The sequence below is a fragment of the Rathayibacter sp. KR2-224 genome, from assembly GCF_049446075.1.
Lineage (GTDB): Bacteria > Actinomycetota > Actinomycetes > Actinomycetales > Microbacteriaceae > Humibacter.
In genome coordinates this window covers 229,062-282,763 of sequence record NZ_JBMSEB010000002.1, presented here as the reverse complement: position 1 = coordinate 282,763, position 53,702 = coordinate 229,062, and the positions used below count along the sequence as shown (strand labels likewise).

Here is a 53,702-nt window from a genome sequence, read left to right as displayed (position 1 = left end):
CCTTGGGTGGGCCTGCGCATCCCGGCCCTGTTTGCTTCGGATGATGCCTGGTCGGCTGGCCACCGTGGTGCAATTCTTCCGGTGATATGCAGCGCTGTGGTAAATGTTGTCCTCGCCGTTTTGGCGACCACCGTGTTGTCTGAAGTTCGAGGGCCCCTGCTTGTAGGGCTCGTCCTACTTGTCCTCCTGGCCGGCACGGTCATGGGTGCTTTCAGGGGAGCCCGAGCAGCGAGGGCTGTGGAGAGCCGATGAGTACTGTGGCTGCGCCGGACGAGAGTGACCATCACTCGCTTGGGCTCATCATCGCGGCAGTGCTGTCGTGGATTCCGCCAATTGCGGTGGTGGTCAGTCGTCTCATCTCGTCTGACCTCCCTGCCAGAGTGCCCACGCATTGGAGCGTCGACGGAAAGGCGGACGGTTGGAGCTCGATCCAGGGCGACTTCTGGACCACTCTCCCGGTCGGTGCCGCTGGCGCGGTGCTGGTCACCGTGATCGTCATCTTCGGCGGGAACAACATCCCGCGGATCAAAGGAAGTCTGGGTTTGGCCGGAATCGTTCTGGTGTCCGCTGGGATCAGCTTCTTATGGTTCGTTTCGATCGCGATCACGCGCCGGCCCGACACGGCTGGTCCAGTCTTCGGCCTGTTTGCGCTGTCTGCGATCATCCTTGCTGGGCTCGTCTTCGTGGCCGGAGCACTTCCACGAAGGAAGGCACCAGATCCGATCCGATCCTCCGCATTCTCGCTCGACCGCTGAGCGCTGGAGACCTGTCAGCGAACAGCGTTGCACCCTTGCCCGCAACGCGATCCGCTTTCGGGCGCCGATGCGTATCGGGTGCTCGTGTGTCGTCAGGCGGCTGTGGAACGCCGTTTGGTGAACTCGAGGCGGATGTATGCAAGTTCGTCACGAGGGACAACCGCCGTGAGGACTGTGTCGCTCGAGAGCTCAGCACCGATGGCATACACCAACGGGTCGGTGTCGATCTCTAGCGCTGACACTTCGGCACCGTCTACCGTGACGACCGCTTCCCGATTGATAGCCCTTTCGGTCAGCGGTGAGACGAAGCGGTCCACGGCCATGTCACCGAGTCCGAGTTCTTTCCGGAACCCGTTCATCAGGATGTGGTTCGCATGGTCGATGAGAAGGCGGGACGGGGTAGAGAACTCGGATGCGTCGCGCGTCCATGTCGTTCGCACGGCTTCCCAGAGCATCGGGTACCGCCTCCGCTCGGCCATCTCGATCAACCATGCCGGTCGCGGCCTCGGGGCCGTTTCGTCCAGGGCGCGACGAGTCGCCTCATCGATTTCGGCGAGGTTCACCGGGTCGGATCGATCATCGGGATTGCGCCACAGGGTGTAGTTGATGCTCACCGCCATCTGGGACAGCCCAGTCGTTCCCTGCTGGGACACGGTGTTCTCCATGTTGGCGTCCTCGAGGGTCGGCTGGAGCACGAATCCCATGACCGGCACCGGCATGAGCTTCACCTTCTCCGCCTGCGCAATACGGGGATCAGGCGCGTCTTCCGGAAGAAAGCCCCGGAAACGCATCGGCGCACTCCCCATCAGCACAACCCGACCAGCACTCGAAACCCGTCAGGCTCAGGACCGGATCCATACCAAGCAGCGACTTCGTGCTGCGACCCATCGCCGGTTCCGCTCATGATGCACCTCCGTGAGCCCACGCTAGAGCCAGTCCATCACCAGGCACTAGGCGATCTCGAACCGAACCGAGAGCCCGCCCTGGGCGGCGCGTCGCTGCCAGTCCCGTCTTCCCGCGGAGTGGGTAGGCTCCGATCGTGATCGACGCCACGAGTGACAACGTAGTGCCGCCCGCCGCAGATACTCGTCGACCACAAGTCTTGCGCCGCCTCCTCACGGCGACCGTCGCCGTCGCCGTGGTGATGTTCGCGTGGTCGATCACCACCGCGATCCTGGCCCAGGTCCAGAGCGACTATCTGGGCAACCGATCGGAAGCATCAGGCGGCTTCGACCCGACGGTCTTCCCACCCTTCGACGTGCTGACCTGGCTCATGGCCATCGCCGCGCCCCTGTCCACCGGATCCCTACTCGTTCTCACGATCACCGCGCGAATCGTGCTCCAGCGGAGCATCGCACGGCCCTTCAACCTCTGACACCGCCACGGCAATAACCACTCCGGCCCGATGAGGGATCCGTCATCGTGCGTGGGCTACTTGTCGAACCGGCATCCGGCAGGGTTCGGTGGTCGCAGGGCCAATACCAGGATCACAACTCCGAAGACGAGACCGAATATGCCGGTCGCAACGGAAACGGCGACAGCGGCTGTAGTGCTTCCAAATGGTGCACTGCTCAGCATCGGCTGGATTCCAAGGGCGTTCAGCGCTGCTTGCACTCCAGCGAGTACGAGGAACGGCAGCGCCCACCAGCCGTGATGATTGGAGTCATGCAGACGTCTCCAGCTCAGGGCCACGAAGGGAACGATTGTCGCTGCTGTCCAAGCCATCTGGAAGCCGACGACCAGCACCGGCGGAGCGCCGCCACCAGCGATTGCACCAATGACGGCAATCACGACGCTCGCGAGAATGTTGATGCCGAAGTAGGTCAGGGCCCACCACCAGAACTCGGCACGGCTCGCTCGGCCGGTGAAGGTGGCGTACTTCTGCCAGAAGCGCGTGAAAGCTGTGCCGAACGGCGCCCCATAGTACGGCTGATCCAGCGGCGGCACCCCGCTGGGCTGGGTCTCAAGCCGCGGCACCGACGGCTGTGGCGCTGGGGAGAGATCGGGCATCTTTGCCTCCGGAAGCGGTGTTGATAGTGGGAGATGTCAGCACACGATATCGGAGGAGGAAACTCACGCAGGCCCTTCGATCAAGCGTCCGATAGCCGATTCGTCAGCGGAACGTCTTCGTCACATCGGAGAAGAAGTCGAAGAGGACCGTGAGAGTCCTGTCGGACCCAAAGCGGGAGGCGAAGGGCACGGATATCAGTTGGTTCCGTCGACGGCGAGTGTCCTCTGTGCACAACCCGAGCCTGCCATGGCTCGCGTCGACCACGATGACCGATCCGCTACTGCAACGTCTCTGCGAGTGATGCGAAGTCGCGCTCGGCGAGGTACTTCCGCAGGTATTCCTTGTGGCCGGCGTGATCGGCGCGGCTCACTTCGTCCACGTAGGACTTGAGCAGCCGTTCTGCGTCATTGCGCTGGTTCCGTGCGATGAGGAGGTCGGCGACGTCGAGTGCCGCTGCTTTCGGCGTGATGGGGCCGAAGCCTCGCGGGCCGTGTTCTTCCCATGCGGCGAGAACCCGCTCCGCGCTGTCGAATTGATCGAGATGAGGGAGGGCGTCCGCTGCGAGCACTCGGGACACCTCCTCAACGGAGAGGCGGTCCCGCAGATCCCACCACTGATCGAAGTTGCCGGGCACGAAGTCGCCCAAGCCCCATCTCAGCTGGCAGTTGTAGTCGTTGATCCAGGTGCTGCGCGGCGACGCCGTCCGGTTCATCTCGGGAACGTAGACGCCGAGATTGACGCGGTAGCGCCCGTAGAGGTCGGGGACCAATCCGGGTACTGCATGCTTTCCGCTCGGGTCGAATGAGCCGAGCTGCACCGAGACGTGGTGCACGAGCCCGTCCTGTACCGACCGGTTGAAGCTGTTTGCGCGCTTGCGGAACCCTGCCGGCTTGAGGACATTGTGCAGGGCAAGCGATATCGACTTCGCTAATTCGCCGTTCTCGGTCACGATCTCTCTGCTCCGCTTCAGACTCGGTCGGGACATGGTCACTGGTGATTCTCTCGACGAGTGCACGGCCAGTCCATATTCCGGATGCACGCAACCGGATCCTTCAGCGCGCACAACTCGGGATGGGCCTAGTCGGCTGCCGTGCCAGCGACTTGGTCGTGTCGAACGTCGCTACTCCTGCGGGTAGGGTGTACCGCTTTCGTTGGTAGGTGTGGGCCGAGCGCGAGGATGAGCGCTCCTCCGGTCATGGCAATCACCGCCACGATGATCCACGGAAGCAATGCGCTAACCGCGAGTACGCCGACCAGCAGCGGAGCGAGCACACCGGCAAGCGAGAAACCGAACTGGAAGAAGCTGAGGTAGCGCCCTTTGGCTCCTATCGGGGCGATGCTCTCTGCCAGAGCGTTCGGTCTGGTTCCGATCAGTAGTTGCCCCACCGCCAACACGACGGTCGCGCCGATGAGCCAGGTGGGAGCCCAGGCTTTCGGGACCGCGAGAGTGAGCATGCACGTGATGGCCCAAACGGTTATGACGGCGGTGCCCAATGCAATGACTGTCGTCCGGGCCAGCGACCGAGTGCGGCGGACCATCCAGGCCATCGCAATGCTGCTGATCACGGTCAGCGTTGCGATGGATATTCCAGGCAACCAGCCGGGAGTGCCGAGCCGGTTGAGCGCGAAGACCGACATCCCGACCAAGAAGAAGTCGCTGGCGAAGGTGACCATCGTGGCGCTCAGAGTCAGCAGCAGAAATGGTCCGTTGAGCCATACCGACGTCGCATGGGCGGGGGTATCGATGGTGTGGGCCGATTCTTCCGGGCGACCGGGCGTCCTTCTGCGGTCACGGCGCCTGCCCTTGGTCATGAAGAGCCCGATGGCCGCACCGATCAGGAAAGACGCCGCATTCATGACCACGATCACCACCAGGGCACCCTGGCCACCGATCGCAAACAGCACGCCCGCGATTAGAGCGCCGATCCCGAAACACGCCGAACGCACCATGTCAACGCCAGCGAAGAAGTGGTCCTTCGGCTCTGCGGGCGCGATCTCCCCGACGAGCGTGAACAAGGCGCTATAGAACAACTGACTCCCGCAGATCGTCAACGCAGCAGCCACGAACACCATTGCCGGGCCCTGCGCGATCAGGTAGGCCAGCATGCCGACAAGCTGGGTCAGCTGGGCGGCGATGATGATGTTCCGCGGTCCCAATGCGTCCACGAACCGGCCAGCGACCAGCGGCACCAGCAGGCCGATCAACGCACCCGCAGACACGAGCGCACCAGCGAGACCGAGCGGCACTCCGACCTCGTGCGTGACGTAGACCAGCACCAGTGGCAGAAACATGCCCGACCCAAGATTGTCGATCCCCAGCGCAGCGACGAGCAGTCGAGCATCCGAGCCAGTCATGCAACGACGCTAACAACCACTCGGCCGACCGAACGAAACAGCCCTGCGCAACCCCGTGCCCGTAAGCGGATCCGTCAGCGGGCATTCTTTGGGGACTGCGAGTCGCCCTTCCAGAGCGGTTGGTTGAGCCAGTCGGCGGCCAGACCCATGGAGCCGATGTCGATCCACTCGGTACTGGGGAATGATTTTAGAAGTGTTTTGACTCGTTGAGCCCAGTCGCCGGGATGGATGGACTCGAGTAGGTATGCCATTACCGCGAGTGCGCTGTAGACCCCGAATTGCTTTGGCGCCTCCTCCTGACTCAGATGCGCGAGTAGTGGCACGGCGGTGGGACGGGGACGCCGCGGAGCAGTGACCAGTTTTCGGTTGAACAGCCGCGCATGGTGGGCGGCGATATTGCGCACGTAGTTCACCGTTGCGATCCAACTGGCCATCAACCGTTTTGTTGGCACGCTGAATGATGTTGCGATCTCTGTGGCGACGTCGTTACGCAGTCCCGCGTAGAGGCGTGCGATGTGTCCGAGCTCGAGAATCTCGGTGAGAGCCCAGATCGGCATCCGACCCTCGTACTTCTCCCGAAAGTGCGCGACGAACGCCTCATCGGAACTGTTTTGTCGCTCTTTGACTCGGGCCAGCCAGAGTTCCTGGGTACTCGCCTGGGTTGTGTCGTCGGGTGCCACACGCGTCGTGAAGGAGCTGACGAACAGGGCAGGATCTTCGTGCGCGAATGGGGAGTATCGGCCGAGTGTGTATCCGAGTTGCATCCGTAGCGCGATTTCGATCCGCTCGACTGCTTCCAGCACGAGCATGCGCAGTTGGCGGTCGAAGTCGAGCAGCCGCGCTGCGTCTTCGATATGCGTTCCCGCCTGGTATTCGTTGAGCACGCGAACTCGGGTTCGGTCCTCGTCGTCGAGGTACGTCTCGGACTGCCGGAACGGGTAGAGATACCCGGTCAACCTGTAGTAGCCCACCTCGCGCAGCAACGCCGCCGCGCGTTCCCGGTCGCCGATCTGGACACCCCGATCGGCGAGCCTGTTGATCTGGTCCTCGACCGACTGCCACGGCTTGGCGTACTCCACCAGCGCCCCCAGTGAAAAGAAAATCGGCCCGAGCCGTTAGGCGAGCGGGCCGATCATGATGAAGTAACCATAGCAAGCCCGACCGACAAGCGCGCACGCTGACGGATCCCTCAACGCAACACACCGACACTCCGAGCAGAGCCGATCGCTACTTGGTTGCGCTCGAAGCCTTAGCCCGTGGAAACGATCACCCTCGATAGGATGCCCGACACAGTCAGGCATCAAGACTGCGGAGGGGAGGCGGCGTGGTCGAGATTACCGGAGGCTCGCCCGAGCGGGTCGAAGTCAACCTCCGAGTGGCTGCTGGCGAACTCACCCAGGTCTTCGAGCAGATATCAGGCGTTGAGCGCTTCAACGACTACATCGGCTGGGTGAATAGGCACGTTCGAATGCTCGCCGGGCAGGTTAGCCAGAGAGATATCGATGATCTCCTCCAGACACGTGGCTACTGGAGTCTTCGAGGCGGTGACCCTGTGACCCTCGGTAACAACTTGGCTGAAACCATCCGTAGAGAGATCGAGTACCAGCGCCACGCGCTTCTGCTCGCCGCCGATGAGATTCGTTCGGAACGTCAACGTTGGGATGGGAAGGGCAAGGAGCCGGTTGCTCTCATCCTTGATACGGGCGTGCTGGAGCACAACGCAGAAGAGCTTGATACTGCCGACTGGCACATGATCGGCGACGTACATCCTCACCGTTTCCTGTACCTCGTCGTCACCCGCGTGGTACTCGACGAAATCGACCGTCACAAACAGAGTCGTGACAATGGCAGCCAGGCGAAGGCGCGTCGAGCACAGGCAAGAGCGGCGATCAGGGCACTATGGGCGATGTTCGGCACGGGAGAACGCGCAGCAGCGTTCAGCCACACAGACGGGATCCTGGCCCGGGAAGGTCGTTTCGAGCTCTTGAACGATTCGATCGAACACCATCAACTTGCTGACCCGGATGCGGAACTTCTCGACCGCAGCAGCTCCCTGCGAGCGTATGTGGAAGCGAAGGTAGTCACGTTCGACATTGGCCTGGCGCTTAGAGGCAAAGCCGCCGGAATCGATGTCCTTCTGCTCCGGAACGACACGAGCGACGAAGAGGCGGCCGATGGATTCGATCGCCGCGGGGTAGCCCGCTAATTGAAGGGGCCACACGGAGGAGTAGCGGGGCCACTTTTGGGGGTAAACCGCGAGCCAGGGCGGTGCAAGACTATGTCCGACTGTTTGGCCCAGCGCTGGAGATGTGATGCCCGAAGACCTCGTCGAAGAGCTCCCGAAGAAGGTCGAGGCCGCGCTGCTCGAGCTTCTGAGTCCGGGCGAGACGGTTCATGTGAAGCTGAAGGGGGCCTTCAAAGAAGGCCTTATCTGCACAGACCGCAGAGTGATCATCCTCAAGGGCGGCTTCATGGCCGGGCAGGTGTTCGGTACCGGTTCTTTCCAACAGCCATACCGGAACATCGCGGGCGTGCAGGTGAAGTTCAACATCATGTCCGGCTATGTCGAAGTTAATGCCGGAGGCATGCAAAACAGTTCAAAGTCGTACTGGTCCACTGATAAGAACTCCGATCCAAGCAAGGCGCCGAATTGTGTCTCTCTGAACTCGAAAGCTCAAGCGGAAAGGTTCAGGCAGGCCGCATCGTTCATCCTCGAGACCGCGCACGAAGCCCTGAAGCCGGCGACTGATACTTCGGCTGCTTCAACTCGGAATGATCAGGACGATTTGCTCGAATCCATCCGGAAACTCGGCGACCTGAGAGATGCGGGGATCCTTAGCGAAGTCGAGTTCACCGCGAAGAAGGCAGAACTCCTTAACAGGATGTGACGGGCGCACCTCGCGGCCGAGGGCACCCGACCCGCTTCGACGGTGAGGAGGCACTCTCGGTTCTCATGGGTACGCATCTGGATAGATGACAGTCGCGATGGCTACTCGGCGCCCGGCCGACAGACCGCGCGATAGCCGGTCGGGCAACGGGCAGAATTCCAGCCGTAGTCGTCGCCGCAGCATTCCGCGGATTCCGAGTGCCCGTTAGACCCGCCCGATGAAATGCCCGGTGATGGGACCCTAACTGCAACACTGTTTCGTGTGCTGATCGGATACGCCCGAGTCTCGACCAATGAGCAAGACCTGACTGCTCAATACGACGCCCTGATCGCGCTCGGAGTCGATGCGAAGAACATCCACGTCGACCACGGACTGACCGGGACCAATCGTGCTCGTCCCGGTCTCCATGCTGCTCTCATGGCGACCCGGGATGGCGACACTCTCGTCGTGACGAAACTCGACCGGCTCGCCCGATCGCTGCCGGATGCCCGCGACATCGCAGCAGAGCTCACGAGCAAGGGCGTCACCCTCAGTCTCGGCGGAAGCATCTATGACCCGACCGATCCGGTGGGTCGCCTGCTGTTCAACGTGTTGGCCATGGTTGCCGAGTTCGAGGCCGACCTGATCCGGATGCGCACTCGAGAAGGCATGGCCGTCGCGAGAGCAAAGGGAAAGCTGAAGGGCAAGAAGCCGAAGCTCACCAAGCTGCAGCGCAAGCACCTGCTCGAGATGAATGGGGCCGGAGAGCATACGCAGAGCGAGCTGGCCGAGATGTTCAGCGTCTCCCGCGCCACGATCTACCGAGAACTCCAACGCGGCCACGCCAATTAGCGCTGCAAAGACACCGCCAAAGAGCGCTAACAATCACACTGAGATGAGCCTTTCAACCTGTGCCAGCTCGTCGTCGTGCTCGTCGTGCTCGAGCTCGATGTCGTAGTCGTTCTGGATGTTCAGCCAGTAACGCTCCGAGAGCCCGAACGCTTGGGAGAGCCGCAAAGCGGTGTCGGTTGTGATGCGGCGCTTGCCGCGGATGATCTCGCTCAGCCGGGTCTGTGGCAGTCCAGTGGCCTTCGCCAGTCGGTATGCGGTGATGCCGAGAGGCTCCAGGAATTCGGTCTGGAGAATCTCGCCCGGTGTGATCGGGTCGTGTGCCTTGGTCATCGGGGTCCCTCCTCAGTGGTAGTCGACGATCTGGACGTCGCTCGGGCCGGCGGCGGTCCAGACGAAGCAGATTCGATATTGATCGTTGATGCGGATCGAGGACTGACCGTCGCGGTCGCCGGACAGCTTCTCCAGCCGGTTGCCCGGTGGGACGCGCATGTCGTTGATCGTCTCGGCCGCGTTGAGCAGGCGTAGCTTCTTCTGGGCCATGCGCTGCAGGTCGGGGCCAAAATGGCGGACGTGCTCGCGATCCCAGACCTTGCGTGTCGGCTCATCAGCGAACGATTGGATCACTCAACCAATAATAACGCAACGCGATAGTATTGCAAAGCAGGAGCACGACGCAGGGCCTTGCGATGCAACCCGGTTTGCCCACATTTTGCCCACACTTGAATGAAAACCAACGTGATCACAGTCATCACACGACACTCAAAATCCGCGTAATTCCGCGGTTTTTGGCCTCGCGCTCGAAGTTGCAAGGGCGTCGAGTAGAGCACACGGCTCATAATCGTGGTGTCGCGGGTGGGCCCCCAGCGCGAAGGGCCGCGAGCGTTGCGAAGCGACGTTTGGGGGAGCGCTAGGGACAAGTCCCGCTCCAGGTGCCCATGTACGGCGCCAGATGCAGCAGTTTTGGGGTCTGAACGCATGGGTCCCGCGACATGGAAAAGTGAAGCTGCTTGGTTGGTCTGGCCGCTGTCTTTCGCCAACCGCGATGTTCCCGACGCCGTCAGCTATACCCGGACCGCTGGCCAATAGCCCGTACGCGCGCGATAGCCGACCCTTGAGCGCGCACTCTTATGTCTTCGCCTCCTTGTACGACCTACTATTCGGAAGCGTTCCAGAGGGTGCGGAGAGCTGCGGTGGTCTGGTCGTAGCTGAGTCCTGCCCGTGTCGCATGCTCGTGGAGAGCGCGTGCCGCGTAGAGCACGTTGGCCGGAATGGGTGTTGCGTGGTCGCTGACGCGCGTGCCGGCGGCGGATCTCGTGACAACCAGTTGGTCCACTTCAAGCTGTTTGTAAGCGCGCGCCACGGTTCCCGGTGCCACTCCGAGGTCACGGGCCAGTTGTCTCACGGTCGCCAGGCGCTCACCGGGTAGGAGTCGGCCGGACAGGATTTGCCCGCGCAGGTGCTGGTAGATCTGGTCGGACGGCGGCGCCGTCCCCGTGAGATCAATGGGCATTGGTGCGTTGACGTTCCTGCAGTGTGACGTCTTCGCTTTCGGCCTTCGAGGTGTGCGACATCCCGGAGGCCGCGATCAATCCGACACCCACGCCGCAGAGAATCAACCCGAGCCCGTTGAGGGGAATTTGCAGGGCAGCAAACGGCGTCACGACGTCGACGCTTCCTCCTGTTGTTGGGACTTGGGCGGCGAGGGAGCTCGAGCGGGCGATGAACAGCCACAGCGTTCCAAGGGTGAATGCGATTGACCCGGTGCTGAGACCTACGACGCGACGCACCGTTACCTCACGTGCAGCGACGACGTGCGCACTGTTGTTGGCTCGCGCCACGGGGCGGGTCACTCGAGACATTGCGAAGAGAGTGGATGCGACCATCAGGGCGAAGGCGATCAGGACCGGGATCCCGTAGAACCAGCCAGGAAAGTCCGTGGCCGACGTGGTTGTGCCCGCCACTATCGTGATTGCCGCCGACCGTCCTGAGCCATCGAGACTCGCGGCAAAGCCAGCGAGCACAACGGTCACGACGAGTAAAAGAGCAAGAACCGTCCATGCGCCCATCCACCAGGCCTTGCCGTACGACCAGGCGCGGCGGGCAGTCAGATCCACCGCGTCGAAATTCAGCTTCGCTCCGGCCCTTACAGGCCTCGCGGATCGGGTGGTAACACCGATCAGCGCAAGCGCTGCGGCTGCAGCGGTGAGCACGGCTGCATAGTGCCAGCGAACGGCTTGCAACGGGGGCCACCAGAGCTGAACTCCATAGAAGACCACCACGCCCGCAATAGCGAGGAGAGACGCCGTCATCGCCGTTGCTGAGAAGCCCATTCTCGGAGCTCCTCGACGACTCCCATGCGCAGCAATCCCGACGGTAACGAGCGCGATGGCGAGCACCGCGATCTCTTCCGTAAACATCAGGATCGTGACCATCATCACCTCCATCTTGTATCACTTCGATGATACAAGGCGGCTCGGCCATGTCTCGATCGCGGAACATCCTTTCGGAAAAGCGCTCGCACTGATGAGTCCAACAATGTCGCTGCCGTGCTTGCCGCCTTCGAGCGGCACGATCGAATCGCTCTGGGCATGACACGCGCGCAGTACACTGCGAGGCGCGGTGATCGCCCCACGATTGACGATCGGCTTGCCACGTGATGGCGGACCTCAAGAATGGTCGGTTTGTGGCGACGGTCGAAGGATGTCGCAGAGTTCCTCGTCGAAGACACGGCGGGCCTGTGGGTCGCCGTCGTAGTACAACTCCCAAAACCCGCGCGCTGTCCAGCGAGCAGGCGCTAGCTCGATAAGACCGCCCTCGACGATGCTCGCGGCCCAGTTAGGCGGAATCGACGTATCGCTTGTTTCGAACATTTCGGCGTCGAACCAGCCCGCGGTCTGCTTCTGCTCCGTAAGAATCTGTATCTGGACACGCCCGCTGGGCTCGGCCAAGTCACATAGAACGGGATATTCCGCGCCTAGTTTCAACCAGGGACTGTCGGTTGCCGGCTGGCCGTTGGCTGGACTGATGGGCCGCACACAGACGACCCTCATCCGAACGAGTCCGCAGCGTCATGGATCTGCACGCGAACAGGCTATGGCGCATTCGCCAACCTCCCGCGCGGAGCGCTGCAAGCCGAACACTACGGAGTGCTCACACGTGGAAATGGAGCACGCTTGCTCCGAGCGGGCCTGCCGCGCAACATTGCGTCTTCGGCTCCGACAGTCAAGCGGAAGACGATTGACCTGGAGCCCGTGTGCGGATCCCTATGCGGACGCGAGCGCACGTCCAACGAATGCGAGTTGGGCGGGAGCGAGGCGGCGCCAGAACCCGGGGTTGTGGCCGCCGGCTTCGAAACCGCCTGCAGGATGTGCGGAAAAGCCGGCGACATAGTCGCGGGTGTTCGGGTAGAAGCCGTCGCCCGTGCCGCAATCAATCCGGACGGCGATGCCGGCCAAGGTGGCCTGGCGACCGAAAACGGTGTTGCGCGCGAAGTCCGCTGCGTCGTCGAAGGCGCCCTTGGCGGCCTGGCCGAATGTGTGCCACAGTGCGGGGCTCTCGACCGCGACAGCGGCAACCCGCGAGTTTCCGAGTACGCCGCCTAGTCGAAGCGCTCCATAGCCTCCCATCGACCACCCCATAAGGCCGATCCGATCCGCCGGCCCTGCCCGCAGGCCCCGCGCCGTGAGCTGCGGAAGCAACTCGTCGACGACCATCGCGCCGGCATCCGTTCCGTCGTCCCGTGGATGCCAGTAGCCGTTTCCTCCGGCGACGGATGCCAGAGCGAACGGCTCACGGGTCTGCACCGCCTGCGCGAGATAGGCATCGAATCGCATCGGCGGCGAGAACGCGGCCCGCTGGTCATCACCATATCCATGCAGAACGACGGCGACAGGCAACTCAGCTCCCGGCTTCGCGCCCGGCGGGTACGCGATTTCGTATCCAATCTTCAGACCGCCCATGTGCCTCGAGGTCAACGATCCGGCGACCAGAGGGCCCGACGCGACCGCCGGGACGACGCCGTCGGGGCCGTCAAGACCGAGCAGGCGGTACATCGTCGAGCGGCCGGGAAGCAGATCCTCATTCACCGCGGCGACGCCGGCACCAGCTAAAGCAGCGGTGGCGGCTAGACCGATGCCAGTACCGAGCACGACGCGGCGGGAAACGGGGCGGATGGCCATGGCGACATTGTGACAGCGGTCACCGCGCCGCCGGCGTCCGACATCATGCAGATACCGCACAGATCCGGATTGGACCACGCACGATGACGGATCCATCCGTGAGGCGTTCGGCTTCCGCTGGGTGAAGGTTCATGACTCGGCTCTCCATCGACGCCAGGACCAGTCCCGCCTCGTGCTTGGTAGAAACCGGCGCTTGTCGGAAAGGACATCCCGTTCAACCACTGGGATGCGCACATGGCCCTCGACGCGACGAGAATGGCCCGCTTGGGTTCACTCAGAACTGGAAGACATAGCTCTGGGTTGGTCGGTGCAGAAGAGTGTGGTCGAACGGTTCACCGTGCCGTTTCCATCCTTCGCTTTCGTAAAGTCGGACCGCGACCGCATTGTCGGCCAACACGTGGAGAACGATCTGGCGATAGCCGAGGCTCGCCAAGTCGGTCTCGATGGCACGTAGCAATTGCCGACCGAGGCCAGCCCCTTGCGCTTCCGGGGCGACGGCCACGAGCCCGAGCACAGCGGCATCGACGGGATCGCTCTTCCCACCTGAACCCGCTTCGGTTGCAAGCGCGAAACCTTGTATCTGACCGTCGTGCTCTGCGACCAACCATGCCGTCTGCTTCAAGAACTTCGCCTCTGCGCGCTCGGCGACGCCTGGTGCAGTTTTTCCGTCGCGGGCAGCGCAAGCGCGGAGCCATACATCGACGCAAGGTCCGACTTCGTCTTGGGTCGCATTTCGGATCTCGAAGGACTCGCTCACCGCTCCAGCATCTCAGGCTCACGATGCCGACACAGTTCCAGCTGCGTGTGCCGGCCGGTGCGGATCCTGACCTGTTCGTAGGTCAGGATTGGCTGGTGAGTGATGGCAATCGCGTTTTCGTCCATGGACTGATCGGGGCGTTCTCCGAGTCCATGGCATTCCAGGAGCTGGGCGAGAAGACGCGGTGTTCGGCACCGGACCTGCTTGGATATGGGCGCGATGTTGGGCGCGGCATCACCACTAGCGGGCAGGTGGATCGCCTTCGTGACCACGTCTTGGCGCTCGGCGGTGACCCAGTGCATCTCGTGGCTCATTCGATCGGAGCGGTGTATGCGTTCGAGTTGGCGGATGCACGCCCTGACCTCGTCGAGTCAGTCACTTCGATCGAGGGGAACTTCTCGTTGAGTGACGCGTTCTGGTCACGGTCCATTGCCGAACTCGAAGAGAACGAGGCGAGGCAGCGCATCCTCTCGGTTCTTGAGGATCCAGAAGCTTTCCTTGCAAGCGACGGGATCGCAGCCAGTACCGAGTTGCTGGGGCGCGCGCGAGAGGCATTGGCGTTTCAGCCATGGTCGACAGTGTGGGAGTCCGCCAGGGCGATCGTCGCGACGACCTCTCGGGTTGAGTATCGGGAAACGGTAGAGCGGGTCTTCAGGGGGATGCCGGTGTTTTTGGTCGCGGGAGAACGATCGGCGTCGGGGTGGGATGTGCCTTCATGGGCGCGGGCCAGTGCAGCGGGTTCGGTTGAGATGCCAGGTGTGGGACACATGATGATGCTCCAGTCGCCGCGGGAATTCGGCCTGCTTCTGAAGCAACTGTGGAAGTGAATGTCGAGGACAGTCAGAAGGAGCGGCGCTGCTCGCCGATGAGATGGCGGCCCGTCCCCTGGTCCTAGGGCTCGCCACGCTACGTCCGCACCGAACTGGCAGCGTGCACTCGTAGGGTGTGGCCCTGGAATGGCGGGTGAGGCAGGTGCAGCGGTGAGCGAAGGATCCGTGGGTCAATCGCCGGACGGCCTGTGCCGCTCGAAACCGAGGCGGATCAGGCGCGCGACTACGGTGAGAGCGATCGAGCAGACTGGTCCTACGAAGCCGAGTACGAGCGCGAAGAGGATCCGCCCAACGATGGGTGTGTTGCTGGTGTTCGCGGCGTAGAGGAACACGGCAACGAGCAGGTACCCGTAGATCCCGGATGCCAGCAGTGCGGTGGTCTGGTTGTCTGCGACAAGACCGATTGCGATCGCGATGATCGCCCACGGGATCAGGTTCCAGGCGGTGCCGTCGAACAGGATCCGGCCGCTGAGGGCTCCAAGCCCGACCCCGACGGCACCGCTGATGACGATCGTGAGGGTGCGCGTCATGTTGCTGCGGCGGCGGAGACAGGGCGGATAGTGAGGAGGAATCGGACGAGGAACACGATGCCGAAGATCATCGCCACCGCGCCATCGGTGTAGAGGGCACCTTGTCCCCAAGCGATGCGGGAGATGCCATCGGCGGCGCCTGCAACGAGGAGGGCAGTACCGGCGCCGAGGAACGCGGTCGCTCCGATGGCGGCGACGACGTGGCGCGGGAGCCGGGACGCAGCGCCGGCGGGGCGCGGGCGAGCGAGGCGCAGTGCTCCCAGAATCACTCCAGCGACGATCAGACCGATGATCGCAGCGGCGAGGACGAAGACGAAGGAGTCGTCGGAACTCTCCATCGCGGCGGCCACGTGACAGTTGGTCGCGCTGGGTTGCACTGCGAGCCAGTGCGCGCACTGGGCGGCCGTGAACCGGTAGCCGGCGGGCGCGCCGTAGACCCACTGCGTCGACGTTATGAACGAAAGGGCGCGCGCGAGGAGTGCGGCGACCCCGATCGCGGCGAAGCCGTAGACGCCCAACTGAGCGGCTGCTCGAACAAAGGCGCCCAGCAGCTCTGCGGGTCTGCGACGGTTCGACGCCTTGGCGATCGTCGGAGCGTCGCCGAAAGCAGCGATCGCTGCCCGCTGCGCGGCATCAGAGTCCATGCCGCCGCGCTGGAACGCGTCGGCGGAGTCGCGAAGGTGCGTCTCTGTCTCGGTGAGCATCCGACGGCGTTCGGTCGCCGTCCCCTCGAGACGGTCGAACATGTCGTCGAGGTAGGCATCGATACGGTCACTGGTCATGAAGGGTCTCCCACCACTCGATTCACACCGCTGGCGAAGCGACGCCAGTCGGCCGCTTGCTGGTCCCGGGCATCCCGCCCGGCTCCGCTCAGCTCATAGACGCGGCGTCGCCTGCCTGCGACGATGTGCCACGAACTCGTGATCAGCCCACGCGACTCGAGCCCGTGCAGCGCCGGATAGACAGTGCCCTCGGCCAGGACGAACTCGCCGTCGCTGCGTTCCCGGATGCTCGCCACGAGCTCGTAGCCATGTGCCGGCCCCGCGGCGAGGGCGGCGAGCAATAGGAGGTCGAGGTTCCCCTTCAGCCGATCGTGCGCCATAAGTAGACATTCTAGGCATCGGAATCCTAGGTATCAAGGACCGATCGGTAACGTGCCTGACCGGAAGGCCCACGCTCTAGACCCGTGATCAGTTCACGGTGTGCCCGGCCTTTTGAAGTGCATCGATGTCTTGATGCGCTGACGCGAGGACGGACAAGAGCTGTAGGCGGTCTTCGTGACCCGGGCGCGGTGTCATCACGATCATGGTGGCTCCACCCGCTAAGCCATAGGCATCCCACTCGACGTCGATGTCGCCGACCCGGGGGTGGCGGATGGTCTTCCCTCCTTCGACCCGGTCGCGCACATCGTGTCGAGCCCACAGGGTGCGGAATTCGGCGCTACGAACGGAAAGGGCTCCGACGATGGCGATGGCGCGAGGATGCTCTGGATCTTGGACGATAGCGGTCCGGAGCATCCCGATGTATTCGATGGCCATGGCGCGGCAGTCGGGGAACCGCAGTTGCGCCTCGTCCCGGAAGAGGGTGAGCAGCACATTGCGTTCCGCGGGGGAAAGCTCTTCAGGGTCGCCCAGCAGTTCGGCGGCGAGAGGATTCCAGGCGAGAACGTCGAGGTGCTCGCTGACAATGAACGCGGGCAGCTGTGTCGCGTCGAGGAGGGCTCTGGCGTTCCGGGGAACGCGGGTGGGCCGCCGGTGCGGCGTTGCTGGTGGGTTCCTGGCGGCGTGGGCGAGGCGCATCAGGTGGGAGCGTTCCACGTCATCGAAGTCGAGTGCGTCAGCGATGGAGTCGAGTATCGCGTCGGATGGGTGGGAGTTCCGGCCCTGTTCGAGCCTTTGGTAGTAGTCGGTGCTGAGGCCGGCCAGGGCCGCGACCTCTTCGCGCCGCAGGCCGGCGACGCGGCGTCGCCCGCCCGGCTCGAGTCCGAGCTGTGCGGGCGTCGTCTGCTCTCGTCGAGACCGCAGGAACAGACCGAGTTCCCGGGCCGGCGACGTTTCGGTAGGCATTGCATCATTGTCGCGCGCGACGGCCCTGGCAGGGTCGTCCTGGCAGACCTAGGCAAACCGGGGCGACGGAGATCCGACTGATTGTTCGTAGCGTCAGGAAGCATGACCACCTGGACCGCATCAGACATCCCCGACCAGACCGGACGTACCGCCATCGTGACCGGCGCCAACTCCGGCCTCGGCCTCGTCACCGCTACTGAACTCGCCAGGCACGGAGCGCAGGTGATCCTCGCTATCCGCAAGCCGGCATCTGGCGGGGCTGCTGCCGACGGCATTAGCGCGGAGGTGCGGGGAGCGAAACTCGAGGTCCGCACCCTCGACGTGGCTTCGCTGGCATCGGTACGAACGTTCGCCTCACGGATCGCCGCCGAGTACGACGGCATCGACCTTCTGATCAACAATGCCGGCGCAGAGAACCTCGCCGGTCGCCAAAGCACGGTCGACGGGTTCGAGTTCCACCTTGGAACCAACATGCTGGGCCACTTTGCCTTGACCGGGCTTCTGCTGGACACGATTGCTCGAGGCGCCGAACCACGCATCGTCTCTCTCAGCTCCATCACCCACAAGCGAGCCCATCTCGACTTCGACGACCTTCAGTGGGAGAAGGGCTTCAACGCCAACCGGGCCTACGGCGCCTCGAAACTCGCCACCACGGCATTCGGCATCGAACTCAACCGCCGACTCCGAAAGGCAGGGTCACCGATCATCAGCACCATCGCCCACCCCGGGCTGTCCCGATCGAACTTCATCGACAGCGCCTGGAAAGACCGCGGCGCTGTGGCGCAGCTGATGGGCCGAATGTTTTCCGCCATCGCCACCCAGCCCACCGAACAAGGCGCCCTGAACCAACTCCACGCCGCAACGGCGCCGGGCGTGCAAGGCGGTGACTTCTTCGGCCCCGGCGGTACCGGCGAACGCAAAGGCGAAGTGACCCGGGTCGCTGCATCGAAGGAGGCGCAAGACCCAGCCATCGGCCGACGCCTCTGGAGCGCCGCCGAAGCCCTCACCGGCATCACCTACCTGTAGCTGCGACCGAAGGCTCTCAAGAGAACACACCGTGCCTGACCGGCACAACACCCGGCATGACAAGAACCTCGCCCCAGCCGGAGTCATCGTCTGATTCCAGAACAGTTGGCCGGTAGATGACCATTCGGGCATATTCCCGGAAAGTGCGAGGGGTGGGCCCGCTCATGTCGTTCCTGCCTCCGTCGGGGACAATCTTCCTACGTCTGCTGCGGCTGAGCGGGGAGGATCACGTCGAGGTGGAAACCCGCTTGGGTGTGCCGTGCTTGCACCTGACCTCCGTGCGCTTCGACGATTCCGCGCACGATAGCGAGTCCGAGTCCAGCCCCGCCGCTGTTGGCGTCTACCGTGCTGGTGCGCGAGGTGTCGGCGCGCCATCCCACGTCGAACATGCGGCCCAGGTTCTCGGCTTCCACTCCAGGCCCCTGGTCGATCACGCTGAGAATCAGGCGCTGGTCTTCGAGGGTGTCGGCGCGGATCAGGATCGGTGTGCCTGCGGGCGCGTGGCGTACTCCGTTGGCCAGGAGGTTCACGATGGCGCGGGTGAGTTCGCGTGGGTCCGCCCAGATGAGGTGGCCGTCGATGCCGTCCTGGGCGATCCGGATTCCGCGCTCGGCGGCGATCGCCTGAACGTCGGAGACGGCATCCGACACCAGGTCGAGGAGTACGACGGGCTCTGGGCGGAGCTCGAGCGTGCCGGTCTGCATCTTGGAGAGCTCGAATAGGTCGCCGACCATCTGGTTGACCGTGTCGACCTTGGCGCGGATGGCCCGCATGTAGCCGGCGGGGTCGGGAGCGGTGCCTTCTTCGATCGCCTCGGCCATGGCCCGCATCCCGGTGAGCGGGGTGCGCAGGTCGTGGGAGATCCAGGCGAAGAACTGCTTCCGGGCGTGATCCAGTTCGGCGACTTGGGCGCGCGCCTCGGCCAATCGTTCCGAGGTCTCGGCCAGTTCCACGGAGATGGCGTCCAGCTCGCGCAGGCCGGTGGGGGAGGCAGGGACGATGTCTCCGCGGCCGACTCGGCGGGTGGAGGCCAGTATCGACTGGATGGAGCTCTTGATGATGACGCGAGCGACCGCCCACGCTGCGGTCATGGTCAAGACCGCGGAGATCCCGATCACCCAGGCGAGTACGACGACGTCGTGGTCGGAGAGATACATCTCGGCGGCAACGGCGAGCGCGGAGGCGACGATCGAGAGTAAGGATCCTGCGAGCACGATTGCGAGGCGAGCCGCGACTGGTGCGCGGCGCGTGACGCAGAGGACGAGGAAGGTGAGAGCGGAGACGGCCGCGGTCGCCGCGATGGTGGTGCCGGCGATGAGGAGCAGCTCCGAGGCGCTCAACATGCGACGGCATCCTCAACGAGGAGACGGTATCCGGCGCCCCATTCGGTGGTGAGGTACGTGGGGATGCGAGGGTCGGGTTCGATCTTCTCGCGCAACCGTCGCACATGGACGGTGACCGTGGAGGCATCCCCGAAGCCCCATTGCCACACTTCGCGAAGGATCTCCTCTCGGCTGATGACTCGACCAGGGTTGCGCACCAGGTAGAGGAAGAGTTCGTATTCGCGGGCGGTCAGCGCGACCTCGGCTCCCGCAGCCCACACGCGACGGTGGGCTGGGTCGACGCGGAACCGGCCGGCGGTGAACTCCAGCGGTGCCCCGATGCCGGTGGCCCTGCGGCGCAATTGAGAATTGACCCGCAGCTGGAGTTCGCGAAGGGAGAACGGCTTGGTCAGGTAGTCGTCAGCGCCTGTTTCGAGGCCTTCGATGCGATTGTCGACGCTGTCCAAGGCGGTGAGCATGATGATCGGCACGTCTGAGATGGCGCGCACCTGCCGACAGACCTCGTCGCCTGTGATGCCGGGGATCATCCGGTCCAGGATCAGCAGGTCAGGCATATCGCGCCGAGCGTCGTCGAGCGCAGCGGATCCGTCGGAGTGCTGGACTACTTCGCAGCCGGCCACGCGGAGATGGTCGGCGACGACGGTGCGCACGGTGGGGTCATCCTCCACCACCATCACTCGGATGCCCGGCTTCATCCTCTGAGCGTAGGCGGCCCCAGTCGGTAGCGCGGAGGCGGAGTTCTTACGAGATTGTCATATCCGGTTACGGGCCTGAAAGAACTCGCTGGGTCCGCCGGTCGTGCGGCTTCACTCGACGTGTGCCGCAGAAACCTGCGGCGACCGTCTGCGACCACATGAAGGAATCAGAAGATGAAAACACTTGCCCGGATCGGAGCGGCGGCCGCTGCCGCCGCCGTCCTGGTCGGCGCTGGCGCGACCGCCGCCAACGCCGCGACACCCACCCCAGCCTTCGGCCAGCACCAGAGCGGCGCAGTGTTCGCACAGACCGACAACCTGGCCGGCAACACGATCGTCGCCTACGACCGCCTCGCCGACGGCACCCTTCGAGAGGCCGGAACGTATGCGACCGGCGGGCTCGGCGGTCAGCTGACCGGATCGGTCGTCGACCACACCGCCAGCCAGGGCGCACTGGACAACGACAACGGCACCCTCATCGCCGTGAACGCCGGCTCGAACACCATCACCACCTTCGGCATCGCGGGCGATCGTCTCTATAAGAAGCAGACTTTGTCGAGCGGTGGCGCGTTCCCGGTTTCGGTCACCAGCCACGGTAACCAGGTCTATGTCCTCAATGCCCGCAATGGCGGCTCGATCCAGGGATACCTGAATCTCGGTGGGTTCCTCGTCCCGCTGCCGAATTCCAACCGCGGTCTCGGGTTGAATCCGGCGCAGACGCCCGAGTTCACCTCCACCCCAGGCGAGGTGTCTTTCACTCCGGACGGGTCGAAGGTGATCGTCTCCACTAAGAACGGGTCCAACGCCTTCGACGTGTTCGACAGCCGCGGCGTCTTCGGCCTCTCACCGCGACCCGTCGTCACTACCGTGGCCGGCACGGTGCCGTTCGGATTCGCCTTCGACGCCCGCGGGAACGTGGTCGCGACGGAGGCCGGGCCGAGCGCCGTCGCCACGTTCGCGGTGAACCGGGATGACACACTCACCCAGATCAGCCAGCAACTCACCGGGCAGGCCGCGACGTGCTGGATCGTGGCCGACGGAACGCACTTCTATGCCTCCAACGCTGGATCCGGCACCCTCTCGGCCTTCACTGACGACGGCACCGGCCAGCTCACCGCGGGCGCTATCACAGCCGCGGAACCCGGCACCGTCGATGCGACTGTCACCGCTGATGGCCGCTACCTGTACGCCCAGACCGGCGCCGCGGGCGACATCGACGAATATGCGGTCGCACCGGACGGAACACTCACCAAGATCGGCGCAGTCACTGTGCCCGGCGCCATTGGCGGAGAGGGCATCGTCGTCGGCTAGAACCGGCCCACCGGGTCGATAGTCGTAAGTACCGAGAGGGTGGCATCCGAGCGCGGGTGCCACCCTCTCCACCGTTCACCCGCAGCGACGCCAAGGCGCCCGTTCTCGCCGATCTGAATGAGATGCGAGGTGGAGGCCTCGCCTGACAGGCCACACCTAGCGAACCCTTATGGTCACCGCAACTTTGCCCGCAACCCTTATGCGTATATGGCGAATGCAACCAGTGTGACCCCCATTCGCCCCGAGATTCAGGCTTTGCGTGCGCTCGCGGTAGTCGGCACGATCACCTATCACACCTGGCCGGGCTATATTCCCGGCGGCGACGCGGGCGTGGACGTCTTCTTCGTGGTTTCCGGGTTCCTCATCACCGGCATGCTCGTGCGCGAGGTGGATCGCACGGGACGAATCTCGTTCCGGCACTTCTACGAACGCCGCATTCGCCGCCTGCTGCCCGCCGCGTACGCTGCGATCGCGTTCAGCGTCATCCTCACCTTCGCATTCGTGCCAACGCTCAAATGGCCGTACTTCTTTCACGAGATGTTGATGGCGGCGCTCGGCCTGGAGAACTGGAGTGAGCTGGCCAATTCGCAGAGTCCGGATGCCGCGCTCCGGCTCCTGCCGCCTACCCCGGTCTTGCACTACTGGTCGCTGGGTGTCGAGGAGCAGTTCTATCTCGTGTGGCCCGCGCTCATCGTGGCCGTGGTGTGGTTCGTACGCCGCCGCCGACATGGGCGCGAGACGTTCCGGACACAGTTGCGGTGGGTCTTCGGAATCGTTGCCGTCGCGTCCTTCATCGACTGCGTCATCGCCACCTACGCCAACGTGAACCTCGGGTATTTCTCGCCGAGCACCCGGGCCTGGGAGCTCACGATCGGCGGGTTGCTGGCACTCACTCCCGGACTGGATGCCCTGAGCGAGCGGGCGCGCGTCGCGCTCGGATGGCTCGGTCTCGCCGCCATCGTGGGAACGTATCTGTTCGTCTGGGATCAGCACCACTTTCCAGGCTGGTACGCACTGTTCCCCGTGGCCGGTTCCGTCGCCGTCATCGCGGGCGGCACCCCACTGACGCGGCGGTCGCCGGCTTACCTCGCACAGTGGCCGCCGATCCAATCATTCGGCGACGCTTCGTACTCGATCTACTTGTGGCATTGGCCGATTATCTTCCTCTTCCCGTTCGTGTCTGGACGCCCGACTCCGTGGTGGGGCGTGCTCATGCTGATCGCGCTCGGGGTCACAGTCGGATTCATCTCCAAGCGCTGGATCGAGGATCCTTTCCGGAGCGGCGCGCGAGCGCGCTTGGCTCGTAACCCCGGTGCTGCTGCGCACACTCACCGCGCGCTGGTGCTGCCCAAGCGTCGAGGCAGTTTGTGATGGTCGGACGCGTTCCTTGACAGGCCGACTGGCTCTGTGCGATTTAGAGGTCGAGGAAGTCTCCGAGCCAGGTTCGAACTCGTGCGAGGCATCCAGCCGACACCTGACCAGCAATCCCCGTAATCCGGTCGCGTGGGAGGGTGCGGGGTTGCTCCGTCATGATCCAGGACGGCCGATCGAGCGCGCTTGGGCCATCGACGCGGATGTGGTTCGGCCAACCCCGCTCGACGGTCGTGATCGGGAGAACGATAACGAGAGCCGTGACCGCGTCGAGGTATCCGGCGGATGCGATGACGAGCACTCGGCGATGACCGCCCTGCTCCCGGCCGCGCACGGGCTCAAGGGATGCCCAGGCGACGGTTCCTGGAGCGAGCTCAAGATCCGTCACGGTGCAGTGTCGCTCAGCTCAGCACGTTCCCATTCCTCGGACTCCTCCGCATGCGACGCTGCGATCTCCGCGGGCGCAGCGGAGATCGCAGTCTTGAGCGACTCCAGCCGTTGACGGCGATCCTCTGCATCCGCAAGCCGGGCCAGATGCGCACCCAAAGTGAGACCGTCGCGTGAGGCCTGCGCCTTGAGCCGATCTCGAAGCTCGTCGCTCACCTTGATGGTGGTAGTCATACTTTCAGTATACCGCCGTCCCAACGAGTGAACTGCTGCCGCACGACGCCAAGGAGACTGCCCGGAAGCTCGCGAGCTCCTCTAAACTCGCGTCGTCCGCCCACGGCCCGCCGACTTCGTCCGCGTGCCCCGTCATTGCTCGCGCGCGCGAAGGTGCTCATGAACGACTCACTCTTGACAGGCATCCTCCCCGTAGCACCCACGGCCTTCCACGAAAACGAGGACCTGGACCTGGAGGGCCAACGCCGTATCGTCGACTTTCTCGTGGATGCTCGCGCCGACGGCGTCTGCATTCTCGCGAACTACTCGGAGCAGTTCTCGCTCACAGATGACGAACGCAATCGGATCGTCGATGCGACGGTCTCACAAGCCGATGGACGCATCCCGGTGGTGGTGACGACCAGCCACTTCAGCGCCCGGATCGCCGCGGAGCGTGCGCGGCAGGCGGAGGCGGCGGGGGCGCATCTGGTGATGCTCATGCCGCCGTTCTTCGGCGCCACGATGGGCGTTCCCGAGGCCTCGGTTCTTGAGTACTTCAAGCGTGTCGCAGATGGGTTGTCCATCGACATCATGATTCAGGATGCCCCGCTGAGCACCACTGCCTTATCCGTCCAGCTTCTCGCGCGGCTCGCGAGCGAGGTGCCCCAGATTCGCTACGCGAAGATCGAGGTGCCGCGGGCATCCGAGAAGATCCGAGGCTTGATCTCCTCGGCTGGCGCCGAGCTTCCCGGTGTGTTCGATGGCGAGGAGGGCGTGACCGCAATCCCGGATCTGCACGCGGGCGCGGTCGGCACGATGAGCAGTTGCCTGGTGCCGGAAGTGCTCGGTGACGTCGTTCGCCTGTTCCGATCCGGCCAGGTGGAGGCAGCAACGGCGAAGTGGGAAGCGGTGCTGCCGTTGATCCATTTCGAGAACCGCCAGTGCGGGCTGACTGCTTCCAAAGTGCTTCTAGCGGAGGGCGGGGTGATTGCGAGCGAGCGCGTGCGCGAGCCGTTGGGCCCTCTGAGTCCGGCGACCCGCGCTGGGCTGCTCGATCTGGCCCGGCGATTCGATCCGCTCGTACTCAACTGGAACTAGCAGGGCGCGGGCTCTTACAGCCATTCGGCTGCGCCGCTGGGCACATTGGGTGAGGTCTCCGGGCGGCATACGGTATTGCCAGCACTGTTCACGTACGTGCCGTTCGTGCACGTCGGAGCAGCGGGTGCGACGTACGTCCCGACTGTTGTCACTTGCGTCACTGGTGGGGTGGTGACCGTGTCGCTCTGGAGCGCTCTGTTCGTCTCGACGCCGTCGGAGTAAGTGACGAGGTAGGTCTTTGTCTCAACCCCGTTGGCCCCGGCGGTCGTGACGGAGGACGTGCCTTCCGGCAGGCTGGCACTTTGAACGGTCGTCGTCTGGAACGGGACCGGAGCCGTCTCCTCGACGAGCTTTGTCGTGACGACCGGCGTTGGTGTTGGCGTAGGCGTCGCCGTGGGGGTCGACGTAGTCTCAACTCCACCTGTCACCCCAGCGGGTGCAGTCGTCGTTGGATGCGTGGCAGCGTACGCCCCGGATGACCCGAGCAGAATCGCCAACGCGATTCCAACGCCAAGTGCTCCGGCGGTACGGCTCCGAGGCAGCTTGAGCCACGTGCTTCGCCGGAAGATCAGTCCATAGATGGCGGTTATGAGCACCACAAGAGCCGCCATAAGGACCATCGACCACACGCCACCCGACGCCAAGCCGATCAGAGCCAGAAGCGCCGTGCAGCCGATCCCGATCCATGTCGCAAGCGGCAGTCTTCTGAGCAGACCTGACCCACGCTGTGGATCTGGTGACGCCGGAGTGGTCATCAGGCAAGCATGGAAGGCCCATCAGTAGCCGTCTCGCCCCAGTTATGGGGCAGCGTCGGCATCCCACTTGCAAAGAGGTGATCGCCCGCACATGCGTGAGGGGGCTCTGCTGAGCTCTTGAGGAGCGTCCCTTTTACTCGGCTCTCAGCGCGTCGCGGGCCTCGGCGAGCAGGGCGAGCAGCGTCTCGTATCGCTTGACGCCGAGCGACATTCGGATCTGTCGCTCTGATCCGAGTTCCCGCTCGACGCCGTCGGCGGAAGCGGCTCGTCCGGCAACCGTGGGGTGAAGAGCGACTGCGCGACCCGCACCGACGCGGCGCTCGATGAACCCGAGCCGCTCGAGCCGATCCGCGGCTTGGCTCATCGCCTGCTGACTCTTGCCGAGCCCCGTGGCGATCGTGGTGACGGTGATCCCTGGCTCGCGCACGACGGCCTCAAGCAAGTGGTTCAACGGCAGCGAAAGTTGGGTCCCCGCTAATGCCTGCTCGCCACGCTGCTCGACGAGAACGCTCATCTCGCGTAGCCGGCCTCGAAGCAGGTCGGGTATCGACGGGTGCCAGTGGTCCCCGTCGCCGGCGTCGGATCTTCGGCTCATGTCCACAAGTATAAATCGAAAGGTAACCAGAGCCTTGTAAACACAAGGCCTTGTGATAGAACAGAGTCACAACCGACCAAAGGAGAAATCATGCGGGTGTTCGTCACAGGTGCTACAGGATTCGTCGGCAATCACCTCGTTGCCGACCTCATGGATGTCGGCCACGATGTGGTCGGATTGAGCCGGTCGGAGTCCGGGGCAAAGAGACTCACTGCTGCCGGCGTAACGGCATTCGTCGGGAACGTGAACGATCTGCCGCGCCTCCGCCTCGCCGTACAGGACGTGGACGCCGTCGTGCACACGGCGTTCGACCATGAGCGTCCGGACTCGTCCGAACCGAGCGAGGACGACCGTAAGGTCATAACAGCCCTTGGCGATGTCTTCGCCGGAACGAACCGCCCGATCATCGTCGCGTCTGGAACGGGCTTGGTTCAATCGACGACGGGAGGACCGGTCGTAGAGAGCGACCGGCACGCACCGTCGTCCGTTGTCGCGCGCGGTGCATCCGAAGAGGCAGCAGAGGCGCTCCTCGACAAGGGCCTCAAGGTCATGGTTGTGCGGCTGCCGCAGGTTCACGACATCCGACGGCAGGGACGCCTCCGCTGGCATATCGAGATCGCGCGAGACCGCGGATACGTGGCTTACATCGGCGAGGGCGGCAACCGTGTTCCGGCAGTGCATGTCACCGATGCAGCGCGACTATTCCGGCTCGCTCTCGAGCACGGCAGTATCGGGGCCCGCTACCACGCGGTCGCAGAAGAAGGCGTGACGCTGCGTGCGATCGCGGAAGCAATCGGCAACAGGCTTCACTTGCCGGTCAGGTCGCTTGCACCGGAGGATGCCCCGGAGTACTTCGGCTGGCTCGCCCAGCTTGCAGGACTCGACCTGCCGGCATCCGGTACTTGGACCGCAAAGCAGCTCGGTTGGCGGCCCACAGGTCCCGGACTCCTGGACGACTTGCGGAACGCCGAGGATGACGGGGCCTGACGTCGTCTTCATCCCGCCTCTTCATGCCCCCGCGCTACCCTAGGGTCCGCCACTTCGAGTCGGTTGGGGGTGTCGTGCTCAGCAAAAGCGTTCTGCTGTCACGGCTCGGTGGCCTGCGGCGCGTCATCGTTCTGCTGCTCGCTGTGACGGGCATCCTCATCGGCTTGCTCGCGATGCACACGTTTACTGCGGGCCCGAGTGGACCTTCGCTGCACCAGGCTGCCGAGATCTCTCAGGAGCTGAGCGGCACGGGAATTGTCGAGCACGCCGCGTTACCCACCGAGGCTTCGATGGCTACGGTGGGTGCGCACGGCATGGTCCCGCCGGACTGCAACGGGATGTGCGATTCCGGCCACAACATGACGGCCATGGTCTGCCTGCTCGCGCTGCTGATCACGACACTGATCCTGATCGTCCGTGTTGTGACAGCGCGGTGGGGCACCACCCTTCGTCGATTGCTGGGTGACCTGGCCGAAGCCCTGCTGGCAACCCGCGCACCGCCCAGCCCGCCGTCGCTTCTCACTCTCTCCATCAGTCGAACCTGATTCCTCCCGTCCCGGGTGCCACCCGGCACAGGCGATTCGTCGACCCGTGGGGTCGTCGACCGATTCAGGTTCGAGTAAGAGAGAAGTTTTGTCATGAAGTTCACGATCACGGCGGCCTCCGCGACCGCCCTCGCTACCGCGCTGCTCCTCAGCGGATGCTCCGCGACCCCCTCGGGCGGACATCCCGGTATGAGCAGGAGCGGCTCCTCTGCGTCGGCCACCGCGAATACCGCAGGCTCGCACAATGACGCCGATGTGCGTTTTGCCCAGAACATGGTGATGCACCATCAGCAGGCGATTCAGATGGCAGACATGCTGCTGGGCAAAGCCGGGGTGGATGAGCGCGTCACGGCACTTGCGCAGAAGGTCAAGGCTGCTCAACAGCCCGAAATCGGCACCATGAACGGCTGGTTGACAGGGTGGCGGGCTTCCACCGGGATGCCGGCGCACGACATGGGCGGCATGATGTCCGACTCGGACATGGCGGCGCTGAAGAACGCGTCAGGCGCCGACGCGGGAAAGCTGTTCCTCACCCAGATGGTGCAGCATCATCAAGGCGCCATCGAGATGGCCCAGCAGGAGATCACGAACGGGAAGAACGCGGATGCCGTCGCGCTAGCGAAGAAGATCGCCACCGATCAGACCGCCGAGATTGCGACCATGCAGAACCTGGCCGCAACCCTCTAGCAGCGCTACTGGGTGGCCGCCACTTCTCGGATCCTGTCCGGTAGTCGCGGCCACCCGCGTCGCCGCTTCCAAGCGAAGAGACCAGGCGCGCGATCAGGCCAGATGGGCGCCGCATCCCACCCCGTACGCGTCGCGCAACCAGCCGACGAACTCGGCGTCCAGGTCCTGGACAGAGCTCAGTCTGAAGCGGTGTACGAACAGGCGCTGCTCGTACGGCGAAACATGCGTGATGCGCTGATCATCCGTTCCCAAAGAACGCATCAGATCGAAGTATCCGACGACCGCGTCGCCTTTCGGCCGCGCTCCGGCAAAACCTCGTCGGGACCCCTTGAACGTCACAGTGGTCTTCGACACAGCCAACGACACCGGCCCGAACCCGAGGATCACCCTCTCGAGCTCACGCCACAACGCAACCGATGCCTCAGTCCCCATCGACAGATGATCCTCAACACGCCACACCTCGACACCCATGGGTGAAACCTAGCTCCCACCTGCGACGCGACGCTGAGACGGACGAAGGCGCCGCGGGCATCCTCAGCGCAATTGGCGGGCCGCAGCCTCCTGCACGGCAGGCTCGGCTTGACGTCTGGTGAACAGCCGCACTCGCTGCTGGGTGAGCAGGATGCCCGCGATCACGATCACCGCGCCCGCCGGCTCGTTCCACGTCAGGTGCTCGCCGAGCACCAGGATGCCGAGCGCGACGCCTACGACCGGCGTGACGTACGTGACGCCGGAGGTGATCGTGGGACCCCAGGCCCGCAGCACGTTCATGTTCCAGATGTAGACGACGCCGGTTCCGAGCGCGCCGAGCGCAAGCAGCGAGAGCAGCACCGGCCAGCTGAAGGCGATGGGATGCCAGGCGATCAGCGGCGTGAGAAGGATCATGATGACCGCCGCGATGCCGATGTTGAGCAGCGCGCTCGTCGTCGCCGACACGGCTCGCGGGCTGATGAAGCGCCGGATGTAGCCGAAGCTGAAGCCGTAGCAGGTGACGGCTCCCAGGCACGTGAGCTGTCCCCACAAACTGCCGGCCAGAGCATCCACCGCCCACGGTCCCACGACGACGACCACGCCCAGGATGCCGATCACCACACCGAGCACCTGGTCTCGGTTCAGCTTCTCAACTCGGAATGCCGCGGTCGCGAGGATGGCCGTCGTGATGGGCGTGACCGCGTTGTAGATGCTCGCGAGGCTCGACGACACGTACTGCTCGGCCCAGGCGAAAAGCAGGAACGGAATGACGCAGTACGTGACCGCGACGACGGCGAAGTGCAACCACACGATGGGCTCGCGGGGGAGGCGTGCCCGCATCACGAGCGCGATGACGCCCAGGGTGATGGCGCCGAAGACGAGCCTGGCCCAGGCGACCTGCCCGAAGCTCACGCCCGTGAGGGCGACCTTCATGAATAGGAAGCTCGCACCCCAGACGAGCCCCATCGCGGCGAATTGCAGTGCGACCCTCACCTCTCGACGCTATCGATTGCCGCCGACGGCGGACCATCGGGAATCGGACGAGGATCATCGAGATCCGGCCAACGGTCTGTCCACTTCACGGCAGGTCGGAATGGGCTAGCGCACCCGCCCGCCCTCGTCGTCGTGCCGCAACGAGTGGATCATGCTCTGCAGGATCGTGAACGCATGCGCCTGCTCGTCCTCGGTGAGGCCCGCGAGCATTCTGGCCTCAACGGATCGAACCGCAGCGGATGCCTTCTCCAGGCTTCGTCGGCCGCGTGGCGTGAGCCGGGTGGGGAGAACCTTGCCGACGGGGGCTTCCGCCGGCCGGGTGACGTAGCCGTCTCGCTCGAGGGCTTGCAGAAGCACGTTCATCGTTTGCCGCGTTACGAAGGTGCCGCGGGCGAGCTCGGAGTTCGACAGGCCAGGGCGCTGTGCCAGCAGCTCGAGGCAGGAGTAGTGGGTGATGGTCATCCCGAGCGGCCGCAACACGTCTTCCATGGCAGTGCGCAGTGCGCTGGATGCTTCTTTCAGCAGGTAGCCAAGCGACGTCTCCAGGTCGACGCCTTCCCGGTTTTGACTCATGTCAGTAGTCTGACATAGGTTGAGTGATGTCAGAAAACTGACATATAAAGAAGGAGCAACACCATGCCAGCCACCGGCCCCGATTTCATCTCTCTCCAGACTCGCGACCTGAACGCGTCCCAGGCGTTCTATGAGCAGTACCTCGGCCTCACCCGCTCCCAGGCGGGTCCTCCGCATGCGGTCGTCTTCGAAACGACGCCCATCGCGTTCGCCCTGCGCGACATCGTTCCCGGCACCGACCTTGCGTCTGTTCCGCACCCCGGCATCGGTGCGGCCATCTGGCTTCACGCCACCGACGTGCAGGCCATTCACGACGCACTTGCCGCGGACGGCCACACGATCGTCTCGGCTCCGATCGACGGCCCGTTCGGCCGCACGTTCACCTTCGCCGACCCCGACGGGTACCACGTCACTCTCCACGACCGCGTCTGAAGCGCGTCTCGCGGAGTCGCAGCTGCAGCGGCAACTCGGCGGCCGTTTCGGCCAGGATGGCCGGTATGGATGAGGTTGAAGTCGTCGTCGCCCACAGCCAGCGCGCCACGCTGCGGGTCGGCGACGTCTTCTTGAAAGTGGACGGCAACCCCGCGCATGCCGAGGTCGAGGTGCGGGCGATGGGCATGGCGCCCATACCCACGCCGACGATTCTCTGGCACGCGCCGCCCGTGCTCGCGCTCGCCGCCGTGCCCGGCACGGCCCTCGGCGTTCTCGGCGAACCGTCGCCCGCGTCGCCGGCGGCGTGGGCCGCGGCTGGCGCCGCCATACGCAAGCTGCACGACGCGCCGCTGCCGCCCTGGCCGGGGCGCACGCTCGGCGATGTGGCGACGGAACTCGACACCGAATGCGCGTGGCTTCTTACGAACGGTGTTCTGCCCCCCGAGGTGATCGGGCACAACCGCGAGATCGCGGAGGCCGCGCTGCGCCCATGGAACCCGGCTTTCATCCACGGCGACCTGCAGATCACCCACGTATTCGTCGACGGTGACCGGGTCACCGGCGTCATCGACTGGTCAGAGGCAGCCCCGGGCGACGCCATGTTCGACCTCGCCATCCTCACCCTCGGGCACGAGGAACGCCTGGACGATCTGCTTGCCGGGTACGGCGACGCGGATCGCGAGGTGGTCAGGGCGTGGTGGTCGCTCCGCAGCCTGACGGCATCGCGCTGGCTCATCGAGCACGGCTTCGATCCGGATGCGCCGGGGTGCGAATTCGATGTGCTCCGAGCGCGGATGCGGGACTCGTAGCGCCGGCATCGCCGCTGATCACGTCAGTCGGACTTCGACTGTTTGTGTATTTAGCAATATTGCTATGCTACTAAATATGCGGGATGCGAGCTCCGAGGTCTTCACCGCGTTGGCCCATCCGACGCGACGGCAGATTCTGGAAGACCTCAAGGACGGCGAGATGGCAGCTGGCGAGATCGCTGCCAGGTTCTCTGCAAGCGGCCCGACGATTTCGCGGCACCTGTCTGTCTTGAGAGCCGCCGGGCTGATCACCGAGCGCCGCGACTCCAACCGCATCTTGTATTCGCTGGTCGGTGATCGTCTCGCTTTGGCGGTCGGGAGCTTCCTCTCGGCCGTGTGCCCTGAGCAGATCGTGCTTCGCACGGTGCGGGGCAAATCGACCAAGCCGATCGACGCATCCGAGACAGGAGTCGAAGCGTGAGGTCAGCAGGGATGTCACTGTCTGCGAAGTTCGAACGTCGGCTTCTGATCAACTACCGCCTCGATCCCGACACCGCCTCCTCGCTTGTGCCGAAAGGTCTTCGGCCTCAGCTCGTCGACGGTTACGCAGTGGCCGGGATCTGCCTGATTCGGCTCGGCGCCCTCAGACCGGATTGGGTCCACGCCGACGTCGGCTGGCGCGGAGAGGCAGCCGCGCATCGCGTCGCCGTCGAGTGGGATGACGACGAGGGAACACACGATGGTGTCTACATCCGCGAGCGATGCTCGGCCTCGTGGCTGCCCGTTGCGGCCGGAGGCCGTGTGTTCCCAGGCGTCCACAAGCACGCGCGGTTCACGGTGCGCGAATCCGGCGACCGATTCACGGTCGACATGGTCTCGGCGACGGCAACCACGCACGCCGACGTCGAAACTACGGATGAGTGGTCGAGTTCCCTCTTTCCCACGATCGACGACGCATCCCGGTTCTTCCGAAAGGGCGAGATCGGCTGGTCGCCCGCTCGCGCCGAGAACAAGCTCGAGGGGCTGCGCCTGCAGCCGACGAAGTGGCACGTCCGCGCCGGCACAGCGCTATCCATACGATCGAGCTACTTCGACAGCTTGCCCGCAGGGTCGGCGCACCTCGACAACATCCTGATCATGCAGGACATCCCGGTGCGCTGGAGAGCTGTCGACGGCCAACACATGCAACGGCGCGCGATCGCAGAAGCGACCGCCTGACGACGACGCGCCGATGGTCTCATTCGCAGTGCAGCGAAGCTCGGCGCTGGTCTGGCACCGCCACGTTTTCAAAGTCGTCTCGAGCTGAGAGGGCTTACAGCGATTCTCGACCCCTCTGCCCCCATAGAGGGGCAGACGAGGGTGAGGTTTCGGGTGATATTTCGTCTGTTGTCTTCCCCCCGACGTGCTCCATGCCCTTGGCTTGGCGCGCAGTGGTCTAGCGATGGTGCAGCAGCTGTTAGCGCTTATCGCTCAGACTCGGGACTCGCGTCCCGGTCTGAGCTGTGTCGAGACGGGGAGACACATGGGATCACGGGCATCGCGCGCATCGCGCAGCGAGAGCGACGAACCAGCGACCGACGCGAGGGGCATCGCGTTGGTACGCGGGCTCTTCTGGCACTCCGGACGCCCGACTAGGCGGTTCCGGGTTCTGGCTGCCGCTCTCACTGTCGTGACAGTGGCCGCCACCATGGCGACGGTCCTGCTGACCAGTACGCCACAACCCGCTGCTGCCGCCCAGTCGTCGACCCCCTTGTCGACCGTGTCCAAATCCGGCACAGACACCACTACCAACTCGACGGCCGTCTCCGGCGGTCCCGCAGGCACCGCCAACCCGGGCGACACGATCAAGTGGGTCACCGACTACACGAACAACACCAACAGTGCCTCGGCGACCCAGGTGCAGTGGAAAGATCCGATCACGGCAGGGCAGACCTACGTGAACGGGTCGTTGCAGCTTCCGGCGGGGATGTCCCCTCAGTACTCGACGAACGGCGGCTCGACCTACACCGCAGGCGCTCCCGTCGCCGGGTCCACCGGTGTAGGGGCGACCGGGACGGTCGATCCCGCCGCGGCCAAGACATCCACAAGCTTCACGAACGCGGTGGCGAACTTCAACACACCGGGCGGCGACGGCTACAGCGTCGAGGGTTTCGGCTCGAACATCTACACCGTCTATCACCACAGCCCCAACGCAGCCACGGTGTTCTGCTCCACTCTGAGCAACGCGGTGTGCCCAGGATGGCCGGCTCACGCCAGCTACGTCTCGGCTGTGCCGGGCGCGGCGCTCGGCACCGGCGCAATTAGCTACACGACCGCGGGCGTGAACGGCTCGTTCATCGAGGGCGGTCTGCTGTACTGGCCGGTCGGAGCCCTGGCGGCCGTCGGGGGCAGGTACGCGGTGGGTCTGCAGTGCCTCAACCTGACGACACTGGTCAGCTGCGGATTCACCCAGTTGGACACGGTCACGGCTGCTCCGGTCAGCGCGGCGTACGGGCAGCTCGCAGGTGACGGCATCCGCGCCACGAATGGCCGGTACTACTTCGTCGACACCACGGGCAACCTGCTCTGCTTCAACCCGACCACGGCCTCCAGCTGCGGAGTCACGAACGCCGGCATCGGCCCCGTCACGGTCTCTACCGCGTATCACGCCGAAGTCGGCACCTATGGCAACTACCTCTACTTCACGTACACCACGGGCAACAACGACAACTACCTCTTCGGCTACAACGTCGGCACTGCAACGCCCACGCTGGTCACGGCGCAGAGCGTGGGCCCGACGCAGTCCGGGTCACCGAGCGAAGTGCTTCCCGTGCTCTCCGCAGCAGGGGCCGTTCTCGGAGCGTGCTCGGTATTCCACGCAGCGATCAACACCGGCTGCTACTCCACCGCCGACGTACAGATCGCGAATCCGTACCCGTTGACCCAGTACGGCTTCTCGCCGCCGACCCTCGGCTTCGGCACAGGAGTCATGGTCGGCACGAAGTACTACATCACCTATTCGAGCACCTCCACGCTGTGCTACGACTTCGCCCTGCGCGTGGGCACTGGGCAGGTGCCCGCGTGTGCCGGTTTCGCCGGACCGGCAGACCTGCAGAGCTACACGGTTCGCCCGTTGGCGAACCTCCCAGGCTGTATGGCCGATAACGGCAACGGCGCCCAGATCGTCATCTTCAATGGGGCGACGGGCGGGCCGTGCGTCACGGCATCCTCTTCCGTCTCGGTGCAGGCGCCCTCCTGGTGCGACGGCCAGTCGCACTCGGTCGCCTGGGGCACGGTGAAGCTGAACGGGCTGACCGGGTCCGAGTATTCGGGTGGCGCCTCCGTCACCGTTTCCGGATCCGCCGGTGCCGTTCCCGGCTTCACGGGCGTGACCCTGGCGCCCGGGCAGACGACCCTCGACATCTCCTCGATACCTGCAACAGGTTCGACCGCCAGCCTGACGGTCACCGTCAACCTCGCGGGTGTCACCAACCAGGCGACCGTTTCGGCCGGCTCGATCTCCATCAGCCGCACCGGCGACACCTACTCGCAGATGTGCTACTCGACGACCGTGAACCCGGTCGCCTGCTCCACCTCGACGACCATCACGGATGCCTTCACGGCGATTACGACGGCCGGCGCCACGACGGATGCTCCCGCCGGGAACACGACGCCGACGGCAACCTTCACGGTCGCGCCGACCTCGGCCCAGTGCGCCCTGCTGTTCAAGAAGGTGGCGTCCGCCCAATCCGGAAGTCCGGGCCAGACGGTGACCTATACCGTCACGGTCACGAACTCCGGAACGATGCCGTACGCCGCCGCCGCCCCTGCGACGTTCAACGACAGCCTGACGAACGTGCTCTCCGACGCCACCTACAAGAACGACGCCAACGCGACCGCCGGCACGGTGGCCTACACCGCTCCCAACCTGTCGTGGACCGGTCCGCTCGCGGCGGGAGCGTCTGCCACGATCAGGTACTCCGTTCTGATCAACGACCCCGATAACGGGCCGCACGACCTGGCAAACACGGTCGTCAGCTCGCTGCCGTCCAACTGCGCACAAGGCTCGACCGACCCGCTGTGCACGAGCAACGTGCCGATATCCGGAATCACGGTGGTGAAGTCGGCGTCGCCTGGTGATGTTGGGCATTTCACGGTGGGTCAGGTTGTGACGTATTCGTTTGTGATTACGAATACGGGGAATGTGTCGTTGGCGAATGTGGTGCCGGTGGAGGGTGCGTTCACGGGGTCGGGTTCGATGTCTGTTCCGGTGTGTGATGCTGGTGCGGCGTCGTTGGCGCCGGGTGCTCAGGTGACGTGCACGGCGCTGTATACGATCACGCAGGCTGATGTGGATGCTGGGTCGATCACGAATCATGTGACGGCGACGGGTACGCCGCCGTCGGGTCCGGATCCGGTGTCTCCGGATTCGCAGGTGACGATTCCTGCTCCGTCGAATCCTTCGATCGGTTTGCTGAAGTCGGCGACGCCGACGACGGTGACGGCTGCTGGTCAGTCGGTGGCGTATTCGTTCTTGGTGACGAATACGGGCAATGTGACGTTGACGAATCCGCAGGTGACGGAGACGGCGTTCTCGGGTACGGGTACTGCGCCTGCCCCGGTGTGTCCGCCTGCGACGTTGTTGCCGGGTGCTCAGGTGACGTGCACGGCAACGTATGTGGCCACGCAGGCGGATCTGGATGCCGGTTCGATCACGAACACGGCGACCGCGACGGGTACTCCGCCGTCCGGGACGGACCCGGTCTCGGACCCGTCATCGGCAGCCGTGACCGCAACACCGGCACCGGCCATCACCCTCATCAAAACCGCAACACCCTCCTCGGTCGGTAAGGCGGGAGATTCGGTGACGTATTCGTTCCTGGTGACGAACACCGGCAACGTGACTCTGAGGAACGTGACCGTGGATGAGGGCGCTTTCACGGGGTCCGGTGCAATCTCCGACCCGGTGTGCCCTGCGGGCGCGGCGTCGTTGGCGCCTGGTGACTCGGTGACCTGCACGGCGGGCTACACGTTGAGTCAGGCCGATGTGGATGCCGGTTCGATCACGAACACGGCGACCGCGACGGGCACCCCGACGTCTGGCCCTGCACCTGTATCGCCTCCGTCGTCCGCCGTCGTGACTGTTCCGCCCGCGTCGGCGCTCACCGTGGTGAAGTCCGTGACGCCCACGTCAGTGGGGAAGGTTGGGGACTCAGTCACGTACTCGTTCCTGGTGACGAATACGGGCAACACGACGCTGAAGAACCCGCAGATCGCGGAGACGACGTTCTCCGGCACCGGCACTGCGCCCGTTGCGGTGTGTCCGCCCGCGACGTTGGCGCCCGGTGACTCGGTGACGTGCACGGCGGGCTACACGTTGACTCAGGCCGATGTGGATGCCGGTACGGTCACGAACTCCGCGACAGCGACGGCAACTCCGCCGAGCGGCCCGGATCCGGTGTCCCCTCCGTCACAGGCTGTCGTAACGGTTCCGCCCGCGTCGGCGCTCACCCTGGTGAAGTCTGTGACGCCTACGTCGGTGGGGAAGGTCGGGGATTCCGTCACGTATTCGTTCCTGGTGACCAATACGGGCAACACGACGCTGAAGAATCCGCAGGTTGCGGAGAAGACGTTCTCCGGTACCGGCACCGCGCCCGCCCCGGCGTGTCCGCCTGCGACGTTGGCGCCTGGTGACTCGGTGACCTGTACGGCGGACTACACGTTGACTCAGGCCGATGTGAATGCCGGGAAGGTCACGAACACCGCGACCGCCACGGCAAATGCGCCCAGCGGTCCAGATCCCGTGTCTCCTGAATCCTCGGCCGTGGTCACGGTTCCGCCCGCGCCTGCCATCACGGTGGTGAAGTCGGCGTCGCCTGGTGATGTTGGGCATTTCACGGTGGGTCAGGTTGTGACGTATTCGTTTGTGATTACGAATACGGGGAATGTGTCGTTGGCGAATGTGGTGCCGGTGGAGGGTGCGTTCACGGGGTCGGGTTCGATGTCTGTTCCGGTGTGTGATGCTGGTGCGGCGTCGTTGGCGCCGGGTGCTCAGGTGACGTGCACGGCGCTGTATACGATCACGCAGGCTGATGTGGATGCTGGGTCGATCACGAATCATGTGACGGCGACGGGTACGCCGCCGTCGGGTCCGGATCCGGTGTCTCCGGATTCGCAGGTGACGATTCCTGCTCCGTCGAATCCTTCGATCGGTTTGCTGAAGTCGGCGACGCCGACGACGGTGACGGCTGCTGGTCAGTCGGTGGCGTATTCGTTCTTGGTGACGAATACGGGCAATGTGACGTTGACGAATCCGCAGGTGACGGAGACGGCGTTCTCGGGTACGGGTACTGCGCCTGCCCCGGTGTGTCCGCCTGCGACGTTGTTGCCGGGTGCTCAGGTGACGTGCACGGCAACGTATGTGGCCACGCAGGCGGATCTGGATGCCGGTTCGATCACGAACACGGCGACCGCGACGGGTACTCCGCCGTCCGGGACGGACCCGGTCTCGGACCCGTCATCGGCAGCCGTGACCGCAACACCGGCACCGGCCATCACCCTCATCAAAACCGCAACACCGATCCAGATCGACTCGGCCGGCCAAGTGATCACCTATTCGTTCCTGATCACGAACACCGGCAACGTGTCCCTCAAGAACCCGACGGTTGCCGAGACGGACTTCACGGGCACCGGCTCAATGCCGAACGCGAACTGCCCGGCGATCGTGCTGGCGCCGGGCGCTTCGGTCACGTGCACCGCCGACTACACGGCGACACAGGCGGACGTCGATGCGGGATCCGTCAAGAACACGGCAACCGCGACGGGCACTCCGCAGACCGGGAAGCCACCTGTGTCTGAACCGTCGTCGGCCGTCGTCGCTGTCGAGCCAGACCCGGCACTGACGGTTGTGAAGTCGGCGTCGCCGAGCGATCCTGCGCACTACACGGTCGGGCAGCTGCTCACCTACTCGTTCGTGATCACGAACACCGGGAACGAGACGCTGACGCACGTGCAACCGATCGAAGGCACGTTCACCGGCAGCGGAACGATGTCGTCGCCGGTCTGCCCAGCGGGAGCCGACTCGTTGGCGCCCGGCTTGCAGGTGACCTGCACGGCCACGTACACGATCACGCAGGCCGACGTGGATGCGGGATCGATCACGAACAACGCGACGGCAACCGGCACCCCGCCAAGCGGCCCGGATGTCGTGTCGCCGCGTTCGACGGTGACGCTGCCCGACCCACCGGCGCCGGCACTGACCCTGGTGAAGACGGCAAGCGTGAAGACCATCGCGCAGGCCGGTCAGGCGGTGACGTACTCGTTCTTGATCACGAACACCGGAAACGTCACGCTTGTGAACGTCAAGCCCGACGAAGGCACGTTCACGGGAAGCGGCGTGCTGACCAACCCGGTCTGCCCGGCGGCAGCCGCCTCGATGCTGCCCGGCGCGCAGGTGACCTGCACCGCGGACTACACGGTGACGAAAGCGGATGTCGCGCAGGGCAAGCCGCTCTTGAACACAGCTACCGCGATCGGCACGCCGCCCAGCGGAAATCCGATCACCTCGGACCCGTCGACGGTGAAGCTCCCCGATCCGACCGCTGCGTCCGGGCTGGCGGACACCGGGTCGAACCTCAACGGCTGGTTCGTCTACGGCGCCCCGATCATTCTGATCATCGGGCTGGGTGCGATTCTCCTCGGCCGCCGGCGCCGTAGGAGCGTCTAAGCCGGGAGCGCGTGCAGGATGCTCTGAGCGAGCATCCTGCACGCGCAACGAAATCGAAGTACGCCCCGACTGGAAGAGATCAGATGCCAGCCACCTTCCTGACGAGAACGCTCAGCCTGGCCACCGCGGCCGCAACGGTCGCCGTCCTTGCCGCATGCACGAGTTCTTCGCCACCGGTGAAAAGCCCGACAGCGACCCACTCCGCCGGGATCGGCAACGGGCTGCCCGCCGGCGTCACGCCCGCTCCCATTCCCACCCACGTGCCCAACGATCCGGCAGCACGCCGTGCAGTGCGCATGACGGCGTGCAAGGCGACGACCGCCGGATGGAAAGCCGGCGGAACCGTCACCAACGACGGCAAGCAGGCCGCCGATTACACGATCACGGTCTTCTTCACGACGAAGAGCGCGACCGTGATCAACACGGCGCAGACCCACGTGACCGTGCCTGCGGGAAAGACCCAGAACTGGACGGCGAGCAAAGACTTCGTCGCCACCCCAGGCACGCTGTGCGTGCTCAGCGGGGTGGGTTGATCGGAGCCGCCGTCAGACCAGGGTGGCGGCCGCGAGCCAGACCGCGACGCTGGCGAGCACGAGCAGAGCGATGTTCATGCCGAGCCTGTTCGTTTCTCCGCGGCGCACGTGCACGATGATGGCTCCGACTTGCACGAGCACGAGTCCGATCGCCGCAGCCACAGACAGCCACGGAGCGATGCGAGTGATGACAGGCAGGATGAGGCCGAGCGCGCCCAGCACTTCGACTGCTCCGACGAGCTTCACCGACGGCGCGGAGAAGTCCTCGACGAAACCCATGCCGCTCGCCTGAAGCTTCTGTCTCGGCTGGGCCAGCTTCATGCCTCCGGCAGCGAGATACATCAGGGCGAGCACTCCGGCGACGATCCAGTACGCGACGATCATGGGCGGGCTCTCTCCTTCGTCCGCTGCCGCTTCCAACAGCGCGGTTACTATTTGTAAGTAGCCACATCATGGGTCATCTTCGTGCTGCCTGCAAAAGGCACATCTGTGTGCGCTACGAACGGGAGGCGCCATGGACAGCGAGTACGAGCACTCGTGCGGAGGTCGCGACGGCGGCAAGGCGATTCGCGACGTCCTGGACCGCATCGGCGACAAGTGGTCGCTGCTGGTGATCGGCACGCTGCAAGATGGGCGGCTTCGCTTCACGGCGCTCCAGCGGCACATCCCCGGCATTTCGCAACGGATGCTCACCCTCACGCTTCGACAGCTCGAGCGCGACGGTCTCGTGGTTCGTACTGTGCACGCGGAGGTGCCGCCGCGGGTTGAGTACGAGCTAACGGCGATGGGTTCGACACTCGTCGACTCCGCCCTCACCTTGGCGAAGTGGGCCGTCGAGCACCACCCCACCATCGAAGCCAGCCGCGCGGGCTACGACGCAAGGATGGCCGTCTCGGCCACCTGAGGCACGCGACTGTACGCGAACGTCGGCTTTGCCGAATTGTTTTCACGAATCGCGTCATAACGCGATGGTGAACCGCATGTGTCATGTGGGTGCGCAATAGCAGCACGCCCGGCGCGGTCAGATCCTGACGCGCTCCCCCACAGCACTGAGGAATTCGCCTAGCCATGACGCACGAGTCCGCGGGAGCATCGCCCGCCCCGATCCGACACCAGACCGCCGAAGCACCTTCCACTCGAGTGGAGCGGTCTGAGCGGCGAACACCGTCCACGAAGCGCGCGTTGTCGTACGCCGCGGTCGCCGCGCTGCTGGCGTCCGCGGGCGTCGGCATCGGTCTCGGCACAACGGCTCGGGCGGATGCCGCAACCGCCGTGTTCAATCCGCTCGCGGAGTACGCGGACTGGAACGTGGTCTCCTTCGGCGACACCGACATCAGGGCGGAGAGCGAGGGCGCCGTCGCCACGGGTGGTGACCTCTCGTTCACCGGGACCAACGTGGCATTCAAGAGTTCGGCATCCGTCGCGCTCCTGGTGGGAGGCCGAATCGCCCTCGAGCGTTCGGCCGGAACGCTTCAGGTGAACAGCCCGGGCTCGATCAAGGTCGGCAACCTGCAAGGCGCCGACGTTCTCGACACAGATCAGAACAACGCGCAGGTCAACACGCAGGTCGTGCGCACAGGCGCCGGGTATGCGAGCACTCCGGCCGTGGCATCCAATCACCGGCAAGCCGCGGCATCCGTTCCGGCACCCGGCCTGTTCGCCGCGACGTTCTCCCAAACCCGCGCCGGCTCCTCCAGCTCGCAGGTCGCCGCTGCGGCAACCGGAGCATGCAACGCCGGCCGGGTGATCGCGCCTTCGCTGGCAGGCGGACAGGCGAGCGTCACGCTGCAGCCCGGAACGAACTACTGGAACATATCCGCCGCGCAGCTCTCGTCGCTCAGCCAGATCACCTTCAACGGCGCCGTCTCGCCCAGCACTGGCAACCCGCTCATCGTGAACGTGACCGGGACCGGCCCGGTCACGCTGAAGCTCACGATGGCAGGCAGCCGGGACCCGCGCGGCATCTTGTTCAACATGCCCGAGGTTGTCTCGGTCACGCAGAGCGGTGATTCGATCGACGGGTCGATCCTCGCCCCGCGGGCCGACTACACCAAGACCAGTGCCAACGTGCAGGGAACGGTCATCGCGGCCAGCGCCGATCTTGCCGGTTCCGAGGAGCACTTCTTCCCGTTCGGCGGCCTCATCGCAGGCTGCGATGCTCCAGCGGATTCGACCCCGGCGATCACGCCGACTGATACCGCTCCGACTCCCGTCACTTCCACCCCGGCCACGCCCGCCCCTGCGGTTACACCGACCGACACGCCTTCCACCGAACCGACGCCTTCCACCGAACCCACGTCCAGCGCGACTCACGTAGCGGAGATTCACAGCGACGGAACGCCCACCGCAACCGTGGACTCGGCCACCGCAACGGACGCCGGTGAGCTGGCCCATACCGGCTCCGACCTGGACTCCGGCGCCGCCATCGCGGCTGCCCTGCTCCTGGCGGGCGGCGTGGCCGCGAGCACAGCGTGGTGGGTGCGCCGCCGTAATGCAGTCCACAACTAGCAGACGGCGCCACGCCCGCGACGCAGCAGCGCTCACCGGTCGCGCGCGGGCGACCAAAGCTCCTGACCCGAACAGGAGGGATGTCTCGTGAACCCGAACACGAGGCATCCGGGGCCGTCCCACCCGAAGGGGCGGCCCCACTTCCACAACTCCGAGGTGCGAAATCCCTGGTTCTCAGGCATGCTGAGGCACGCTGGGACGGACCAAGGTAAGCAGGGCCGCAGCTGCCAGGTTCAGGGGGACCCATGATCAGCGACGAGGAACTCGCCGAGCGCACGCGCGCCGGCGATTCTCGCGCATTCGGCGAGCTGTGGAGCCGGCACGCTAAAGCCGGCCTGGCCGCCGCCCGTCAGTTCCACTCCATCGCCGACCCCGATGACATCGTCGCCGAGGCCTATCTGCAGATCTTCAGGGCCATGCAGCGCGGTGGCGGTCCGCAAGAGGCGTTCCGCCCCTACCTCTACCGCACCATCCGCAACGTAGCGCTCGGCTGGATACCCAAGGCACGCACCGTGGATATCGAGGATGTCGCGGAGACGCTGCCCAGCGACAAACCGGACATCGAGACGGCGGCCCTCGAGAAGACCATCACCGTTCGGGCGTTCCGCACCCTGCCTGAGCGCTGGCAAACCATCCTCTGGTACACCGAGGTCGAGGGCATGGACCCGGCGGAAGCAGCGCCCTACCTCGGCCTGACCGCGAACGGAGCCGCCGCACTGGCCTACCGGGCTCGCGAAGGTCTCAAGAAGGCCTGGCTTCAGGCGCACGTGAACGACGAGCGAGTCCCGGCCGAGTGCAGGTGGACGACCGAGCGCATGGGGGACTACAACCGCGGCGCGCTCTCGCCCAAGGCCCAGGCGCGCTTCGAGAAGCACCTCGAGACCTGCACGAGGTGCTCGATCATCGTCGAGGAGATCGACGACGTTTCCGGCCGGCTGGCGGCCATGCTCTTCCCGCTCGTGCTGGGCGGTGCAGGGGCGGCGCTTCTCGCGGGCCGCCTCGCCGCGAGCACGGGTGGTTCGGGTGGCATGGGCGGCGGCAACTCGCCGACCGCGCAGAGCGCTGGCGGGGCCGCCATTGCGCGAGCATCCATGATCACCCGCCGCCCGCTGCGCACCGCATTGATGGCGGCCGCCACGGTCCTCGTCGCAGCAGCGGTCACAACCGGCGCATTCGCCGCAGCCGGCGTCATCGGGGGCGCGCGAGACGGGTCGGGCTCGTCCACGGCATCCGGCGATCGGCCGGGGAGCAGCGCCAGCCCGTCACCGCAGACCGCCCCGACACAACCGAACGTGCCGGCGCCCTCGCCTAATGTGCCGCCCTCATCAGACGCACCGGCACCGCAGACCACTACGCCCCCGGCCAATGTGCCCCCGGTCACGGTCGCCGCGACCGGCACGGGATCCCCGGTCACCGTCCCCGTCGTTACGCCTCCTTCGCTTCCCCCTACGCCCCCCACACCGCCCGACGTCACCCCGCCCGCGGCCCCCGTGGTCACGACCCCCGCCGACGCAGCCCTATTTGCGAACGCACGCCCGGCGCTGACCGGAACAGGCGAACCGGCCGCTGCCGTCCACGTGGAGCGCTACGACAGCCAGGGCAATGATCTCGGCCCCGTCGCGACTGCGCAGGTCGACGCCACCGGTGCATGGACGGTGACGCCCACGGCGGCCATTCCGGACGGCACCTGGGTTCTGCAGTTCGTGGAGACGGATGCCGCGGGCAACACGTCGACGAAGGTCGCCCGTACCGTGACCATCGACACCATTGCGCTGCCACCCGTGATCAACGCGCTCCCTGCCAACCCGCTCGAGTACCTCCCCACGATTTCCGGGACGGCAGAACCGAACGCAAAGGTGACTCTGCGCAACGACCTCGGAGCAGTGGTCGGCACGGCCGCCGCGGACGGAGCAGGCGCCTGGAGCATCCCGCTTCCCGATCCGCTTCGCGACGGGGTATCGCTCAGCGCGACGCAGCAAGACCCGGCGGGCAACGTCTCGGCGGCCTCGGCACCCACATCGCCCATCACATTCCAGCGACCGACGATCGATGCCCCGTCCGACGGCGCCACCATTCCGGCAACCGCCGGTGGAACTGTCGTGACGGTACAGATCTCAGGCACGCCAGGACAGCAGGTGCAGATCCTCATCGACGGCACGTGGACAGGCAACACGCACACGCTCGGCACCATCCCGATCACGCGCGTCACGCCCGCGCTGCCGAGCGGGCCGCACACCATCGCCGTGCGCTACTACGACCCGACCACACTCCAAATCGGCTCGCTCGCCTCGGTCGACATCACCATCGGCTGAACGCATAGCCAGGTCAGCGGATACCAGGACGGCACCACCTTCGGATGTCGGTGGTTCCGCTTTTGCTTGAGCCATGACGAACGTTCACGCCCAGACTCGGTTCGCCATCGACGCGGTCACTGCACTGAGGCTCGTGCGTGACGATCCGGGCATCGGCTCCCGTCGTCTGCTCGTCGGTCCGGCGGTGTTGCGCAGCCACGTCATGTCGACGCTCTATCACGAGGCCCGAGATGGGCGGTTGGACGAAGCCACTGCTGTGGCGCAGCTGGATCGATTGGCGACGCTCAAGATACGGCTGCTCGCCGACCGGGTCTCGCGCGCAAGGGCGTGGAGGCTCGCCCGCGAGCTGGGTTGGGACGACACGGTGCTGGCCGAGTACCTAGCGGTGGCCACTCTGCAAGCGGACGTCATCGTCGCCGGCGACGAGCGCATCGCCGCCGCGGCGGCGGGCATCGTGCCGGTTGCGAGCTACGACGAGCTCGCTGGGTGAGCGGCCCCGACGACTCTTCCGGCGATGCGGACCCGCGCGGGATGGCGTTGAATTGAGGGCGTTCCCGCTCTTGATCGGAACGAGTAAGCATGACCCCTCCCGCCGGTGGCTCCGTAACGCAGGAGTCCGGCATCGACGGCGTCGAGCCCGGCGGCGGCGCTGCGGCGCGCGTCGAGGATGAGCGCAGGCAGCTGATCTCGATCGCCTTCCGCATGCTCGGCACGATGGCCGAGGCGGAGGATGCCGTGCAGGAGGCGTTCCTGCGCTGGTACCGATTGGGCGAAGCAGAGCGCCGTCAGGTGCGCAGCCCGGGTGCATGGCTGACCACGGCGACCTCACGGGTCTGCCTCGACATGCTCGGTTCGGCTCGCGTCCGCCGCGAGTCGTACGTGGGTCCCTGGCTGCCCGAGCCGCTGCCGGCGCACCCGGCTGCCGTGGGTTCGGCCGACCCGGAAGCCCGCGCCGCACTGAACGAGTCCGTGGGCATGGCGATGCTCGTCGTAATGGAGCGGATGACCGCGGCCGAGCGCGTGGCATTCGTGCTTCACGATGTCTTCGCCTACCCGTTCGACGAGATCGCCCGAACGATGAGGCGCAGTCACGACGCCGTGCGTCAGCTGGCGTCTTCGGCACGGCGTCGGGTTCGGGAGAGCGAGGCCCCGCAGCAGGTGAGCGGGGCGCACGCCGAGGCCGTGCAGGCATTCCTCACCGCTGCGTCCGGAGGGGATCTCGCCGAGCTCGTGGCGGTGCTCGACCCGGCCGTCGTGCTGACCTCAGACGGCGGCGGCGTGGTCCGGGCCGCCCTCAATCAGATCCACGGCCGCGACAAGGCCGCGCGGTTCATCCTCGGCGTTCTGCAACGGCGCCCGGATGTCTCGCTCGTGCTCGGTCGGTCGGGAAACCACGAGGCCGTGCTCCTGGTCGACGAGAGCGGGGTAGGAGGCGTCGTCGAGCTGCGCACGCACGGCGATCGTGCCGTCGATGTCTTGATTCAGTGGAATCCGAACAAGCTGACGCAGTGGAGGCGATCGCCCGACCTCACATTCGCGAGGTACGCGTCGTCGGTGGAATAGAACAACCGATCTGACAGGAAAACTCGCATGAAGGCAATAACCGTCACCGACCCCGCCGCGGGAACCGAAGGGATGACCCTCAGAGACCGCCCCTATCCGCATGCGTCCGAGAACGATGTCGTCGTGCGGGTTCACGCCGCCGGCTTCACCCCCGGCGAGCTCGGCTGGCCGGCTACCTGGACCGACAGGGCGGGCCGCGACCGCACACCGACGGTCCCAGGTCACGAGGTCGCGGGAGTCGTGGAGGAGCTGGGCTACGGCACGACCGGGCTGACCGTCGGGCAGCGGGTCTTCGGCCTCGCGGACTGGACCAGGGACGGCACACTTGCCGAGTACGTCGCGGTGGAGGCCCGAAACCTTGCCCCTCTGCCGGCCGACGTCGACTTCGTCACAGGGGCGAGCCTCGTGATCTCGGGGCTGACCGCCTGGCAGGGCCTGTTTCAGCACGGAGGCCTCCAGTCAGGTCAGACCGTCCTCGTGACGGGCGCCGCCGGGGGAGTGGGATCAATCGTCACGCAGCTCGCGCGCGAAGCAGGTGCCCTCGTGATCGGCGCCGGGCGCAGTGCACATCGCGGCCGTGCCCTCGAGGCTGGGGTGCACCATTTCGTCGACGTCGACGGCGACGACCTCGAGAAGGCTGGCGAGATCGACCTGGTCTTCGACGTGCTCGGCGGCGACATCGGCGCACGTTCGGTGGAGCGCTTGCGTTCGGGCGGCAGGGTGATCGCCATCGCAAGCCCGCCGCGGTTGAAGCGGTCGGACGTCGATTCCCGGTTCTTCGTCGTCGAACCGAGCCGTTCAGAGCTGACCGATCTCGTCGAGCGGGTACGCGCCGGCCGCCTCCGCACGTTCGTGGGCGACGTCGTGACTCTCGACGACGCGGCGAAGGCATTCAACGCGCCGGGGTCCGGTCGGGGCAAGACTATCGTCGGAGTTCTCGCATGACCGCCTTCCCTCGCCTACCGAGTCGAGGCTGACGTGTCGCAGACCACCGCGGGCGTGAGCATCCCGGACTCGCCGGCCGCCCTCGAAGCGACGGAATACGTGCGCGCTCGGCTTACGCCGCTTCTCTTCGATCACTCGTTGCGGGTCTTCCTGTTCGGGTCGTTGCATGTGCGGGCGCTCGCGCTCGACGCCGACCAGGAACTGCTCTATGTGGCCGCACTGTTCCACGACGCAGGGCTGCTCACGCCATCCTCGAACACGCCTCAGCGGTTCGAAGTGGAAGGAGCAGACCTGGCTCGCAGCTTTCTCCTCGAGCGCGGGTACTCCGACTCGGCAGCCCGACTCGTCTGGAGCGCGATCGCGCTGCACTCCACTCCGGGCATTCCCAGGCGCATGGAGCCCGAGATCGCTGCGACGAATCTCGGAGTGCTGACGGATGCCGTGGGCCTGGGCCTGAACGAGTTGGACAGCCGTGCCGTCGACGAGATCGTCGACGCGTACCCGCGCGGCGACTTCAAACGGGAGTTCCTTGGCACCTTCTACGAGGGCCTCAGGCACAGACCGGGAACCACCTACGGAACCGTCAACGCGGACATCCTCGAGCACTTCGATCCCGGCTTCCGTCGAGACAGCATGGTCGACCGCGTGCTGTCATCGCCCTGGGAGTCGTGACCGCCGTCACTCCGGTTCGGTTCGGATGCCGTCAAGCACGAGATCGACGTGCCTGCGCCAGTCGCGGCCGCCGGTCATGTTGGCCATGGCGCCGCGCGTGATCAGCACGAAGTCGTCGCCGCTGAAGTCGGGCCGTAGACGCCGTGCGTCGATCGCTCGCAGGATGATGCGTTCGACGATCTCGGCGAACGCCTGCTTTTCGGCGTTGATCTCGTTCCAGTCCGGTTCCTCGGGGCCGAGCACTGCGAACCGGAATGCGGCGTCCTGTTCGGCCGATTCGAGGTAGCCGACGAGCAGAGACCGGAAGGCCTCCCATGGCTCGTCGAGCTGCTCTGCCGTGCGCGCGACCGTCGTCATCACTGCGAATCGGTAGCCGACGATGGCTGCCAGGAGCGCCCGCTTGTCGGCGAAATGCCGATAGAGCGTGCCCACACCGAGACGCGCGCGTTCGGCGATCTCATCCATCTGCACAGCATCGCCACGCTCGGCGAAGAGGTCCCTGGCGGCGTCGAGGACCGCTTGTCGGTTTCGCCTGGCGTCCGCGCGCATCGGTGCTTGGGCATCCGTCATAGCTCTACCACCGTACTTGACCGAGCGGGGTTCTGGCAGCATAATCGGAACCTGAACTCAGATTCCGTTTAGGAGGTCATTCGGATGATCGTGGTGACAGCGCCGACAGGTCAGATCGGCAGCAAGCTCGTGCAGCAATTGCTCGCGCAGCACGGTGAGGTACGCGTCGTGGTGAGGGATGCATCCCGACTCGCGGCGGACGTGCGGGAGCGCGTTCAGGTGGTGGAGGGATCGCACGGGGACCGTGCCACGCTCGACCGCGCTTTGAGCGGCGCGGACGCCATGTTCTGGCTCGTGCCACCAAACCCAGCGGCGCCGAGCACCGATGAGCACTATCTGGCGTTCGCTGAAGCGGCGAGGGACGCCATCGCTCGCGGGGGAGGAGTCGGCCACGTGGTCGGCGTCTCAAGCGCCGGTCACGGTTGGCCGAAGCCGGCAGGTGTTCTCTCGTCGGCTTTCGCCATGGATGCCGAACTCGGCAGGTCGGGGGCGGCCTACCGGGCACTGAGCATGCCGTTCTACATGGAGAACCTGCTGCGCCAGCTCGACGGCATCCTCACGCGTGGCACATTCTCACTGACCGCGGCGCCCGACGCGCCGTTCGCCACCGTCGCGACGAAAGACATCGCGCAGACGGCGGCTGACCTGCTTGCCGACCTGAACTGGTCGGGGCAGGAGAACGTCCCCGTGTTCGGGCCGGACCGGCTGACGCCCGACGAGATGGCGTCCGTGATGAGCGAGGAGCTCGGTCGATCTGTCACCTACCGCCGGATGAGCATCGAGGAGACCGTTGCCATGTTGCGCGGTGCCGGCGCCTCCGAGCGGACAGTCCTCGACAACATCGATGTGGCCACTGCCCTCGACGAAGGCATCTACGACGCGGACTGGTCACGGGCCAGGTCGACGGCAACGGACTTCCGCTCCTGGTGTCGCGAGGTCCTCGTGCCGCTGGCGGCGGAACGGGCGGCCGCATAGCGCCGCGCCTGTTCGGAACGGACTCAGGCCACCGGATCCTCGCACGCGGGTGCGGTGGCCTCGTCCGACTTCCGACCCGAGCTGTGCGTCCAGTCGATGGCCTGGGCGACGACCGCCTCGAGCGTTCCCTTGCGCAGCAACACCGAACGCAGACGATCCGCTGCGGTTCCCCTCGTGAGAAGGTCCCGGATCTCCGCGTCGACGAGCGACTCGTCACCGCTGGCGACAAGCGCAGGGCGCACGTGCTCGAGCAGCGCTCGGACCACGACGGATGCCCGCTCCGCCTTGCGTGACACGGGATGGACCAGACGGTCGGAAAGTCCTGAGAGCGCCGCACACCAGCTGTCGAGGCGCAGTTCGGAGACGGAGACATCGGGCGCCGGCTGCCCATTCCGCCATTCGATGGCCGCAGTCTCGACCAGCGCCCGCACGATGGCGGCCAGCGCCACAGTGGTCTCCACGCGAGCACACACGTCGGCCACTCGCACCTCAACCGTCGGATGCGCTCGCGAGAGTCGGGCGTCGAAGTAGAGCATCCCTTCGTCCATGAGCACGCCGGTCGAAAGCAGAGAGCGCTCGTGGTCTCGGTAGGCCTCGAGTGTGTCGAACACAGGCGAGGGACCGGCGCATGGCCACTGGTTCCAGATCATGGTGCGGTAGCTGGCGTATCCGGTGTCCTCCCCGTCGGCGTATGGGGGGTTCGCGCTGAGAGCAATCAGTGTGGGCAACCACACGCGGATGCGGTCGAGCACGCCGACGCCCTCGTCGGGAGAGTCGATCGAGACGTGCACGTGAAGTCCGCAGGCCAGGTTGTTCCGGGCGGTGATGCCATAGCGTCGCATCATGCGGCGGTAACGCGGCTTCTCCGTCGGGTGCGGATGCACGGGCAGCGGAGAGGTGGCCAACGCGACCGCCCGTGCGCCGGATGCGCGGGCCGCCTCATCCATCGCCGATCTCGCCGCCTGGATGTCCGCGCGCAAGACGGCTGCATCGGTCGCCGGAGGGATGATCACCTCGATCATCTCCTGCTGCATCTCGGCCGTCGCCTGACGGCCCGTGGCGGCACGGGGAGCACGAGACAGCAGCTTGGGAGCCGCGGGCGCCGGCGAGTAGTCGCGCGCGTTCACGAGGAGCAGCTCCTCTTCGACCCCGAATGTTCGCATGCTCTCAGTGTGGACGGGCCGCGCGGATGGGCCGGGGGGATTGACCTGGAGCGTGTGCTCTGCGAGGGGCCGGCCGGGGCCGCCTCGCGGGGCGCTCCCGGACGTGTCAACCCCTGCTGCCTCGCACCCCCGGCTCGTTGACTTGCCGGATGTCCACCTCGGATATCGTCGTCATCACAGGAGCGTCCAGCGGGATAGGCCGTACGACCGCTCGGATGCTCGCCGCGAGGGGAGCGCGGCTCGTGCTCGTCGCCAGAAGCCGCACGGCCCTCGAAGAGGTCGCGAGCGAGTGCCGCAGCATGGGGACTCAAGCCCAGACGCACGCGGCAGACGTCACGGACCACGAGGCGATGTTGGAGGTGGCGAACGAGACCGTCGCGACGTTCGGCCGGCTCGATGCCTGGGTCAACGCTGCAGCTGTCGCCAGCTACGGTCGCCTGACCGATCTGCCCATCGAAGAGGTGTGCAGAGTGCTCGACGTGAACGTGATGGGCTACGTCAACGGCTGCCGGGCCGCTGCGAATGCGATGGGCGACCGGGCTGCCGTGATCGTGAACGTGGCATCCATCGTCGGGAAGGTGCCGCAGCCTTACACGGCCCCGTACGACATGTCGAAGGCCGCCGTGCTCGCCTTGGGTGCCTCGATGCGATCCGAACTCGCGTTGGACGGACGAAAGCTGCACGTCGTCAGGATCGTGCCGCCCACCATCGACACCCCCTTCTTCGGACATGCGGGAAACCATGTCGACCGGGAGCTGGTCGCACTCCCGCCGGTGTACCCACCCGAAGCAGTGGCGCGTCGCATAGTCGAAGCCATCCGGCATCCGCGAAAGCAGGAGCGCGTCGTCGGCATGTTCGGACGCGCGTTGGTGCTCCTTCACCGGGTCACTCCGCGCCTGACCGAAGGAATGATGGCGTTCCAGACGGTCTGGGGCCAGTTCGGCAGGTCGGGGGCTCCGCGCTCGTCGGGCACCCTGTTCGTCGCGACCGAGCGCGACGACGCGACGGGCGGTTGGCATGGCGCTCGCCGTCGCAACGTGCGTGTCGTCCTCGGCATCGCCGCGCTGGCCGCCTTCGCGATGACGCTTCGTCGCACCAGAGTGTCGTTTCGCTGACCGACTGCCCTAGGGATGCGCATGCGAGATGGCATGTCGTCCTGAAGCAGTCAAGTCCCTGGACGAATGCAACGAGATCACTGAGGCTAGATGCGAAGCACAGAGGAGATGCGAGAGAAAAGGGGAATCGCATGCGCAAGTTCTTCACAGTGGTCTGCATCAGCATCGTCGCGTTGATCGCATACACGTATGGGGCGAAGGCCGGACGCGGCAGGTACCGCGAGATCCAGGCGGGCATCGATGCGCTGTGGAATGATCCGCGCGTGAAAAAGGCGCGCAAACGGGCGATGAAAGAAGCGGAGAAAGCCGCGAAGTTCCTGTAAGCCGAAGTGCAGAACCGAGACGTAGAGGACGAGAGACATGGCTGATATGAACGACGACAAGGCGCAGGATGCCGTCAACACCGCAGCGAAGGGAGCGCAAGACGGCGTCGATGCGGCTTCGCAGAGTGCTCAGCACGGCGTAGACAGCGCGACCGGTGCCGCACGCGGGGGCGTGAAGTCGGCGACCGAGGGCGCCCATGCCGCCGTGGACGCAGCTGCGGACGCCGTCTCCGGCCGAGTGGGCGAGGCGTCCGGATCGGCGTCACGCGCTGTCGACTCCGCCACCCGCGCCGTGCATGGCGTGATCGGCGACGTGCAACAGAATGTTTCGAGCGGCGTGCGTCAAGCAAGCGAGTCCGCAGGCGAGGTGACCGAGGCCGCAGCGGGCATGGTGAAGGAACACCCGTTCCGCACGCTTGTTATGGTGGCCGCCGTCTCCGCCGTGATCGGCTTCATCGTCGGCGCCGCCAGCTCCAGGCGCTAGAACCCGTACCGCAGGCACCCGGTCTCAGACGTTGTCGCCCGGACCCGTCTCGTCCGGACCAACGGCGACGTCGCGCGCCCTGCTGTCGTCGGCATCCTGATCGCTGTCATCCGGCTGAACGCCGCCGGATGCCGTGTCTTCGTGCGTGCTCTCGGACGCGGAGCCATCTGGCAGGTGCTCGGCGTCGCCGCGCCGCTGATCGGAATCGGTCATCGTGTCTTCTCCTCAGGCCGTGGAATGTCGTTCCATGGAATGTCGTTCGAACTCCAGACCACGCTACGAGCCGTGGCGAGCACGGCACAGGCGTTGACACAAGGCCGCTGTCGATGCTGAGCGCAGCCTTGGAGTCTGGGCGCCCGTACCAGGGGTTGACGCTCCCATCACCGGCTCGCACGCTACGTTGTGTTATGCGAACCCAGTGTCACAACGGGAGGCAGACGCATGGTGTCGGCAGGCATGGATGAGCGCGACGATACGTTGTGCGGCCCCTTCACTCGACGTCTGAGGATCTCGGGAGTCGCCGTCTCGACGTTGGGCAATCTCGTCGCCCCTGAGACTGTCTGCGCTACTGACGGACACGCGGCGAAGCTCGACGAACTCCAGTTCGATCTGGGCGAGGGCCCCTGCTGGGATGCCGTAAGCAGTCAGCAGCCCGTCATCGAGGAAGACATCCGCGACTCCCCGAAGGGCAGTTGGCCGGCCTTCGTCGAGGCCATCCAATCGACTCCGGTGCGGGCCATGTACGCCTTTCCGTTGACCCTCGGCCCGTTGCACATCGGAGCCGTCGACCTCTATCGCAAGGCGCCGGGCGTGCTCGCCGACGGGGAGCTCGCGGAGGCGATCGGCCTCGCCGAGACAACCGCCCGCCTCGTGCTCCGGCGGGTGCTGCTCTCCCTGAGCGAGCCGGCAGAAGCCGCAGTGCCGCGATACTCGCGTCAGCAGTTCCACCAGGCGACCGGGGCTGTGATCGCACAGCTGGGCGTGAGCGCAGAGGATGCCGCGCTCGTCATCCGTGCTCACGCTTACGCCACCGGGCGGTCGGTGCAGGACATCGCCGAGGACATCCTCGCGTTCCGGCTCGACTTCTCGGCCCAAGGCTCTGCAGCCTCCGGGGACCTGGCAGGTGGAGGTTCATCATGAGCCGCATGAACGAAGAGACGAGGGATGCCGCGCTGCTGGAGTCGTTCGCCATGCTGGCCGACAACCTCGTCTCGGGCTACGACGTGATCGACCTGCTGCAGACGCTGGTCGAACGCTGCCAGGAGGTTCTGGACGCGAGCCAGGCCGGCATCCTGCTCGAGGACGAAGCCGGGCGACTCGACGTGGTGGCTGCCACGGACGAGCGCGTCAGGCTCATCGAAATGCTGCAGTTGGACGGCGATGGCGGCCCATGCGCTGAGTG

63 protein-coding genes (2 of these 63 cut by a window edge) are annotated in these 53,702 nt (G+C 65.3%); 34 read left to right on the top strand and 29 right to left on the bottom strand.

Going from position 1 to position 53,702, the window contains the following annotated elements; genetic code table 11:
• Together ACO2Q7_RS13690 and ACO2Q7_RS13685 are read left to right on the top strand one after the other, a co-directional pair.
• Positions 1-252, top strand: the 3' portion of a protein-coding gene (locus ACO2Q7_RS13690) for an SdpI family protein (protein ID WP_423356504.1). It extends 39 nt beyond the left edge of the window; the window shows 252 of its 291 coding nt (coding positions 40-291); its start codon lies beyond the left edge, outside the window; the stop codon is at positions 250-252.
• Positions 249-755: a DUF1648 domain-containing protein gene (locus ACO2Q7_RS13685; RefSeq protein ID WP_423356262.1), complete on the top strand. Its 507-nt coding sequence runs from the start codon at positions 249-251 to the stop codon at positions 753-755. Before ACO2Q7_RS13690 ends, ACO2Q7_RS13685 begins: the two co-directional genes overlap by 4 nt.
• 92 nt (positions 756-847) lie before the next feature.
• On the opposite strand, the gene ACO2Q7_RS13680 is transcribed toward ACO2Q7_RS13685, so the two are convergent.
• On the bottom strand, positions 848-1,474 hold the full coding sequence (locus ACO2Q7_RS13680) for a hypothetical protein (RefSeq protein ID WP_423356261.1): 627 nt from the start codon (positions 1,472-1,474) through the stop codon (positions 848-850).
• A gap of 320 nt (positions 1,475-1,794) precedes the next feature.
• On the opposite strand from ACO2Q7_RS13680, the gene ACO2Q7_RS13675 reads away from it, so the two are divergent.
• The gene (locus ACO2Q7_RS13675) at positions 1,795-2,130 is read left to right on the top strand and encodes a hypothetical protein (protein WP_423356260.1); all 336 of its coding nucleotides are present in this window, start codon (positions 1,795-1,797) and stop codon (positions 2,128-2,130) included.
• A gap of 56 nt (positions 2,131-2,186) precedes the next feature.
• Here the strand turns inward: ACO2Q7_RS13675 and ACO2Q7_RS13670 are convergent, their stop codons facing one another.
• From ACO2Q7_RS13670 to ACO2Q7_RS13655, 4 genes are all read right to left on the bottom strand, one after another.
• On the bottom strand, positions 2,187-2,765 hold the full coding sequence (locus ACO2Q7_RS13670; RefSeq protein WP_423356259.1) for a DUF805 domain-containing protein: 579 nt from the start codon (positions 2,763-2,765) through the stop codon (positions 2,187-2,189).
• A 278-nt stretch (positions 2,766-3,043) separates the two neighbouring features.
• On the bottom strand, positions 3,044-3,751 hold the full coding sequence (locus ACO2Q7_RS13665) for a DUF4304 domain-containing protein (RefSeq protein ID WP_423356258.1): 708 nt from the start codon (positions 3,749-3,751) through the stop codon (positions 3,044-3,046).
• Positions 3,752-3,843: 92 nt separating this feature from the next.
• Complete coding sequence (locus ACO2Q7_RS13660) at positions 3,844-5,121, bottom strand: MFS transporter (RefSeq protein ID WP_423356257.1); 1,278 nt, start codon at positions 5,119-5,121, stop codon at positions 3,844-3,846.
• A 74-nt stretch (positions 5,122-5,195) separates the two neighbouring features.
• Entirely contained in the window at positions 5,196-6,200 is a 1,005-nt protein-coding gene (locus tag ACO2Q7_RS13655) for an Abi family protein (protein ID WP_423356256.1), read from the bottom strand.
• A 245-nt stretch (positions 6,201-6,445) separates the two neighbouring features.
• On the opposite strand from ACO2Q7_RS13655, the gene ACO2Q7_RS13650 reads away from it, so the two are divergent.
• The 3 genes from ACO2Q7_RS13650 to ACO2Q7_RS13640 all read left to right on the top strand — a co-directional run bounded on the left by ACO2Q7_RS13650 (position 6,446) and on the right by ACO2Q7_RS13640 (position 8,840).
• Positions 6,446-7,327: a PIN domain-containing protein gene (locus tag ACO2Q7_RS13650; protein WP_423356255.1), complete on the top strand. Its 882-nt coding sequence runs from the start codon at positions 6,446-6,448 to the stop codon at positions 7,325-7,327.
• A 106-nt stretch (positions 7,328-7,433) separates the two neighbouring features.
• Positions 7,434-8,009, top strand: coding sequence for an SHOCT domain-containing protein (locus ACO2Q7_RS13645; RefSeq protein WP_423356254.1), 576 nt, complete (start codon positions 7,434-7,436; stop codon positions 8,007-8,009).
• Between the two features lie 261 nt (positions 8,010-8,270).
• Entirely contained in the window at positions 8,271-8,840 is a 570-nt protein-coding gene (locus ACO2Q7_RS13640) for a recombinase family protein (RefSeq protein ID WP_423356253.1), read from the top strand.
• A gap of 33 nt (positions 8,841-8,873) precedes the next feature.
• Here the strand turns inward: ACO2Q7_RS13640 and ACO2Q7_RS13635 are convergent, their stop codons facing one another.
• The 4 genes from ACO2Q7_RS13635 to ACO2Q7_RS13620 form a co-directional block, all read right to left on the bottom strand.
• Positions 8,874-9,170, bottom strand: coding sequence for a HigA family addiction module antitoxin (locus ACO2Q7_RS13635; RefSeq protein WP_423356252.1), 297 nt, complete (start codon positions 9,168-9,170; stop codon positions 8,874-8,876).
• Positions 9,171-9,182: 12 nt separating this feature from the next.
• Complete coding sequence (locus ACO2Q7_RS13630; protein ID WP_423356251.1) at positions 9,183-9,464, bottom strand: type II toxin-antitoxin system RelE/ParE family toxin; 282 nt, start codon at positions 9,462-9,464, stop codon at positions 9,183-9,185.
• 529 nt (positions 9,465-9,993) lie between these two features.
• Positions 9,994-10,350: a GntR family transcriptional regulator gene (locus tag ACO2Q7_RS13625; RefSeq protein ID WP_423356250.1), complete on the bottom strand. Its 357-nt coding sequence runs from the start codon at positions 10,348-10,350 to the stop codon at positions 9,994-9,996.
• On the bottom strand, positions 10,340-11,170 hold the full coding sequence (locus ACO2Q7_RS13620; RefSeq protein ID WP_423356249.1) for a hypothetical protein: 831 nt from the start codon (positions 11,168-11,170) through the stop codon (positions 10,340-10,342). The genes ACO2Q7_RS13625 and ACO2Q7_RS13620 overlap by 11 nt, the downstream gene beginning before the upstream one ends.
• Before the next feature lie 94 nt (positions 11,171-11,264).
• Between ACO2Q7_RS13620 and ACO2Q7_RS13615 the strand changes: the two genes are divergently transcribed.
• Positions 11,265-11,432, top strand: a complete 168-nt coding sequence (locus ACO2Q7_RS13615) for a hypothetical protein (RefSeq protein ID WP_423356248.1) — start codon at positions 11,265-11,267, stop codon at positions 11,430-11,432.
• A gap of 74 nt (positions 11,433-11,506) precedes the next feature.
• On the opposite strand, the gene ACO2Q7_RS13610 is transcribed toward ACO2Q7_RS13615, so the two are convergent.
• From ACO2Q7_RS13610 to ACO2Q7_RS13600, 3 genes are all read right to left on the bottom strand, one after another.
• Positions 11,507-11,788 carry a hypothetical protein gene (locus tag ACO2Q7_RS13610; protein ID WP_423356247.1) on the bottom strand — a complete coding sequence of 94 codons (282 nt, stop codon included), beginning with the start codon at positions 11,786-11,788 and terminating at the stop codon, positions 11,507-11,509.
• A gap of 315 nt (positions 11,789-12,103) precedes the next feature.
• Positions 12,104-13,018: an alpha/beta hydrolase gene (locus tag ACO2Q7_RS13605; protein ID WP_423356246.1), complete on the bottom strand. Its 915-nt coding sequence runs from the start codon at positions 13,016-13,018 to the stop codon at positions 12,104-12,106.
• Positions 13,019-13,292: 274 nt separating this feature from the next.
• Entirely contained in the window at positions 13,293-13,775 is a 483-nt protein-coding gene (locus tag ACO2Q7_RS13600) for a GNAT family N-acetyltransferase (RefSeq protein ID WP_423356245.1), read from the bottom strand.
• 23 nt (positions 13,776-13,798) lie between these two features.
• Between ACO2Q7_RS13600 and ACO2Q7_RS13595 the strand changes: the two genes are divergently transcribed.
• Positions 13,799-14,602, top strand: a complete 804-nt coding sequence (locus ACO2Q7_RS13595; RefSeq protein ID WP_423356244.1) for an alpha/beta fold hydrolase — start codon at positions 13,799-13,801, stop codon at positions 14,600-14,602.
• 173 nt (positions 14,603-14,775) lie between these two features.
• Here the strand turns inward: ACO2Q7_RS13595 and ACO2Q7_RS13590 are convergent, their stop codons facing one another.
• The 4 genes from ACO2Q7_RS13590 to ACO2Q7_RS13575 all read right to left on the bottom strand — a co-directional run bounded on the left by ACO2Q7_RS13590 (position 14,776) and on the right by ACO2Q7_RS13575 (position 17,201).
• Positions 14,776-15,135, bottom strand: coding sequence for a hypothetical protein (locus tag ACO2Q7_RS13590; protein WP_423356243.1), 360 nt, complete (start codon positions 15,133-15,135; stop codon positions 14,776-14,778).
• On the bottom strand, positions 15,132-15,917 hold the full coding sequence (locus ACO2Q7_RS13585; RefSeq protein WP_423356242.1) for a permease prefix domain 1-containing protein: 786 nt from the start codon (positions 15,915-15,917) through the stop codon (positions 15,132-15,134). The genes ACO2Q7_RS13590 and ACO2Q7_RS13585 overlap by 4 nt, the downstream gene beginning before the upstream one ends.
• Positions 15,914-16,237: a PadR family transcriptional regulator gene (locus ACO2Q7_RS13580; RefSeq protein WP_423356241.1), complete on the bottom strand. Its 324-nt coding sequence runs from the start codon at positions 16,235-16,237 to the stop codon at positions 15,914-15,916. The genes ACO2Q7_RS13585 and ACO2Q7_RS13580 overlap by 4 nt, the downstream gene beginning before the upstream one ends.
• A gap of 88 nt (positions 16,238-16,325) precedes the next feature.
• Entirely contained in the window at positions 16,326-17,201 is an 876-nt protein-coding gene (locus tag ACO2Q7_RS13575) for a helix-turn-helix transcriptional regulator (RefSeq protein ID WP_423356240.1), read from the bottom strand.
• 102 nt (positions 17,202-17,303) lie between these two features.
• Here ACO2Q7_RS13575 and ACO2Q7_RS13570 point away from each other — a divergent pair, with 102 nt between their 5' ends.
• Positions 17,304-18,227 carry an oxidoreductase gene (locus ACO2Q7_RS13570; RefSeq protein WP_423356239.1) on the top strand — a complete coding sequence of 308 codons (924 nt, stop codon included), beginning with the start codon at positions 17,304-17,306 and terminating at the stop codon, positions 18,225-18,227.
• A 197-nt stretch (positions 18,228-18,424) separates the two neighbouring features.
• Here ACO2Q7_RS13570 and ACO2Q7_RS13565 read toward each other — a convergent pair whose 3' ends face one another.
• The gene (locus tag ACO2Q7_RS13565; protein ID WP_423356238.1) at positions 18,425-19,570 is read right to left on the bottom strand and encodes a sensor histidine kinase; all 1,146 of its coding nucleotides are present in this window, start codon (positions 19,568-19,570) and stop codon (positions 18,425-18,427) included.
• Complete coding sequence (locus tag ACO2Q7_RS13560; protein WP_423356237.1) at positions 19,564-20,265, bottom strand: response regulator transcription factor; 702 nt, start codon at positions 20,263-20,265, stop codon at positions 19,564-19,566. Before ACO2Q7_RS13560 ends, ACO2Q7_RS13565 begins: the two co-directional genes overlap by 7 nt.
• A gap of 174 nt (positions 20,266-20,439) precedes the next feature.
• On the opposite strand from ACO2Q7_RS13560, the gene ACO2Q7_RS13555 reads away from it, so the two are divergent.
• Entirely contained in the window at positions 20,440-21,576 is a 1,137-nt protein-coding gene (locus tag ACO2Q7_RS13555) for a lactonase family protein (RefSeq protein WP_423356236.1), read from the top strand.
• A gap of 207 nt (positions 21,577-21,783) precedes the next feature.
• The gene (locus tag ACO2Q7_RS13550) at positions 21,784-22,947 is read left to right on the top strand and encodes an acyltransferase family protein (protein ID WP_423356235.1); all 1,164 of its coding nucleotides are present in this window, start codon (positions 21,784-21,786) and stop codon (positions 22,945-22,947) included.
• Between the two features lie 43 nt (positions 22,948-22,990).
• On the opposite strand, the gene ACO2Q7_RS13545 is transcribed toward ACO2Q7_RS13550, so the two are convergent.
• Both ACO2Q7_RS13545 and ACO2Q7_RS13540 read right to left on the bottom strand, forming a co-directional pair.
• Complete coding sequence (locus tag ACO2Q7_RS13545) at positions 22,991-23,335, bottom strand: type II toxin-antitoxin system PemK/MazF family toxin (protein ID WP_423356234.1); 345 nt, start codon at positions 23,333-23,335, stop codon at positions 22,991-22,993.
• Positions 23,332-23,568 carry a ribbon-helix-helix protein gene (locus ACO2Q7_RS13540; RefSeq protein WP_423356233.1) on the bottom strand — a complete coding sequence of 79 codons (237 nt, stop codon included), beginning with the start codon at positions 23,566-23,568 and terminating at the stop codon, positions 23,332-23,334. The genes ACO2Q7_RS13545 and ACO2Q7_RS13540 overlap by 4 nt, the downstream gene beginning before the upstream one ends.
• Positions 23,569-23,727: 159 nt before the next feature.
• Between ACO2Q7_RS13540 and ACO2Q7_RS13535 the strand changes: the two genes are divergently transcribed.
• Positions 23,728-24,645, top strand: coding sequence for a dihydrodipicolinate synthase family protein (locus tag ACO2Q7_RS13535; protein WP_423356232.1), 918 nt, complete (start codon positions 23,728-23,730; stop codon positions 24,643-24,645).
• Positions 24,646-24,659: 14 nt separating this feature from the next.
• Here the strand turns inward: ACO2Q7_RS13535 and ACO2Q7_RS13530 are convergent, their stop codons facing one another.
• Entirely contained in the window at positions 24,660-25,400 is a 741-nt protein-coding gene (locus tag ACO2Q7_RS13530) for a G5 domain-containing protein (protein WP_423356231.1), read from the bottom strand.
• Between the two features lie 133 nt (positions 25,401-25,533).
• Positions 25,534-25,995: a MarR family winged helix-turn-helix transcriptional regulator gene (locus ACO2Q7_RS13525; protein ID WP_423356230.1), complete on the bottom strand. Its 462-nt coding sequence runs from the start codon at positions 25,993-25,995 to the stop codon at positions 25,534-25,536.
• 90 nt (positions 25,996-26,085) lie between these two features.
• Here ACO2Q7_RS13525 and ACO2Q7_RS13520 point away from each other — a divergent pair, with 90 nt between their 5' ends.
• From ACO2Q7_RS13520 to ACO2Q7_RS13510, 3 genes are all read left to right on the top strand, one after another.
• Positions 26,086-26,982 carry an SDR family oxidoreductase gene (locus ACO2Q7_RS13520; RefSeq protein ID WP_423356229.1) on the top strand — a complete coding sequence of 299 codons (897 nt, stop codon included), beginning with the start codon at positions 26,086-26,088 and terminating at the stop codon, positions 26,980-26,982.
• Positions 26,983-27,056: 74 nt separating this feature from the next.
• Positions 27,057-27,527 carry a DUF6153 family protein gene (locus ACO2Q7_RS13515; protein ID WP_423356228.1) on the top strand — a complete coding sequence of 157 codons (471 nt, stop codon included), beginning with the start codon at positions 27,057-27,059 and terminating at the stop codon, positions 27,525-27,527.
• Positions 27,528-27,620: 93 nt separating this feature from the next.
• Positions 27,621-28,214, top strand: coding sequence for a DUF305 domain-containing protein (locus ACO2Q7_RS13510; RefSeq protein ID WP_423356227.1), 594 nt, complete (start codon positions 27,621-27,623; stop codon positions 28,212-28,214).
• Between the two features lie 93 nt (positions 28,215-28,307).
• Here ACO2Q7_RS13510 and ACO2Q7_RS13505 read toward each other — a convergent pair whose 3' ends face one another.
• The 3 genes from ACO2Q7_RS13505 to ACO2Q7_RS13495 form a co-directional block, all read right to left on the bottom strand.
• The gene (locus ACO2Q7_RS13505; protein ID WP_423356226.1) at positions 28,308-28,685 is read right to left on the bottom strand and encodes a DUF5655 domain-containing protein; all 378 of its coding nucleotides are present in this window, start codon (positions 28,683-28,685) and stop codon (positions 28,308-28,310) included.
• 63 nt (positions 28,686-28,748) lie between these two features.
• Positions 28,749-29,678 (bottom strand): DMT family transporter, encoded by a 930-nt coding sequence (locus tag ACO2Q7_RS13500; protein WP_423356225.1) that lies wholly within the window; start codon positions 29,676-29,678, stop codon positions 28,749-28,751.
• Between the two features lie 105 nt (positions 29,679-29,783).
• Positions 29,784-30,251, bottom strand: a complete 468-nt coding sequence (locus ACO2Q7_RS13495; protein ID WP_423356224.1) for a MarR family winged helix-turn-helix transcriptional regulator — start codon at positions 30,249-30,251, stop codon at positions 29,784-29,786.
• A gap of 63 nt (positions 30,252-30,314) precedes the next feature.
• Here ACO2Q7_RS13495 and ACO2Q7_RS13490 point away from each other — a divergent pair, with 63 nt between their 5' ends.
• The 6 genes from ACO2Q7_RS13490 (at position 30,315) to ACO2Q7_RS13465 (ending at position 39,670) form a co-directional block, all read left to right on the top strand.
• Positions 30,315-30,683: a VOC family protein gene (locus ACO2Q7_RS13490; RefSeq protein WP_423356223.1), complete on the top strand. Its 369-nt coding sequence runs from the start codon at positions 30,315-30,317 to the stop codon at positions 30,681-30,683.
• 65 nt (positions 30,684-30,748) lie between these two features.
• A complete protein-coding gene (locus tag ACO2Q7_RS13485) occupies positions 30,749-31,492 on the top strand; it encodes an aminoglycoside phosphotransferase family protein (protein ID WP_423356222.1) in 744 nt (247 codons plus the stop codon).
• A gap of 76 nt (positions 31,493-31,568) precedes the next feature.
• The gene (locus ACO2Q7_RS13480; RefSeq protein WP_423356221.1) at positions 31,569-31,913 is read left to right on the top strand and encodes a metalloregulator ArsR/SmtB family transcription factor; all 345 of its coding nucleotides are present in this window, start codon (positions 31,569-31,571) and stop codon (positions 31,911-31,913) included.
• Entirely contained in the window at positions 31,910-32,650 is a 741-nt protein-coding gene (locus ACO2Q7_RS13475) for a DUF2071 domain-containing protein (RefSeq protein WP_423356220.1), read from the top strand. Before ACO2Q7_RS13480 ends, ACO2Q7_RS13475 begins: the two co-directional genes overlap by 4 nt.
• A 304-nt stretch (positions 32,651-32,954) precedes the next feature.
• A complete protein-coding gene (locus ACO2Q7_RS13470; protein ID WP_423356219.1) occupies positions 32,955-39,137 on the top strand; it encodes a DUF7507 domain-containing protein in 6,183 nt (2,060 codons plus the stop codon).
• Positions 39,138-39,220: 83 nt separating this feature from the next.
• On the top strand, positions 39,221-39,670 hold the full coding sequence (locus ACO2Q7_RS13465; RefSeq protein WP_423356218.1) for a hypothetical protein: 450 nt from the start codon (positions 39,221-39,223) through the stop codon (positions 39,668-39,670).
• A 12-nt stretch (positions 39,671-39,682) separates the two neighbouring features.
• Here ACO2Q7_RS13465 and ACO2Q7_RS13460 read toward each other — a convergent pair whose 3' ends face one another.
• Positions 39,683-40,054, bottom strand: a complete 372-nt coding sequence (locus tag ACO2Q7_RS13460) for a DoxX family protein (protein ID WP_423356217.1) — start codon at positions 40,052-40,054, stop codon at positions 39,683-39,685.
• 130 nt (positions 40,055-40,184) lie between these two features.
• Between ACO2Q7_RS13460 and ACO2Q7_RS13455 the strand changes: the two genes are divergently transcribed.
• From ACO2Q7_RS13455 to ACO2Q7_RS13425, 7 genes are all read left to right on the top strand, one after another.
• Entirely contained in the window at positions 40,185-40,574 is a 390-nt protein-coding gene (locus tag ACO2Q7_RS13455; RefSeq protein ID WP_423356216.1) for a winged helix-turn-helix transcriptional regulator, read from the top strand.
• A 164-nt stretch (positions 40,575-40,738) separates the two neighbouring features.
• Positions 40,739-42,178 (top strand): collagen-binding domain-containing protein, encoded by a 1,440-nt coding sequence (locus tag ACO2Q7_RS13450; protein ID WP_423356215.1) that lies wholly within the window; start codon positions 40,739-40,741, stop codon positions 42,176-42,178.
• 245 nt (positions 42,179-42,423) lie between these two features.
• A complete protein-coding gene (locus ACO2Q7_RS13445) occupies positions 42,424-44,490 on the top strand; it encodes a sigma-70 family RNA polymerase sigma factor (RefSeq protein ID WP_423356214.1) in 2,067 nt (688 codons plus the stop codon).
• 73 nt (positions 44,491-44,563) lie between these two features.
• A complete protein-coding gene (locus ACO2Q7_RS13440) occupies positions 44,564-44,980 on the top strand; it encodes a hypothetical protein (RefSeq protein ID WP_423356213.1) in 417 nt (138 codons plus the stop codon).
• Positions 44,981-45,069: 89 nt separating this feature from the next.
• The gene (gene sigJ / locus ACO2Q7_RS13435) at positions 45,070-46,053 is read left to right on the top strand and encodes an RNA polymerase sigma factor SigJ (protein ID WP_423356212.1); all 984 of its coding nucleotides are present in this window, start codon (positions 45,070-45,072) and stop codon (positions 46,051-46,053) included.
• Between the two features lie 27 nt (positions 46,054-46,080).
• Positions 46,081-46,998, top strand: a complete 918-nt coding sequence (locus tag ACO2Q7_RS13430; RefSeq protein ID WP_423356211.1) for an NADP-dependent oxidoreductase — start codon at positions 46,081-46,083, stop codon at positions 46,996-46,998.
• 33 nt (positions 46,999-47,031) lie between these two features.
• Complete coding sequence (locus ACO2Q7_RS13425; RefSeq protein WP_423356210.1) at positions 47,032-47,670, top strand: HD domain-containing protein; 639 nt, start codon at positions 47,032-47,034, stop codon at positions 47,668-47,670.
• Between the two features lie 6 nt (positions 47,671-47,676).
• On the opposite strand, the gene ACO2Q7_RS13420 is transcribed toward ACO2Q7_RS13425, so the two are convergent.
• Positions 47,677-48,240 (bottom strand): TetR/AcrR family transcriptional regulator, encoded by a 564-nt coding sequence (locus tag ACO2Q7_RS13420; RefSeq protein ID WP_423356209.1) that lies wholly within the window; start codon positions 48,238-48,240, stop codon positions 47,677-47,679.
• An 84-nt stretch (positions 48,241-48,324) separates the two neighbouring features.
• Between ACO2Q7_RS13420 and ACO2Q7_RS13415 the strand changes: the two genes are divergently transcribed.
• Positions 48,325-49,215, top strand: coding sequence for an NAD(P)H-binding protein (locus tag ACO2Q7_RS13415; RefSeq protein ID WP_423356208.1), 891 nt, complete (start codon positions 48,325-48,327; stop codon positions 49,213-49,215).
• A 23-nt stretch (positions 49,216-49,238) separates the two neighbouring features.
• On the opposite strand, the gene ACO2Q7_RS13410 is transcribed toward ACO2Q7_RS13415, so the two are convergent.
• Positions 49,239-50,378: a carboxylate-amine ligase gene (locus tag ACO2Q7_RS13410; protein ID WP_423356207.1), complete on the bottom strand. Its 1,140-nt coding sequence runs from the start codon at positions 50,376-50,378 to the stop codon at positions 49,239-49,241.
• Positions 50,379-50,527: 149 nt separating this feature from the next.
• On the opposite strand from ACO2Q7_RS13410, the gene ACO2Q7_RS13405 reads away from it, so the two are divergent.
• The 3 genes from ACO2Q7_RS13405 (at position 50,528) to ACO2Q7_RS13395 (ending at position 52,300) form a co-directional block, all read left to right on the top strand.
• Positions 50,528-51,493: an SDR family NAD(P)-dependent oxidoreductase gene (locus ACO2Q7_RS13405; protein WP_423356206.1), complete on the top strand. Its 966-nt coding sequence runs from the start codon at positions 50,528-50,530 to the stop codon at positions 51,491-51,493.
• A 131-nt stretch (positions 51,494-51,624) separates the two neighbouring features.
• Positions 51,625-51,816, top strand: coding sequence for a hypothetical protein (locus ACO2Q7_RS13400; protein ID WP_423356205.1), 192 nt, complete (start codon positions 51,625-51,627; stop codon positions 51,814-51,816).
• A 37-nt stretch (positions 51,817-51,853) separates the two neighbouring features.
• Positions 51,854-52,300 (top strand): hypothetical protein, encoded by a 447-nt coding sequence (locus ACO2Q7_RS13395; protein WP_423356204.1) that lies wholly within the window; start codon positions 51,854-51,856, stop codon positions 52,298-52,300.
• A 24-nt stretch (positions 52,301-52,324) separates the two neighbouring features.
• On the opposite strand, the gene ACO2Q7_RS13390 is transcribed toward ACO2Q7_RS13395, so the two are convergent.
• On the bottom strand, positions 52,325-52,513 hold the full coding sequence (locus ACO2Q7_RS13390; RefSeq protein ID WP_423356203.1) for a hypothetical protein: 189 nt from the start codon (positions 52,511-52,513) through the stop codon (positions 52,325-52,327).
• A 243-nt stretch (positions 52,514-52,756) separates the two neighbouring features.
• Between ACO2Q7_RS13390 and ACO2Q7_RS13385 the strand changes: the two genes are divergently transcribed.
• Together ACO2Q7_RS13385 and ACO2Q7_RS13380 are read left to right on the top strand one after the other, a co-directional pair.
• Entirely contained in the window at positions 52,757-53,440 is a 684-nt protein-coding gene (locus ACO2Q7_RS13385) for a GAF and ANTAR domain-containing protein (protein WP_423356202.1), read from the top strand.
• Positions 53,437-53,702, top strand: the start of a protein-coding gene (locus tag ACO2Q7_RS13380; RefSeq protein ID WP_423356201.1) for a GAF and ANTAR domain-containing protein. Its footprint extends 457 nt past the window's final position; only the first 266 of its 723 coding nucleotides appear in the window; it begins with the start codon at positions 53,437-53,439; its stop codon lies off the right edge, out of view. The genes ACO2Q7_RS13385 and ACO2Q7_RS13380 overlap by 4 nt, the downstream gene beginning before the upstream one ends.

Coding starts and splice junctions, on each gene's coding strand:
- ACO2Q7_RS13685 (WP_423356262.1), top strand. CDS start 249: ATGAGTACTGTGGCTGCGCCGGACGAGAGTGACCATCACTCGCTTGGG.
- ACO2Q7_RS13680 (WP_423356261.1), bottom strand. CDS start 1,474: ATGCCGGTGCCGGTCATGGGATTCGTGCTCCAGCCGACCCTCGAGGAC.
- ACO2Q7_RS13670 (WP_423356259.1), bottom strand. CDS start 2,765: ATGCCCGATCTCTCCCCAGCGCCACAGCCGTCGGTGCCGCGGCTTGAG.
- ACO2Q7_RS13665 (WP_423356258.1), bottom strand. CDS start 3,751: ATGTCCCGACCGAGTCTGAAGCGGAGCAGAGAGATCGTGACCGAGAAC.
- ACO2Q7_RS13660 (WP_423356257.1), bottom strand. CDS start 5,121: ATGACTGGCTCGGATGCTCGACTGCTCGTCGCTGCGCTGGGGATCGAC.
- ACO2Q7_RS13645 (WP_423356254.1), top strand. CDS start 7,434: ATGCCCGAAGACCTCGTCGAAGAGCTCCCGAAGAAGGTCGAGGCCGCG.
- ACO2Q7_RS13635 (WP_423356252.1), bottom strand. CDS start 9,170: ATGACCAAGGCACACGACCCGATCACACCGGGCGAGATTCTCCAGACC.
- ACO2Q7_RS13625 (WP_423356250.1), bottom strand. CDS start 10,350: ATGCCCATTGATCTCACGGGGACGGCGCCGCCGTCCGACCAGATCTAC.
- ACO2Q7_RS13620 (WP_423356249.1), bottom strand. CDS start 11,170: ATGGGCTTCTCAGCAACGGCGATGACGGCGTCTCTCCTCGCTATTGCG.
- ACO2Q7_RS13605 (WP_423356246.1), bottom strand. CDS start 13,018: ATGGCCATCCGCCCCGTTTCCCGCCGCGTCGTGCTCGGTACTGGCATC.
- ACO2Q7_RS13595 (WP_423356244.1), top strand. CDS start 13,799: ATGCCGACACAGTTCCAGCTGCGTGTGCCGGCCGGTGCGGATCCTGAC.
- ACO2Q7_RS13590 (WP_423356243.1), bottom strand. CDS start 15,135: ATGACGCGCACCCTCACGATCGTCATCAGCGGTGCCGTCGGGGTCGGG.
- ACO2Q7_RS13585 (WP_423356242.1), bottom strand. CDS start 15,917: ATGACCAGTGACCGTATCGATGCCTACCTCGACGACATGTTCGACCGT.
- ACO2Q7_RS13580 (WP_423356241.1), bottom strand. CDS start 16,237: ATGGCGCACGATCGGCTGAAGGGGAACCTCGACCTCCTATTGCTCGCC.
- ACO2Q7_RS13575 (WP_423356240.1), bottom strand. CDS start 17,201: ATGCCTACCGAAACGTCGCCGGCCCGGGAACTCGGTCTGTTCCTGCGG.
- ACO2Q7_RS13570 (WP_423356239.1), top strand. CDS start 17,304: ATGACCACCTGGACCGCATCAGACATCCCCGACCAGACCGGACGTACC.
- ACO2Q7_RS13565 (WP_423356238.1), bottom strand. CDS start 19,570: ATGTTGAGCGCCTCGGAGCTGCTCCTCATCGCCGGCACCACCATCGCG.
- ACO2Q7_RS13560 (WP_423356237.1), bottom strand. CDS start 20,265: ATGAAGCCGGGCATCCGAGTGATGGTGGTGGAGGATGACCCCACCGTG.
- ACO2Q7_RS13555 (WP_423356236.1), top strand. CDS start 20,440: ATGAAAACACTTGCCCGGATCGGAGCGGCGGCCGCTGCCGCCGCCGTC.
- ACO2Q7_RS13550 (WP_423356235.1), top strand. CDS start 21,784: ATGGCGAATGCAACCAGTGTGACCCCCATTCGCCCCGAGATTCAGGCT.
- ACO2Q7_RS13540 (WP_423356233.1), bottom strand. CDS start 23,568: ATGACTACCACCATCAAGGTGAGCGACGAGCTTCGAGATCGGCTCAAG.
- ACO2Q7_RS13535 (WP_423356232.1), top strand. CDS start 23,728: ATGAACGACTCACTCTTGACAGGCATCCTCCCCGTAGCACCCACGGCC.
- ACO2Q7_RS13530 (WP_423356231.1), bottom strand. CDS start 25,400: ATGACCACTCCGGCGTCACCAGATCCACAGCGTGGGTCAGGTCTGCTC.
- ACO2Q7_RS13525 (WP_423356230.1), bottom strand. CDS start 25,995: ATGAGCCGAAGATCCGACGCCGGCGACGGGGACCACTGGCACCCGTCG.
- ACO2Q7_RS13520 (WP_423356229.1), top strand. CDS start 26,086: ATGCGGGTGTTCGTCACAGGTGCTACAGGATTCGTCGGCAATCACCTC.
- ACO2Q7_RS13510 (WP_423356227.1), top strand. CDS start 27,621: ATGAAGTTCACGATCACGGCGGCCTCCGCGACCGCCCTCGCTACCGCG.
- ACO2Q7_RS13505 (WP_423356226.1), bottom strand. CDS start 28,685: ATGGGTGTCGAGGTGTGGCGTGTTGAGGATCATCTGTCGATGGGGACT.
- ACO2Q7_RS13495 (WP_423356224.1), bottom strand. CDS start 30,251: ATGAGTCAAAACCGGGAAGGCGTCGACCTGGAGACGTCGCTTGGCTAC.
- ACO2Q7_RS13490 (WP_423356223.1), top strand. CDS start 30,315: ATGCCAGCCACCGGCCCCGATTTCATCTCTCTCCAGACTCGCGACCTG.
- ACO2Q7_RS13485 (WP_423356222.1), top strand. CDS start 30,749: ATGGATGAGGTTGAAGTCGTCGTCGCCCACAGCCAGCGCGCCACGCTG.
- ACO2Q7_RS13480 (WP_423356221.1), top strand. CDS start 31,569: ATGCGGGATGCGAGCTCCGAGGTCTTCACCGCGTTGGCCCATCCGACG.
- ACO2Q7_RS13470 (WP_423356219.1), top strand. CDS start 32,955: ATGGGATCACGGGCATCGCGCGCATCGCGCAGCGAGAGCGACGAACCA.
- ACO2Q7_RS13465 (WP_423356218.1), top strand. CDS start 39,221: ATGCCAGCCACCTTCCTGACGAGAACGCTCAGCCTGGCCACCGCGGCC.
- ACO2Q7_RS13460 (WP_423356217.1), bottom strand. CDS start 40,054: ATGATCGTCGCGTACTGGATCGTCGCCGGAGTGCTCGCCCTGATGTAT.
- ACO2Q7_RS13455 (WP_423356216.1), top strand. CDS start 40,185: ATGGACAGCGAGTACGAGCACTCGTGCGGAGGTCGCGACGGCGGCAAG.
- ACO2Q7_RS13450 (WP_423356215.1), top strand. CDS start 40,739: ATGACGCACGAGTCCGCGGGAGCATCGCCCGCCCCGATCCGACACCAG.
- ACO2Q7_RS13445 (WP_423356214.1), top strand. CDS start 42,424: ATGATCAGCGACGAGGAACTCGCCGAGCGCACGCGCGCCGGCGATTCT.
- ACO2Q7_RS13440 (WP_423356213.1), top strand. CDS start 44,564: ATGACGAACGTTCACGCCCAGACTCGGTTCGCCATCGACGCGGTCACT.
- sigJ (WP_423356212.1), top strand. CDS start 45,070: ATGACCCCTCCCGCCGGTGGCTCCGTAACGCAGGAGTCCGGCATCGAC.
- ACO2Q7_RS13430 (WP_423356211.1), top strand. CDS start 46,081: ATGAAGGCAATAACCGTCACCGACCCCGCCGCGGGAACCGAAGGGATG.
- ACO2Q7_RS13420 (WP_423356209.1), bottom strand. CDS start 48,240: ATGACGGATGCCCAAGCACCGATGCGCGCGGACGCCAGGCGAAACCGA.
- ACO2Q7_RS13415 (WP_423356208.1), top strand. CDS start 48,325: ATGATCGTGGTGACAGCGCCGACAGGTCAGATCGGCAGCAAGCTCGTG.
- ACO2Q7_RS13410 (WP_423356207.1), bottom strand. CDS start 50,378: ATGCGAACATTCGGGGTCGAAGAGGAGCTGCTCCTCGTGAACGCGCGC.
- ACO2Q7_RS13405 (WP_423356206.1), top strand. CDS start 50,528: ATGTCCACCTCGGATATCGTCGTCATCACAGGAGCGTCCAGCGGGATA.
- ACO2Q7_RS13400 (WP_423356205.1), top strand. CDS start 51,625: ATGCGCAAGTTCTTCACAGTGGTCTGCATCAGCATCGTCGCGTTGATC.
- ACO2Q7_RS13395 (WP_423356204.1), top strand. CDS start 51,854: ATGGCTGATATGAACGACGACAAGGCGCAGGATGCCGTCAACACCGCA.
- ACO2Q7_RS13390 (WP_423356203.1), bottom strand. CDS start 52,513: ATGACCGATTCCGATCAGCGGCGCGGCGACGCCGAGCACCTGCCAGAT.
- ACO2Q7_RS13385 (WP_423356202.1), top strand. CDS start 52,757: ATGGATGAGCGCGACGATACGTTGTGCGGCCCCTTCACTCGACGTCTG.